Origin of the sequence: Clostridium sp. FS41, from assembly GCF_000954015.1 — a bacterium.
GTDB classification, from domain to species: Bacteria; Bacillota; Clostridia; order Lachnospirales; family Lachnospiraceae; genus Enterocloster; species Enterocloster citroniae.
On the sequence record NZ_JYHN01000062.1, the window covers coordinates 115,344 to 173,014 of the forward strand.

Below are 57,671 nucleotides of genomic sequence, written 5' to 3' on the forward strand. Positions count from 1 at the left end.
GATCCCCATATCAAATGCCCGGAATAAAATGTCCTTCTGCTCTTCCAGGGATTTCTCCAGGCCAAAATTCTGCCAAAGCCCCAGTGAGATCCTTGGCAGCAGGACACCGCTTCGGCCGCTGCGCTTATATTCCATAACTTCGTATCTGTTTCCCGCTGCTTTGTACATATGATCTGCCCCTTTTCGTATTATAAATTTATTCACTCCAAAACCACTGCGCCCAGAGCTTCCCCGATGCTGTCGCTGATAACCAGGTCAGCCTGGGAATCCCGTGAAGTGGCGCCTTTATTAATAAGCACCAGACGATTGCCCCGGTAATAATCAATAAGGCCTGCTGCCGGATATACCACCAAAGAAGTACCGCCGATAATAAGCATGTCCGCATTCCGTATATAGTCCACGGACTTTTGTAAGATCCGGTTGTCCAGCCCCTCCTCATACAGCACCACATCCGGCTTCACAGTGCCCCCGCAGCTGCATCGGGGGACTCCCTCACTGTTTATCACATGATCCAGCCCGTAAAATTCGCCGCATCTGGTGCAATAATTCCTATGTACGGAGCCGTGAAGCTCCAAGACCTCTTTACTTCCCGCCATCTGATGCAGCCCGTCAATGTTCTGTGTAATGACAGCCCTGAGTTTTCCCTGTTCCTCCAGTCTCGCCAGGGCCTGATGGGCTGCATTGGGCTTTGCATGGGTAAAAAGCATCCTGTCTTTGTAAAACCGGTAAAATTCCTCAGGATTGCGGACATAAAAGCTGTGGCTGATGATCATCTCCGGCGGATACTTATACTGTTGGTTATACAAACCGTCCACACTCCGGAAATCCGGGATACCGCTCTCCGTGGATACCCCCGCACCACCGAAAAACACAATGTTCCCGCTGGATTGGATCCAGTCCTTTAACTGCTGCCATTTTTCATTCATATGATCCATGCCCCTCCTTTAATCATTATGGGATTTCAGTGACAATATAATTTAAGCATGATATAAGACCTGAGCCACGGAATCTCCTTTACACTATCTCATCCAGGAAAATACCTTCCAACGGCCTGATATATCTGCACCAGAAGGGCGGCTCTGTCCCATCCTCCTCCAAGATCCCGTCCAGCGGCATGTATCCAAACAGCCAGGAAGCCAGCTGGTCTACGGTGATATCCAGCACCTCTGTGGACACGAGGCAGTTCCCGCTGCCGCCCGGCCTGCCAGATTCCTGTTCGTGGACCGGAGATGTCCGGTCCAGGGATGAACTATCCATATCAAGCTTCCAGCGCCATAAACCGTCATTTTCTTTTATGAGGCGGTCGTGGATCCTTACCAGGACTTCCATCCGCGGGCAGGGGCATTCCTCATTTAAAGATATGGGCTCTGCCATGGCCGTCACATCCGTAATGCGCGCCATGATCCCGGGATCCTTTTTCCGGCCTGATTCCGCGGGACGGAGCCATTCTTCCCTGTCGCTGTAGAGAAATCTCTGTTCCTGTTTGCGGATCCCCCAGAACGCCTGAAGAGCCGCCAATTCCCCCTGAGAATCCAGCCATCCCCACACATGTCCGTCCTCGCTGTCAAGCTCTGCCTGAAGCATGTCCAGGTACGCCTTGTCCCTCAGCCCATAGACCTGGAACCGTGCGTCCAGCCAGCGGTTCATCCATTGAGACAACCACTCCGCCTCGGGACCATCCAGGCGCAGTTCCACCTTCTCCCCGGCCGGACCGTCATCTCCCAGCTCCCATAACGGCTGGTCAAACACATAGGTAAACCCAAACGGTCTGTAGATATCCGGGGATGCGGGCATGAGGTAGCAGAACGGCTCTCTGCATTCATGCATGTCCTGAAGCATTTTCACCAGAACATCCCTCATATGCCCCTGATGACGGCTGGAGGCAGCGGTGGCAACCCCCACGATATAAGACAGCCTGTACCGCCGCCCCCTGACCATTACCGTATAGGGATTCAGATGGGCCATGGTGAGGATGGAGCCGCTCCCATCCTCCTTTACCAGTACCCTGCTGCCAGGCAGTTTTTTATTAAAATAATACCCCAGGAATGCCTGGGAATCCTCGGGAAATGCCTCCTGCCAGAGGGGGAGACATTTTCCATATTCTTCCTGTCCTAAATAGCGGATCATCGTTTCCTCACCATATACTTTCTTGCAAATCCAACCGGATTATAGCTCATCTTTGCCTTCCTAAGGCCCTCCATCCCCACATCATCCTCACGGTTCACCAGCGCTGCATCCGGGAACTCATTAACAAGGAACTGCTGGTTGATGAACTGGTAAAGCCCTTTGATATCCGGGTTGGCTTTCTCAATATGAATCACAGCCATATTCTCCCTCTCGTTCATGCTTCCAATGGTAAATGCCTCCATCTGCCCGTCCACATAAACAGCAGCCATACGCACGCATAGGCTGGAGCAGTTCTTAAGGATCTCATGGATACCGGCTACCTCGTACTCCAGGGAATCCTCCAGAACATCCCCATCTGCCTTCTGCCGCCTCCACCGCTCCATAAATTCCCAGACCTGGTGCCTGTCCGAGCAGCAGAGTCTCCTGTATTCATACCTGCCCTCATACTCCCGTTTGAAGGCGTTTAAATGATTCTTTTTCTTATGGAGTTTCTTACCGGACAAGGTCCTCATGGCCTCCCCGTCATACAGGTAGTCCTTCAGGTCCACCTGCTCCTCCACCTCATATTCCCTGGGGTCCAGTCCCAGGTACTGCACCGCTTCCTCGTCAGCCAGGGCAATATAAAAGGGCTTGTGGATCACTGTGGCAAAATACTCCTCCAGCTGGTGAAAGAAATAAGGCAGGTCCTCCTCCCTGCACATGGGCATGGCGGTAGAAGTCTGCCCGTCCCGTTCCATGAGCCACAGAACTGCCCTGTCCTCACTTACGGCGCATTTTACATGATAGTAGTCCTTCCAGAGAAAGCAGTCCAAAAACACACTGTCACACGTCTTATTGGGCCTGAGTCCGTAAAACGGCCTGAGCCTGTCAATATCTTCGGCCACAACCGGCTTAAATTCCAAATCCATAGCGTACCTCTTTTCCATTTATCTGCTGTTAGTATACCATATTTTCAAATCTTGAAACAAGGTTTTTAAAAAATGGAACCCTTCCGGGAAAAGGACAGGAACTTAGCCTCAGAGGCAGGTCCCTGAGTCTAAGTTCCTGATTTTTTTCCTTTGTGAGCCGCCTGTTTTCTGCCAACAGCCAGTCTAACTTTGGGCGATCTCTTTTACGAGAAGCAGCCTCTGCCCCCTTTTCACCTGGTCGTCTGCCAGTTCGTTGGTGGAAATAATGGTCCCCACAGTTGTGTGGAACTTTTTGGCAATGTCCCACAGCGTGTCATCGGGCTGTACGATATAGCCTACAATACCCGGCAGCTCCTGGAGTTTCTGAAGATCCATGGGTGTTACGGTGGCCCCGGTGATCACAGGCTCCCGTACGGGCTGAAGTACCAGGAAATCCAGGGCAATGACTGCTTTTACTTCTACCATATCCCCGCCCATCATCACTGCGCTGAGCTGTTCCAGGCCTGCATCCAGCTGGTACACACTGTCCTCGCGGATGCCTCTGGCCTCCGCCGTGCAGCGGAAGGGAACCTGTTCCACGGAGGATTGGACCGGGGATGTATCGTCACTGGTAAGATAAAGGAGGGTGATCTCCAGGACGCCGTCTATCTGAAGGCAGTCCTCCCCCACTTCCACATCATCCAGCTTGATGGTTCCTTCGTTGTGGCAAATCTGGAGGATGCGCTCTGCCTGAGGCAGTTTCAGTTTTTCCGCCACCTTGGATTTGCACATGTTTCTGGTGAGGATCTGGTCAAAACACGCTTCGGCCCGGGTGAGTTCGATCTCCCGGTTATTGGAGTACATGTCGCTTAGAAGTTCTACCTCCTCCTCCTCGTAGAGCTTGATATCCAGTTCCAGTACTGCATCCACGTCCATTTCGCGCATTTCCCCGTCATAATCCGGCTTGGCTTCTATGTCTTTGTGGGCCAGACGGACCGTGACCATGGGAATCTGCTCCTCCTTCACATCGCTCATATCCATATCGCCGGAAAACGGCATGGTCTCTTCCAGCCACTGCATGGGCATGTTTTCATCCTCGGCGCTGTAGATCACAAACACACTCAGCTCACCGTCCAGGTGAAGCCGCCCGTCCAAAGGTTTGGCAGTCACGTCACGCAGCTTCATTTCCCGCCACAGCAGCTGTCCTATATTGGGTTTTCCTCCCGTCAGGCTCAGTTCTTCCTTGATCCTGTATGTATCCTTGCGGCGGACCGCAATAGCGGCTGCGTCAGCCGTGCGTTTCAGGGTCTCCACCTGGACCTGGCCCGATGCGTCTGTATCGGACAGACCGGGACCGGCTCCACGGCTGCCTGTCTCCAGGTTTACATCCACTGCCGCTTCCACGTCCCTCAAAGTTTCCACCCGAACCTGCAGGGTGATGATGGCCTGGACCCCCAGTTTCCTGGAATTGATCATATCTGTATTCAGGTCCTCCAGCATCCAGTTAAGGCCCACATAGTCCTTTTCCTCCAGGCCCGGCACATTTACTACCTCCTCAAAGGGGATATTGCCGCCCAGGGTCTGAAGTCCGCCTGTCTCCCTGCGGTAAAGGACCTGGAATTCCAATTTTCCCTTTACCGCAACCTTGTCTCCCTGATTTTTTACTGTCTCGATCTGTATCTCCCCGGTGTCCAGCATCACCTGTTCCATATCGTCCATGGTGTCTGGCACAATGAAGTCATCATCCAGTGTAATCTGTGTTGTTACATTTCCCTTCCATTGGTTCATATGTATCTGCTTCTTTATTAATTCCATAAAAAACACCTGCCATCTCTCATAGTCTTTTAGAAAATCTATGCGGACAGCAGGTGGTTTATGCTTATATCTTATGATTCATCATATTCATCCATAAAATGATGGCGGACTCCCTTTGCAACATATCCCAGACAGGCGTCCAGATTGATATTCTCCACACTCTTCATGATATTGGAATCCACAAAGGGGCTGTTCTTTCGCAGGGAGCGTATCAGTTCCTTCATCTCCTGCCGCTTGGACGTGTGTACGATATCAGCGGCCGCCCCATCCATTCCCCTGGCGGCCTGCTCCCTGGCAATCTGCTCTGTAAACCGGCAGGCGCACTGGAGGAAATGCAGGCCGTTGCAGGATCTCCACGCCAGTATATCCTCCTCCTTCACATAGTACAGGGGCCGGATCAGCTCCATGCCCTCAAAATTGGTACTGTGGAGCTTGGGCATCATGGTATTGATCTGCCCTCCGTAGAGGATCCCCATAAGGATGGTCTCAATCACATCATCAAAATGGTGGCCCAGGGCAATCTTGTTGCATCCCAGCTCCCTGGCATGGGAGTACAGGTATCCCCGGCGCATCCGGGCGCAGAGATAACAGGGGGACTGATCCACATCCACCACAATATCAAAAATATCAGCGTCAAATATGCGGATGGGAATGTTCATAAGGGCTGCATTGTCCTGGATCATCCTTCTGTTATCAGGATGATAACCCGGATCCATGACAATAAACTCCAGGTCAAACTCCGTATCACTCTGGCGTTTTAACTGCTGGAGGCATTTGGCCAGGAGCATGGAGTCCTTTCCCCCGGAAATGCAGACAGCTACTTTGTCCCCGTCCTGTATCATCTTATAATCCTGCAGCCCCTTTACAAAGGGGCGCCAGATCTCCTTGCGGAACTGCTTGATGATGCTCCGCTCTATATTTACATGTGGTGCTTCATTCTTTTTATCTGCCATGTTTTCTCCGTGTATCCTCCCAGTGCCCCTTTGCTGTGCGGCGTTATACTTTGCCGCCGGCGCTGTTCCCTGCCACCGGCACTATCCTTTGCCGCCGGCGCTGTTCTTTTCCGCCAGTGCGTCCTTCAGCAGGGCCATCTCTTTTTCCATCTGCTCCAGACGGTATTTCATATCCTCATATTCTTCCAAAGTAAGGCTTCTTTTATTCTTGGGTATGGTGACCCCATCCTTTTTCACAGGACGGGCAGGGATCCCCACCGCGGTCACATTGTCCTCCAGGGGTTTTAAAAGCACTGCGTTGGCGGCAATGGTACAGTTATCCCCCACCTCAAAAGCGCCCAGGATCTTGGCGCCTGCTCCCACCATGACATTGTTGCCCAGAGTGGGGTGGCGCTTTCCCTTTTTTGTTCCCACGCCCCCCAGGGTAACTCCCTGGTAGATGGTACAGTTATCCCCTACCACGGTGGTCTCTCCGATCACCACTCCTGATCCGTGGTCAATAAGGATGCCATGGCCCAGCTGTGCGCCGGGGTGTATTTCGATTAAGGTAAAAAAACGCGCGATCTGGGAAATAAGCCTTGCGATAAAATACATCCTGTGCTTATAAAACCAGTGGGCAAACCTGTGCCATATCAGCGCGTGGACTCCCTGGTAGAGAAGAAACACCTCCAGGGCATTGCGGGCAGCGGGGTCACGTTCCTGTACGGCTTTAATATCAAGCCAGATATCTTTGAATATCATAGTTATACTCCACCCTCTCTTTTACGAGTTAAAACATTGCAACGGTAATACGACATTTGCTGAAAATATTAAGTATCGTATAGTATAGCATATGATATTCAAATTAAAAAGAACTTTTTATTGGAATACGACAGGATTTTCCAAATACTCCGTCTTGATCACAATAAATGGAAAAGATTGTTCGGTCCCGGCATTCTCCCCTTTTTCCGGCCCTTTTAACTCGGTGTTGATGACAATGGAATTGTCGGTAAGATACAGATCATTGACGCTGATGCTGTATCCGCCTGTGGGCTGGACGCCGTAACCCACCGCTATGTACAGGTTCTGTTCATCGCTGTACGTAAGCTTAAAGGGCTGCTGCTGCTTTTCCGCAATCAGCTTTTTCAGTTCATCCGGTACATCCATGTCGCCGGCCACTGTAAAATCCAGGTCCCGGACCTTATCACCGTTATCTTTTGAAGCGGAACAGCCGGCCAGCCACAGGGTAGCGGCAATGAGCGTCAGCAGCACCAGGTACATCTTACCTTTCATTTTACCTTTCATATGAATAAAACCTCCCGGAATCTATGATACGATTACTATCAATATATTCCGGGAGGCTATGAATATGCGTGGAAACGTCTTATACGATTTTTCTGATCCAGCCCTCAGGCGCTTCAATGGTTCCCATCTGGATACCGGTAAGGGTTTCATAGAGCTTCTTGGTAACAGGTCCCATCTCGTCCATTCCGCTTGGGAAGCAGATTTCCTTTCCATGGTCCACGATCTTGCCCACAGGGGAAATGACAGCGGCTGTTCCGCAAAGTCCGCACTCGGCAAAGTTCTCAAGCTCAGCCAGTTTAACCGGTCTCTGAGTCACCTTAAGGCCCAGGTAGTGCTCTGCCACATAGACCAGGGAACGCCTGGTGATGGATGGGAGGATGGAATCAGACTTGGGGGTAACCACCTCATTGTCCTTGGTGACAAACAGGAAGTTGGCTCCGCCTGTCTCTTCCACACAGGTCCTGGTGGCGGGATCCAGGAATACATTCTCATCATATCCTGCCGCATGGGCTGTCACAGAGGCATACAGGCTCATGGCATAGTTCAGCCCGGCCTTTACATGGCCTGTTCCCTGGGGAGCGGCACGGTCAAAATCGCTGACACACAGGGTCAATGGTTTGGCGCCGCCCTTAAAATAGGGGCCAACCGGGGTTCCGAACAAGCGGAACTGGTACTCGTCAGAGGGTTTAACACCGATCACCGGGCCTGAGGCAAACATGTAGGGCCGTAAATACAGGGTCGCACCGCTACCAAAAGGAGGAACCCATGCAGCATTGGCCTTGACCACCGCATCTACTGCCTCTAAAAATCTCTCCTTTGGAAATGGAGGCATCTCCAGGCGTGCCGCGGAATCCATCATGCGCTCCGCATTCAGGTCGGGCCGGAAGGTAACAATACTTCCGTCCTCCGTGGTGTATGCCTTCAGGCCTTCAAAACATTCCTGGCAGTACTGCAGGATTCCGGCGCATTCATTGATCACCACATTGGGATCGGAGGTGAGCGCTCCCTCTCCCCATGCCCCGTCTTTATATTCTGCCACGTAGCGCTTGTCCGTTGTCATGTACGTAAATCCAATGTTGCCCCAGTCCAACTCTTTCTTTTCCATAGTCAATTCCTCCGTTCAGGTAGAAGTAAGTGTATTTTGAACACAATTATAATCGCATTAGACGGTAAAATCAATGGGTTGAATGCAAATATGGTATACAATTCCGGCATATCTGCCATAACCCGTGGAAACTTTGGTCCGTCTTATCTGCGTCTGTCCAGAACCAGGTTAAGCAGCACCAGAGCTGCTGTGGTAAACAGCATACAGAGCACGGCCATGGCCATTCCAACAGAGACGCTCCCCTGTTCAAATTCCCTCATAATGAAAGTGGAAACCACCAGAGTGTTGGGCGGCGCGATCAGGCTGGCTGTGACCAGTTCCCTGAACGCAATGATAAATGTCATCATCCATCCGGTTGCAACCCCCTTCATGATCAAAGGAAGGGTTATATGCAGGAACACATAGGACGGCGCCCCTCCAAAGGTCCTGCCCGCCCATATCAGGTTGTCGTTGATCTGGGTAAATGAGGATGTGACATACTGGATGGTATAGGGAAGAAACAGCGCCACATAGGCCAGTATCATGATCCCCATGGTATTGTAGAGGGGGACCACCTTGTAGACGGCATTCCAAAACAGCATGATGCCAATGACCAGAACAATGCCGGGCAGCATTTCCGGAAGCAGGCTCACGGCCTCCAGGGCTTTCCCTGCCTTCCTGCTGCTTCGGCGGACGGCGGTCACGGTCATGGTGCCCAGGACAGCTGCTATGGTAGCTGAACCGGCTGCCAGTCCCAGACTGTTAATCAGCGCCTGGCACCCTTTGGGATTTTTCATAAACAGGTCCACATAGTGCCGGACGGTAAAGTTCCCGGCCGCCAGCCCATATCCCCTTAATTTGATCAGGGAGGTGGATATAACGGAAAAATAGGGGATCCCCACAGCCACGGCCAGTACAAAGATCACATAAAACCAGGCCAGGAAACCCTTCCCGCCTTTCAGCTCTGTCATATGGCTTCTGCTGCCCTTTCCGCTGACCAGCCGGTAGCTTTTTTTTACTGTAATATAATTCTGGACCCACCAGAGTACCAGGCAGATGCCCACAAGGACAGAGGATAAGCTGGCTGCCTTTCCAAAATCGACAGGCGCTGTGGTGGCGTGGCGGTGAATGTCTGTGGTAAATACATAGAAGCCGATCCTTCTTCCAAGGGTTGAGGGCGTGCCATATTCAGACAGTGTCTTAACAAATACCAAAAGGGCTGCAATGGCATAATTCCCGGACAAGAGAGGCATGAATATCTTCTCCAGCCGCTGTCTGAACCCGGCTCCAAACACAGCCCCGCTTTCCTCCAGGCTGGCCGGGATATTGAGCATAGCATTCTTAAGAATGGTGAGCATGAACGGGAATACGTGCAGGCTCATGGTCAGCACCAGTCCGCCGAATGAAAAGAACCCCTCCGAAATGCTGCCGCTTCCCGGGAACAGCTGTTGGAACAGCCCTTTCTTCTGCATAAAAAGGATCCATCCCATGGAGGCTATGTAGGGAGGTGTCATAAAGGGTATCATGAATACAATATCCAGCCATCTGGCCCTGGCCAGCGAGGTTCTGGCAAACAGGTATGCCAGCGGCGCCGCAATTGCCGTGGAAAGGGCTGTCACACATGCTCCCAGCACCAATGAGTTAAAAATAGTGTTCAGATTATCCCTGTCCGAGACCGCTGCCCATGCCCCGGATAGATCAAAGCGGCCATCAGGGATGACCGCTCTGGCAAATATCATGACCAATGGGCAGACGATCAATATTGCCAGAAGCAGGCCCAGCATACAAAGAGGACCTCTGTGCTTCCAATTGTCCGACTGTTTCATATGGTTTTCTCCTGACTGTCACCGGCAGATCTCATTGAGTCTGGCTGCTGTATCTGCTGAAATCTCCATCATCTTATCCCAATCCGTCCGGATCCGGGGAATCTCCTCCAGATTGGTCCTGTTCTCGCATTTCACATCACTGCGCCCGGGAAGCAGGTATGCATCGGCCACCAGCTGCTGGGCCTCATCGCTGATCAGATAATCCATAAATGCCCTGGCATTGTCCACATTGGGGCTGGTCTTTAAGATCATGGCCGGCCGGGGATTTACCACTGTCCCGCTGGCAGGGTAGTAGATATCCAAGGGTTCCCCCTTTTCCTTGGAGGAATAGGCATTATAGTCAACACCAGCCACCAGGATCCCCTTTTCTCCCGTGGTCACAGCTTCCAGCGCAGCCTTGTTGGCTCCCGGAACGGTCATTCCGTTGTCCGCCAGGGCCTGCCATATATTCCACCCGCCCTCACCCTGGGCTGTTATGAAACCGGACAGGAAATCCTTGCATGCACCGGACTTTTCCGGATCCGGTATGGCCAGCTGGTCCTTATAAGCAGCATCTGCCAGATCCTTCCAGTCCGCGTCCAGGGAAGGGAATACCATGGTATTGTAAATCACACCTACCGCTGAAGCGCTGGTGCCGTAAAGCATGTGTTCCTCATCTACCCAGTCCGGATTCATCCGGTCTGTTCCCACTGCCTCATAAGCCATAAGCTGCCCGTCTTTTTTCATGGATAAGCCGTCTGCCCAACTCGCCAGTATGACCACATCCGCCACCGGGTTGGCCTGCTCCGCTTCCAGACGCGCCAGTATCTCCCCAGTGGTTCCCTGAAAGCTTTCTACCTTCACCCCTGTCTTTTCCTCAAAACCGGCCGCCAGCTTATCCGCAAGACCGGCCGGGCTGGGCATATATACCACTACCTTGCCGCTGAGACCGGCGGACGGTTTGGCTTCAGCCTCTGTTTGGGCGGTTATTGTGCCTGTTGTTGTGCCTGTTGTTGTGCCTGCTGTTTTCTCTGTGCCGGGCGCTTCTGTCAGGGCCGCCGTTGTTTCTGTCCCTCCTCCTGCACATGCCATAAGGCTTAAGGCGCACGCTGCTGCTGTCAGTACTATTCCTGCTTTTTTCATTATCTTTCCTCTCCTGTTGATCAATCTATCATTCATGCCGCCTGAGATATGTCTGTATCAGGCATGGCCTTCCGATGCAAAATATAATACATGGGACGGATCCACAAAAACCGTCAGCCGCTGCCCCGGTTCCATCCTTTTGTGGGTGACCAGGCTCCAGCTCCGCTCCCTGGATCTCAGGATGACCTCATAGGCGCTTCCCATATACTGGACCCCTTCCACCTCCATCTCACGGGCCTCCCATCTCTGTGTAGGAGTCAGGGACAGATGCTCCGGCCGTATCATGGCGCTGGGGCTGATCCAATTGGATTTGCCCACAAACCGGGCAACAAAGGGGGTGGACGGACATTCATAAATCTTCTCAGGTTCCTCGTATTGCTCCACATTCCCCTGATTCATAACCGCGATCCGGTCGCTCATGGTCATGGCTTCTATCTGGTCATGGGTAACAAACACCGAGGTTGTGCCCAGACGTGACACCAGGTTTTTCAGTTCTGTTCTCATTTCTTCCCTTAAGATGGCATCCAGAGCAGACAGCGGTTCATCAAACAGGATGCAGGGCGGCCTGATGGCAATGGCCCTGGCAAACGCCACCCTCTGCTGCTGTCCCCCCGACAGCTGGTGGGGATACCGTTTCTCAAACCCCTTAAGCTGTACTGCTTCCAGCGCATCCTTAACCTGCTGATCCAAACCCTGCACCTTTCCTTTTACCCTAAGCCCAAATGCCACATTTTCAAATACGGTCATATGAGGCCAAAGGGCAAAATCCTGGAACACAAAGCCAAGCCCCCTCTTTTCCGGAGGAAGGTTGATTCCGCTGAAGGAGGAGAACACACAGGTATCATCAAAATAAATATCCCCCTGATCCGGTGTCTCCAGGCCTGCGATCATCCGCAAAAGGGTTGTCTTCCCGCACCCGGAGGGACCTAAAAGCGTGGTAAAGCTTCCGCTTTCAATGCAAAGGCTGATATTGTTTAAAACTTGTTTACCTGAAAATGATTTTGAAAGGTTCCTGAGATCTATTTTCATACGCTTCCCCGTCTTTCCGTCTTTACATTTCAATTACATTGTTTTAAAGTATATCCCCCTGCTGGAAACCCGGCTATCAAGCTCAGGTAAAATGAACGTAAAATTTTTGATAAGGCCAAGCCCACTTTGGCCGGGCATTGCGAAACCCCTGAAACTATGCTAAGTTATACATGGTAAGTGATAACCCATGTAGTACATCATGCGGCAATCCAAACAACAGATCATCTGGAAAGGTACAGGGAGAATCAGAAAAATGGCAAAAAAAAATACCCGCAACACCCGGGGCAAGATTGTAAACGCAGCATGGAAACTGTTCTATGAGCAGGGGTATGAAGATACCACGGTGGAAGAGATCATTGAATTGTCCCACACCTCCAAAGGTTCCTTTTACCATTACTTTGACGGGAAGGACGCTCTTCTAAGCACCCTAAGCCTGCTGTTTGACGAAAAATACGAGGAGCTTATGGAAATACTGGATGCCAGGCCGCAGATGAGTGCCATGGACCGGCTTCTCTTCCTTAACAGTGAGTTGTTTGGCATGATCGAGAACAGTATTTCCATGGATCTGCTTGCGCGCCTGTTATCCACCCAGCTTATTACCAATGGTGAAAAGCATCTGCTGGACCACAACCGCACCTACTATAAGCTTTTGAGAAAGATCATTGCCCAGGGACAGGACAGCGGACAACTGAATACCGGCTCCAGCGTCAGCGAGATGGTGAAACTGTATGCCCTATCGGAACGGGCCCTTCTCTATGACTGGTGTCTGTGCCAGGGTGAGTACTCACTGAGAAGGTACAGCGTGTCTGTCATGCCTGCATTTCTCAGCAGTTTTCTTCCCTCACAGGAAGTATAAATAAATATTTTTATTATCGTACAGTTACTTTTCCCTTTATTTACTTAATTTTTTATCATTTATTATATATATCGTCTAGTATATAGTCTATACTTCGTTCTGTATTGCGTTCTGTTTTTCTCCATGCTATAATGTGCACATTATGGCTGTTTTACTTATCCCCGGGCACCTGTCCGGGGAAACGCATTCATGGCCAAATGCAGATCTGCATAACAGGAGGGAACATATGAGTACTGGACAAATAGGAATCTTGGCTGCCATTATCATCTATCTGGCTGCCATGGTCTACGTAGGTTTTTATTTCAGCAAAAAGGGCGGCGGCGACTCCGCGGATGAGTTTTATCTGGGCGGGCGCAAGCTGGGCGCCCTGGTGACCGCCATGAGCGCGGAGGCATCGGATATGAGCAGCTGGCTTCTGATGGGTCTTCCGGGCGTGGCTTATCTCACAGGTATTGCTGATGCCGGATGGACCGCCATCGGTCTTGCAGCGGGTACATACCTGAACTGGCTGATCGTGGCAAAGCGTCTGAGACGCTACTCCGTTACATGTAATGCCATCACTATCCCGGACTTCTTCTCACGGCGCTACCGTGATGAAAAGAATATACTGATGTGCATTGCCGCCATTGTGATCCTGATCTTCTTCATCCCCTATACGGCATCGGGTTTCAAGGCAGTGGGAACACTGTTTAACAGTTTGTTTGGCGTGAACTATCATGTTGCCATGATCGCAGGCGCTGTTGTCATTATCGGTTATACGGTTCTGGGCGGTTTCATGGCCGTATCCACCACGGACCTGATCCAGAGCATTGTCATGAGTATTGCCCTGGTGATCATTGTGTTCTTTGGCATCAGCGTTGCCGGGGGATGGGAAGCGGTGGCTGACAATGCCCGCTCCCTCACAGGCTATCTGAGCATGACCCATATCCACAACATGCAGGATCACACTTCCTCCCCTTACGGATTTATCACCATACTATCCACACTGGCATGGGGACTGGGATATTTTGGGATGCCCCATATCCTTTTGCGTTTCATGGCCATCAGCCATGAGGATAAGCTAAAGACATCACGGCGCATTGCCTCTGTCTGGGTGGTCATCTCCATGTTTGTGGCCATTCTTATCGGCATCATCGGTTACGGCGCTTCCGTTGCAGGCAGTATTCCCACATTTGCCTCCAGCTCCGAATCGGAAACCGTGATCATCCGCCTGGCCGACCTGCTTGGGCGCCAGGGGTTCCTGCTGTCCATTGTGGCAGGCGTGGTCCTGGCCGGAATCCTGGCATGTACCATGTCCACCGCCGACTCCCAGCTTCTGACCGCCGCATCCGGCGTGTCACAGAACCTGCTGCAGGACTTCCTGAAGATCAAGATGGATAGCAAAACATCCATGGCAAGTGCCCGCCTTACGGTCATCGCCATCGCCCTGGTGGGCATTGCCCTGGCCTGGAATCCGGACAGCTCCGTATTTACCATCGTATCCTTTGCATGGGCCGGTTTTGGCGCATCCTTTGGCCCGGTCATGCTGTTCGCTCTGTTCTGGAAGCGCAGCAACCTCCAGGGCGCCCTGGCCGGCATGATCGCCGGAGGCGTCATGGTGTTTGTGTGGAAATACGGCGTGCGTCCTCTGGGCGGCGCCTGGAATATCTATGAGCTGCTGCCTGCATTCCTGGTTGCCTGCGCTGCCATTGTGATCGTATCCCTTGCCACTGAAGCACCCTGTGAGGAAATCTGCAGGGAGTTTGATTCCGTGGGCAAATAGGCTGCCGGTCGGAACGTTTGGTTTTGTTGGCAAATAAACGGCCGGGCAGGATTCTGCCTGGCCTTTTTTCCCAAATATGGTATACTTAATAGTAGAATAAGTAAGGGGGTATACCATATGAAAAAAGCAATAAAAACCATGGTGATCGCAGCAATGCTTACGCTCATCTGCTTTATGACCGCGTTTGCACAGGATCCCAACAATCAGTCTCCCATGAATCTTGGACGCCGCATATCCTCGTCCAGCCAGATCACCTGGAACCAGGAAGGCTCCCAGTGGACCTGTACCCTAAACAGCACAGGAGAGCTTTTGAAAAACCGCTGGCTGGCCGTGTATGAAAAGAACGGCAGATACACCGCGGCTGAATTTTATCATTTTGATGAGAATGGGATCATGCAGACGGGTTGGCTGGATGACCAGGGCCAGACCTTCTATCTCAAGCCGGACGGACGCGTGGTCCAGGGCGAATGTGTGGAAACCATCGATGGGCAGGACTATGTGTTTGGCTATCAGAACTTTGTGCTGAAAAACAGGAACATCACCATTGACGGTAAAAACTATAACACGGATGAGAACGGCCGTGTGATCAGCAACATCGCGGACAAGACCCTGGAGAATCCCTCCCCCTCCGGCCAATCGGACCAGCTCACCTACCTGAACACCTACCGCAGGCAGAAAGGCGTGTCTGATCTGTCCTATGATTCGGATCTGACCGGCGTTGCCAAGGCTGCCTACGATTACGGCAGCGGCATCACTTTGTCAAAGGTGTACTCCCTGGCATCCGCCACCGGACATAACATCCGCCACGTTGCGTTTATCCGCGCCACGGCCACCGACAGGGAAAGCTATGTATATCTCACGGAGGATGCAGTTGCCGCTGTCCAGAACACCTGGTTTACACGGGTTGGATATTACAAAAGCAGCGGCACCATCATGATCATTATGGCCGCCTATGATCAGGAGGAAGCATCCATGCTCTCTGCGGATGAAGCCCAGGGCAGGTGGATCAATGACAACGGACACTATAAATACAGAAAAACAGACGGCTCCTATGCCGCCAATTGCTGGGTGAAAAATCCAGGCGATGGTAAATGGTATCATTTTGACGAAAACAGCTGTATGCAGACAGGATGGTTCCAGGACAGTGATGGAAAGTGGTACTATCTCAGCACGGACACCGGAGAAATGCTGACAAACACCACGGTAGACGGATATGTCATCGGAGGGGACGGGGTTATGGTGAGCGGTTCCTGAGTTTCAACAGCTGGAGCAAATTAGGGCGGGGCGGGATTCTAAAAAATCCTGCCCCGTGCTGCTTCGTCCGCACAATTGGCCAGCGCTCTCATATAGCCGTAGGCGTATCCCTGAGGGATCCTTCTTATGGGTCCGTCTACCATAATGGGGTGATGGTCCGGATTGATAAAACCCTGGTAGTCGTATTGCCTGAGAAGCTCAAAAAAAGGATACATATCAAAAAATCCATTGTCTAAAAATGTCTCGTCAAAATGGGGCAGCGGACCGGTTATGTTCCTCACATGAACGGTGGCTATCTTGCTATGCTCCAGCGCCCACCTGGCGTCTTCCATTATATCGCCGAATCTCTCCCCTCCTTCCAGCCAGCACCCGCAGCAAAAGGTCATGACCAGGGAATCGCTGTCAGCGATCCGGAACGCCTTTTTATAATCTTCAAAGCTGCGGATCAGATTGGGAACTCCTCCCACGGTTTCAACACAGGGCGGGTCGCTTGGGTGCAGGGAGATCCGGATGCCCAATTTACTGGCAGTGGGAAGGACACGCTCCATAAAGACTGCAAAGTTTTCCCACAATTCCTCCCTGGTATATCCTCTGGCCGCCGCCCTCTGGTATTCCTGTTCCAGCAGGAGATTTTCTTCCTCCTGCCCTTTGCGTATATAGGCAGACCTGGCCAGGGGCGCAGTCTTGCTGTCCAGAATGGTCTGCAGGTCCACGGTTCTGGTCACCGCCCCCCTGGTATAGGAGGTCAGGTTGGAGGAGTATACAAAAAACGGCATCATATTCAGCTCAATCATATTCAGCCCCAGACTTGCCATGATCTCCAAAAATTCCAGATATGCTTCCAATTCCCTTTCTCTGTTCTCAGTCCCCAGGGCAATGGCCGAATTAAAGGTAAAACGGTTGCTGTGAACATATGTAAATTTAATTCCTCCTGCCTCAATCTGCTCCTTGATCCTTTTCAGGGACTGATGGTCGTGCTGGTCACGGGGCAATGCAAGATACGCGTTCGGAATACCCAGCTGCCGGAGAAACAGGATATCCTCCTCCTTAAAATCCTCTGGCAGCCGCGCGATAAACTGATAATTCCAAGCCATAAAACATGTTCCTCCTACTAAGTTCATTTTTCTCCACAGGCAAAGTCCATCATTTGGATCATCCCCTGTATGTATCCGATCTCGTGTGACCGGGCGCGGTGGCCGTAGTCCGAGTCATAATCCATTTTCAACACATGGTCCTCCATAATGATCCCCTCATACCCCACCTTCCCCAACTCATACAGGATCTCCGCGGGATCATAGTTTCCCTCTCCCAGAAAACACTCCTGAAAGCAGGGCAATGTACCTTGCACATCCCGGAAATGCACGCTAAGTATCTTTTTTCTTCCCCCCAGATAACGGATCATCTCCAGAGCACAATCCCTTCCCCCTTTTTCGGAACAGCAGCCAAGGCACAGGTTGACGCCCCATGCCGGACTGTTCCCGATCTCCATGGCCCTCTTATAATCTTCAAGGGAAGTCACCATACGCTGGATCCCCCCGAACCTTCTCAGGGGAGGATCATCCGGATGCAGGGCCAGCATGACCCCTGCCTTCTCTGCTGTGGGAAGGACTGCATCCATAAAATACCTGTAATTGTCAAACAGGTCATCAGCCGTCATTCCATCCACTGCCTCAAACACATCATAATCCAGAAGATGGCGTTTGCGGGCCATCATCTCCCGGAACGCATTGTCCCCGGGCCGGAGCTGTCTTTCATCAAAGGCAGTGGCCCTTGCCCCGCCGCGGCCCGGCGCCTGTGTGGTGGTCCGCCACACAAAGGTAGGGGAAAAATGATGTCCCAGCATGGGGATCCCCAGTTTTCCCATGTTCCGTATGGTTTGGCAATAGTTCTCAATCTGCTCATCCCTCCCGGGAAGACCCAGGATCACCTTGTCATAAAATATAAGAGGAACATTTTCAATGGCTGTCCACTTAAGGCCGTAGCTCTCAATCCGCTCCTTAAGGTCCTTAAGAGCTTCAAAAGTCCAGATCTTTTCCCCGGGCAGAGCCGGTGTATTCATCTGGATCTCCGATATTCCCAGCTGAAGGGCAAACTTTGCCATCTCCTCATCAAACGTCTGGAACTGGCCCAGCACGACTCTCATTTTGCTATGCATATATCATACCTCCTGAAAATTACTTGTAGCCGCCCAGCATTAAATCAGGTAATCCCAGGGTAAGCACCGGAAAAAGATTTACCAACACAAGCACCAGGAGTAATGCCACATAGTAGGGTAATACGGCTTTAAAAGCTCTCTCAAAACTGATCTCTCCGATTTTCGATGTAATGAAAAGGACGACTGCCATGGGCGGGGTCAAGACCCCTATCATCAGATTCAGCACAAAGATAACCCCAAACTGCACCGGATTAAGCCCTATGGAGAGGGCAATGGGGAACAGGATGGGAGCTGCAATGGTAATGGCGGCAACAGACTCCATAAACGTCCCCAGAAACAGCAGGAACAGGTTGATCAGCAGCAGGATCAGCCAGGGATTGGTGGTCAGTGAAAACAGCCCTTTGGACACGATCTCAGCAACCTGCTGGTCCCCCAGGGCCCAGGCAAACACCTTTCCCGAGGAAACCAGCATCAGCACCAGGCCAATGCTGTTTATGGCCTGTGCCATGATGCCGTACAGATCTTTAAACTTAATGGTCTTGTAGATAAACATACTGATAAAAAGCGCATATACAAGGGCCACTGCCCCGGCCTCAGTGGGCGTGACATTTCCATTCTGGATGCAGAAGATCAGGATGACCGGAGTCATCAGTGCCCAGAAGCCTTTGCGGAACGCATGGCATATTTCCCTGACCGTGGCCCGCTTCCTCACCGGGTAATTGCGTTTGCGCGCAACCGCGTAGACCGTGATGCACATAAACAGCATCATCAATACTCCTACCACAATACCGCCCAGGAACAAGGCGCCGATGGATACTCCTGCCATAATCCCCACATACACCATTGGATTGGACGGCGGGAAAATGGGACCAATCACAGAGGATGCCGCCGTGATGCCCACGGCAAAATCCCGGTCAAACCCCTTCTCTGTCATTGCCTTGATCTCAATATTCCCCAGACCGGCAGCATCCGCATTGGCAGAGCCGGACATGCCTGCAAAGATCAGGCTGGCAACCACATTCACATGTCCCAGTCCTCCCTTGATATGGCCCACCAGGCAATCTGCAAACTCAAATATCTCATCCGTAACACCTGCCTTATTCATCACACAGCCCACCACGATAAAAAACGGGGAGCACATCACGCTGTAGCTTGCAAGACCTGAGACCATTCCCTGGGGGATAAAGGACATGGGCATTCGGTGGGATAAGAGGATATACACCAGGCTGGTGAGCAGCATGGAATAGGATACCGGCACTCTTAGAGCGATCAGGACCAGAAAAAACAACAGTAAAAACGCTAACAGATCACCTGCCATACCCTTAATCCCCCTTATGTAATAAATCAATCCCCTGCCCGTCTTCCTCCGGCCAGCAGACTATCTTATAAATGTTATAGACCAGCGGCGCCGCCATCAAAGGCGAGCAGATCGGAAACCCTATATAGGATATTCCGTTGGGCCACCCCAACGCTGGTGTGACCACCTTCATCTGGCGCATGGCCAGCCCAAAGCTGTAATAACAGATGGCGCCGATAAGCAGCAGAAGCACCGCCTGGATCAGACAGAATATGACCCTGCGCACAGTCTTTGGCAGTTTTCCATAGATATACTCGATCTGCACGTGATTACCCCGGTAGAGCGTGTAGGTGGCACAGAAAAAACCAAACCAGGGCAGGATGATAATGGCAAGCTCCTCCAGCTGGGCAAAGGATTTTCCAAACAGGTTGCGAACCAGGATCTGAAAAAGCACAATTCCAAGCATCACAACAAAAAGAAGGATCGAGATATCCAAAACCAGTTTTTCAATCTTTTTTAATGTCCCCATATGAAACACCTCCCGGATGACTCTGAGGATCAGGACGCATCCTCTTGCAATTATCTAAGTGACTGAATGACATCCCATATAGACATATCCCACTCATCTTTATACTTTTCCAGGATCACCGGAGTTACCACATCCTTGATGCTCTGGGTATCGATCTCACTGTTCTCAATAACAGTCATTCCATTGTCACGCCATTTTTGAAGAATTGCCTCGTCACCATTGGATTCCAGCTCATTAAAGCGGTCAAATCCCACCTTGATGCCCTGCTGGATGATCTCCTGGTGCGCCGGTGAAAGGGAACTCCACCATTTCTCATTCACATGGGCTGCGCGGAACGAATAGGTGTGATCTGTCAGCATGGCGTAGTCACAGACCTCATAAATCGCGATGGAATCCAGTGTGGATATGGGGGATTCACACGCCTGGGCCGTGCCTGTCTGCAAAACCTGATATAACTCTCCCATAGAGGAAGTCATGGGACTCACCCCAAGGGCCTCAAAGGATGCCACACTGGCCGCAATAGAGGGAAGGCGCATCTTTAACCCCTTGTAATCCTCAGCCTTTATCAATGGACGGTTGGCCGCAACCACACGGGGTCCCCGCATGGCAAGGTGGTCAAAGAGAATGCGGCACCCATATTTTTCCAGCATCTTTTCATTGCACTGGTCCGCAACGGTCTTCCAGAACTCCTCACACTGCTCCTTGGAATCAAAAGCAAATGGGATCTGGGTAAATCCCGCGATCTCGGGGGCAGCGGCAGATACCATAAGGTCCCCCATGATAACCATGTCCAATGTGCCCTCGGACAATGCAATACTCCCGTCTGAATCAGCGGTGTACAGCTGTCCCTGAAGGTAACGCTCAATCTTAATAGCCCCTCCGGACAGACGCTCGATCTCATCACACATCAGATTGTGGGCCTCATCCGTGGCTGCCTGGGAGGAAATAAATCCAACCTTAAAGGTTATGGGTTCCAGTTCAGGCCCCGGCGCTTCTGATGCTTCCGGTTGATCTGATTCCTGGGAAGCCTGGGTGGTTGCAGGAGCAGAAGTCGGTGCGGACGTGGTGCTCTCAGGTGCGGAAAGCTGGCTGCATCCGCATATCATAGAAATGGAAAGTACACAGGTTAACAGGACTTTAAATTTTTTCATCTTACTCTCTCCTTTTATTTTATTTACAATTTTATAAAAGCAAATATGATGCCAAATGGAAAAGGCAGGTAAAGTACCGTTTACTGCACTTTATCCGCCTTTCTACATTGATAGCTTCTCATTTATGAGAATTTTATTTTATAATTGAGAATATGTCTCATCTATGATACGCTTTCCCATGATCAATTCCATCTGTTTCCCAGGAAATCACAAGCCATACTTCTTTATCCTGCGGTAAATAGTGGCCCGGCTGATTCCCATCTGGCTTGCCGCCTTTGCAGGATTTCCTCCGGCTTTATGCAGCTCTTCCTGGAGATAGCGCAGTTCAGCCTCCTCCAGGGGATTTCTTTTGCCCTCCATCACAGGAGGAATACTATGCTGTCCACTGTTTCTTTGCAGCAGGGCGTCTTCAATCTGCTGACCCATAATAATATTTTCAGACGCAACCACACAGACGCGCTCGCAGATATTGCGCAGTTCCCTTACATTTCCGCTCCACTCTGCCTGCTGCAGGCTGGCATAGGCAGACGGATCCACACTCATCTGTCTCTGATTTGTTTTCATGTATTCCCTGAAAAAGCTTTCTGCCAGAAGGGGAATATCTTCCTTTCTCTCACAAAGCTTTGGCAGCCTCAGGTGCAGTACATCCAGACGGTAATACAGATCCTCCCGGAATTTGCCCTGGGCGATCATCTCCTCCAGGTTTTTATTAGTTGCACATATGATCCTTACATCTACCGGAGTCACCTTGTCATCCCCCACACGTATGATCTCCCGCTCCTGCAGCACACGCAGCAGCTTTCCCTGTACCCTGAGAGGGATCTCAGATATCTCATCAAGGAAGATGGTACCCCCATGGGCCAGTTCAAAAAAACCGGCTTTCCCGTTTTTATTTGCCCCGGTAAAGGCCCCGCCTACATAGCCGAATAGTTCAGCCTCCAGCAGGCTTTCGGTCAGGGCTGCGCAATTCACAGCCACAAAAGGTCCCTGGCTGCACAGGCTTTCCTGGTGGATACTCTGGGCAAACACCTCCTTCCCCGTTCCTGTGGCTCCGCAGATCAGGATATTGGCCCTGGTTTTTGCGTATTCCCTGGCCCGTTTTATCACATCGCACATGGCAGGGCTTGTCCCCACAATATCGTCAAATGAGCGTTTTGCCACATGCCCGTGGGCATAGATCTGATTGCGGATCCGTCCTTCCAGCTGCTGGATGTGAGTCACATCCTGGATCATGATCATGCTTCCGTCAAATCTGCCCCCTGACTTCATCGGCACAATATTGACCGCGAAAAAGCGGTTTCCGCAGGAAATAATACTGTCCGTCTCGCTCTTTTTTGACTGCAGGCGCCCGATGATCCCGCTTTGTTCCAGCACCTTAAGCATCAGCTCTTCCACTTTGTCAGATGGAGGAATGTCCCCCAGCAGGATCTTGACCGCTGCATTGTTATAGGCACGAAAATGCAACTCCTTGTCAAGGGAGATGATCCCCTCAAAGGAATGATCCAGAATATTCTTATAGAACTCCGTTTTCAGCCTTTGCCGGCTATAGACCACCGCGCTGTGCTGAGCCTCCACAATGGCGTGCCATGCCTCCTCAAAACTGATATCCTGGAAGATCACGTTCAACCCTTTTCTTTTTCCATAGGAATATCCATAGTTGCCGCAGATAAAGGTATCACATCCATCCTCTGCCGCCTGGTCCATTGCCGCCTCCACCGCAGGCTTAATCTCCTCCGGATCATTGGGGATCGCAACATTGTAGATACTTAACTGTGCACCTCCTATCTTCTTAATGTCCGACAGATTAAACATGATAAAATTGTGGCCGATCAGACCGATCTTCCTTGAATGGAACATGCTGACCGCCCGCTTGACATCCCGTTCCAGGGAGTTAAAGCCAATATGGACCTGAACCACTGGTATCTCCACAATCTTTCGCAGCATGACCCCGGCGCTTCCCCTGGTTATCAGCACATCCGCGTCCATGGGCACATGAAAGTTCTGGAAATTTACATAATCCGGCCTGGCAATCGTCTCCAGGGAAAACGTATACTCCTCATAAGTCCTGGGATTATTGGTTTGATAAACTTTCAATACCTCCTGAAAAATAGAATCCCAGCCCGGAGTAGGCGCGATCAGCACGATCTTCAATTTTATCTTATCCTTTAACATATCTGCCCCCATTTTACCCCTTGATAAAATAATTGTAGCAGATTGTTATCATCATATCTAGTGTGGGGGATTATCTCCCAGAAGCCACTCGCTCCAGGCCATCATGCACGCACCCACTCCGTGCTGGTTGTCCTCCACCACCGGTTCACTCAGATAATATTTCACGCTGCCATCCCTGTCCCTTCGGTTATAGGGCCCCGGTCCCAGGCCCGCGCTTTCGCAGATGCCTCCCAGTGTCCAGGTCCCATTCCTGTTCCGAAGCCAAGTGTCACCAATACCCTTAAGGATCTGCGCACCTGCTTCAAAGCTGCCGGACCGCAGCATTCCCAGGCGTTCCCCTTTCATACAGGCATATGCCGCCATAGCACTGCCGGATGTCTCCGGATAATTCCCCTTCTCCCCGGGCAGGTCCACCAGTTGGTAAAACATCCCTGTCCCTGGATCCTGGAATTTCATCAAGTGATCCAGCGCTTCCTGGAGCAGCTCAGCCAGACGTTCTTCCTGTTTTTGTTCCACCAGCTCATAACAGTCCGCCAGGCTCATGAGATACCATCCCATTGCCCGCAGCCATACATTGGGAGACAGACCGGTTTCCGGGTCGGCCCACTCTCTCCTTCGTTCCTCATCCCATGCATGGACATAAAGCCCTTTTTCCGGTACAAACAGTATTCTTCTCACATTCTCATACTGGGACATTGCGTCTTCTGAATTAACGGGATCCTGAAGATAAACCGGCATGGCCATATAAAGTCCGTCCAGCCACACCTGGTTGGGGTAAATATCCTTGTGCCAGAAATTGCCGTTTCTGGTCCTGGGATATTCCTTAAACAACTCCATCTTCTTCAAAAATCGCTGGTGAAACCTATCCTCCCCAGTCAGGCGTTCAAAGACCATATCCGTCCTGGCTCCGCTGATCATGTCCAGATTATAGGGGCAGGGCGCATCATCCGGGAGCAGCCTGCCCTCTGTTATTTTAAAAATAACGTCCCGGTAAAAGGAATCCCCTGTGACACAAAACAGGTCATAACACCCCTTAACTATGAGATCATCCTTATAATCCCAACGACTCCATGGTCCACCCCCGGAAATACCTCGCTTTAAATACTGCCTGAAGTATGTCTCAAATCCTGTGGCCGTCTCTTTCATCGCAACCTCCGTTCTTTTGTATTGTACTCATTAACAAAAGGATGCAGTTGCAGGCAAGGAATATCCTTCTACCTGCAAATGCACCCTTATCCAGCTACTACTCTTCTGTCTCCCTGCTGCACATCTGAAGCCTGTGCTGATATTTCTCCCTGGTAGCCAGACCTCCCCGGATATGGCGCTCGGACTTATTTACGTCCAGTACAATCCTTGCCTGGGCAGCCAGGGTGGGATTGATGTGTTCCAGCCGATCGGTTACATCCTTATGTACTGTGGATTTGCTTATCCCAAATTTCTTCGCCGTCTGCCTTACCGTGGCATTGTGGTCTATGATGTAATTGGCGATGGCTACCGCACGTTCTTCAATATACTCCTTCAAAATGAGTCTCCTGAGGATTTTTTTATATCTTATGCGGGAGATGGTAGGAATAGCACACCCTGTACGGATTATTCTGTGATAAATATTGTAATTGTTCAGGACGGCTCATCTTCCTGAACTGTTACAATATATTAAAAAGCCTTGTAAAACATATGGGACAACAAAAATCCTTTCCGCCTGAGCCATTCCACATCCAAACGGAAAGGCAGTCCGGGCAGGTCGGGGATATGAAACCTTCCATCCCTGTTCTCAATGGTAACTTCCATGCAGTCCAGAACCGGCTGGTTACATACCTCCAGAAACTCCTCCATGGTATCCTCCCCTGCAGTGGCCATGAGAGGACAGGCAAACAGAGGAAGGCCGCCGGAGGAAAAATCCAGTCCGTTATCTGCCGCCATATCCCTTACCATCATCCATTCCTTTACCCCGGAAAAAGTGGAAGGCGTGGGCTGGAAGTGCCTGACGCCCGCTTCCAAATAAGGCTTAAACAGGTAGTGGTTTCTCACAGATTCCCCCGCTGCCACGATTATGGGAAGATCCCGGGCCAACTCACAGTAACCTGCAAAATCATATGCGTGGACAGGCTCCTCAAACCATGCAATGTTATAAGCCTCCACCCTGTCTGCAAACCGCCTGGCACCCTCCGGCGAAAACACATGGTTTCCGTCAATCGCCAAGGACACATCCGGACCAATGGTTGCCCGGACCAGTTTCACCCGCTCCACGTCATAATCCAAACGGGTCCCAAATTCTGTTCCCACTTTCATCTTAACAGTGCGGTAGCCGCATTCCAAAAAATGCTCCATCTCTGCTGCCAGGGCCCTGCCGCTCAGATGAGTGCTTCCCCCGCTGCCATACACGGCCACGCTGTCCCTTACAGCCCCCAGGAAACGGTGGAAGGGCATCCGGACCCGTTTTGCCAGAATGTCGATTAGTATATACTCCAGCCTTCCCACTTCTGCCGCTGTTTCCCCATCAAACCCGGAGTTCCTGCACGCCCAATAGACCTTGTGCATCCACTCCCTGAAAGTCTTTTTCTCTCCTGTAAGAATCAGGGGAAGTATAGTAAGCTCCATAATGCCGGAGCAGGGACATACGCCTATGATTCCGTCCTCTGTGTACAATTCCAGATACTTGTTTACCTTGGAATGGGTAAACGGCCCTCCTGTGGCGTCATAAAAATGCTCCTTTTGGGGAACCGGCGCTATATTTATGACGGCTGCTCCTGTAAAACACAGTATTTCATCTTGGTATTCCATGGATCATTTCCCCCTCCATCCATTCACTAATGATTAAAAATCCCTCTTCAAACACGCCCTGTCCATGCTCTGCAAACAGTCCCACCATGGTTCCCGTATATGACCGTTCCATCATGGCTTCCGTGCATAAACCAGCAATCGCTCCCCGGCCCAGCTCTGTCCAGTCCCTGCTGTTTAAGCTGTAGTCAAAATAATATCCTTCTCTGTCTGCCCGTATCCTGAACCACAGCTTTTCCCTCTCCCGGTCCAGCCGGATCTCACCGGTGACAGCGCCCAGGTCATGTATGTGCTTATACAGGGTGAGCCTGCATCCTGTTTCATCTTTCACAACCGCCATATCGTAGTGGTTATAGCTGCTGTAATAGGCTGTCATCCCAAATCTCCCCTGCCCGCAGTCTTTTAGGTCCACACAGGAGCGCGCATCTATCACAAACTCCCTCTGTTCCCTGAGAATGCAGGCAGGGCTTCCCGTAGCGTTGTCAAGCCCGGTATCATTTCCCCTGAGCACAAGACGCCCGCCCCCGATTTCATAGCAGTGTGGGTGAGGATTGCGTATGTACCATAAATCCCCGGGCATCCTGTCCGCTCTGAAATCCAATTCCCATTGCTCCCGGACAATTTCCTCTGACTCTGTTTCCTCTGATTTTGTTTCCTCCGCTTTTGTTTCCTCCGCTTTTGTTTCCTCCGCTTTTGTTTCCTCCGCTTTTGCAGTCCCGGTTCCGTCCCCTTCAGGTTCGGCCGCACACATTTCATCCCTCTCTGTTCCGGGCGGTCCATCCATCATTCGTTCCCCTTTGCTGTCCATCATTAGTTCCACGCGTCCGTCCTTTCCCATAACAGGCCATCCGTCCCTCCACACCACAGGGACCAGAAATGTCTCCCGGCCCAGGTTATGAAGCAGGTAATCCCCAAACATCCGGATTCCCAGACACACAGCCCACCAGTTTCCGTACTGGTCCTGGACCAGGTCCCCGTGTCCTACGGCCTGGACCACCCTCCAGTTCTCCTCCTGATGGGATAACAGCGGATTGTGGGGACAGGGCTCATATCCTGATATCAGGTTCCTGGACCTTTGTATCACTGCCCTGTGGCTGTACTGCGTGCCGCCCTCCGCGGTCAGCAGATAATACCATCCATCCCTTTTATAAATGTGGGGACCTTCCGCGCATTTTCCACCACAGCCTTTACTGATCACATATTTATCCGATAGGATCTCACCGGTCAGGGGATCCAGCACAAATGCAATAATCCCCCGTTTTCCTTCCAGACTCCCCTTCCCGCAGTACCAGCAGGTCCCGTCCTCATCCCAGAACAGGGACGGATCGATGCCGTTCTGGTCAATGACCACAGGGTCGGACCATGGCCCGCCAATGGATGGGGAATGCACAATAAAGTTTCCGATCCCGTCCACATCCGTGGTGATCATATAAAACCTGCCCTCATGATGGCGCAGAGTGGGTGCAAAGATTCCCCTGGAGCTGCGCCTCTCCTCCAGCCGTACCTGACTGTCCCTGGTCAGGCAGTGCCCGGCCAAAGACCAGTCCGTCAGATTCCTGCTATGGAACACTGGCACCCCCGGCCAATAGGTAAAGGAGGAGGTAGCTATATAAAAGTCCTCTTCCACCCTGCATATGCTGGGATCCGGGTGAAATCCACGCAGCACCGGATTACGATATCTCATGTTCCTCCCCTGTTCTCCGGGTCCACCTGGCAAAGGAATATTCTCCCCGGTAATTGGAGGAATTATAATGGGGATATTTTTCCGGGATATATTCCCGGTCTTTTATAGCGCATGGACGGTCCTGGGTGTAGATAAACATACGTCCGGCGTCCCATAGCACGATCTCATCCCTGGCATCACCGGTCATGTTGATCACCTCTGCGCACAGATCCGGATGGCCATCGTCCGGGAATGTAACCACCACGTCACCATCACCGTCCAGCATACCTCCGTACTTGATATTTCCGTTAAGGAGGATCAATTCCGTCCCGTCCCCCTGCCAGTTCACAGGCGCTATAATATTACCATTGGATCCCGGCTCCATATGCCACAGCTCATTTCCCTTACAGTCATGGAGATAGATGATACCCTGGTACTCCCAGTAGGTTGTGGTGCAGATCTCAAGTCCTCTCCTATCCGGGCAGTAATTGGCCGCGCTGATCCGCTGTCCGTGCCCGTTCAGGTCCCGGTGTCTGATATTTCCCTGCTTATCCACAATCATAAAGCCTTCCCAGCCGGAAACCATTGCGATCATCTCATCCTCGTCCGGGTCAAATTTTCCCACAATGATCTCGTCCGTGTGGTCAATCTCAATGGGAAGTGTCCAGATCAGGTTCCCGTCACTGCCTATCATATTATAGCAGCTGAAAATTTCATCCTTTCCATCCCCGTTAAAATCATAACCATATGGGAAGTGTCCTGTATTTTTGTAATTAAATTTCCACAAAAGCTCCAGATTGCTGTTATACACCCAGAGGCGCGAATACCGGTCCTTAATCAGGATGTCTGATGGGCGCTCATTGCCTGACACATTTACGATCCTGACAGCATCCACGTTAAGCCGGTCAAATCCGTGCTTTTGGAATTCGATTCCCAGAAGCTGGTCCCCGGGTATCTCATTCATTGGGGTGTGGATCCATTTTCTTACCTCTCCCGTACGGCCGTCCAGCACCATCAGTTTAAAGTCCCTGGCCATGATCACCTCATCATACCCATCCCCGTCAATATCATAGACCTGGAATGGAAGATCGGCTGTGACATTCTGGTTCTCCTTCAGGCCGGAGGGCTCGCCCACCTGCCAGAGGATCTCCCCTGTATCCATATTCACCGCAGTCAGGCAGCTGATATTGGAATAGCGATCCTTATGGACACGTTTCTGGTGCTGGGCCATAACAAAGTACCAGTCATCTCCCCCCATCAGGTGTCCGAAACGTATCTGCCTTGCTGCCCCATAATTCTTCAGGTCGATCACCTTATGAAGCTTTGGCTGCGCATATCTGCTCCGCTTTTCTGCCACCCGCAGTTCTTTTTCCCGTTTTTCCTTAAGAAAGGTTTCGTAGGATTCCTCACTTGTCCGGACCAGGACATCGGTGAACTGGGCCGGCATATAGCTGGAAATCGCAATCTTTCCATAGGCGTAGTCTGAATCCTCCATTGTGAGCACGGTCTCCCCGTTGATCCTGCCTGTGAAATGACTTCCTCTGCACTCTACTTCCAAAAGGTAATGTTCGTCAGACGTAAATGCGTACTCTGCCTCGGCTATCAGGTATCTGTTTTTTTTATGAATCTTCCAGAACTGTACTTTCTGGTCATTGAGATAGAATGCATAATTCATCAGGGATGTCTGGTATCTGAATACCAGCCCGGCTTCCTCCGTGGTACACAAAGGCCGCACCTTGACCTGTGCCGTGTAATCCCTCCATTCCACCTCTCCGGCAACCAGAAGAGGGCTGACATTCTTTGTCAGGGGATTACGCACCCTCATCTGTTCCATATACCTGTCCCCGTCCATTTCCGTGATCAGCCAGCTAGGTCCCCGGTAATTGGCATTTACGATCGGATCATACCACTGGCCCGTGTAGCCCTGAACCGGATAATAATGATATTCTCCCATGGCCGTATGGGCATGGTCGTAGGGAAATGAGCCGATTGGAAATGATGTAAAATCATCCTGTAATAATATGCAATCCATTGATGCATCCTCCTTTATATTGCCGGGGCGTGTCCCGTATGCCTCAGACCCCCCTCCGGCAACCTTTCATGTAAAAGGCGCAGCCAGTCCAGCTGCCTGCGCCTTGTGTCTTACTGTCCTGATTTGTAAGCGGCCTGCTCTTTTGTGAGGAAATCCGCCCACTTATCCAGGCAATCCTGAGAGGTCATCTCACCCAGCATAACGGCCTGGAAGTCAGTTGTCATATCTCCGTTGATAAAGGAGAAGTATGAGGTCAGCCAATACGGATTCTGGATCTGTACAAAATTCTCATCCTGCACGATCTCCATACAGGTCTGCATTGTGTGGTCTGCCTTAAACCAGTCTGTCTCGTAGCAGTCCGTGTTGGTGGGGACCTTAGCCATAAGCTCATCCATATGGTTCATGATATCTGCTGAACACAGATATTTGATCAGGTACATTGCGCCGCTGTAATCAGCGCCCTCGCCTTTGTCGCACACGGAGAAGATGTTGGGCTGCATGGCGGATGTAAAGTACCTGCCCTTGTCATTGGTCAAGGCTTTGGTGATCCCATAGTTTCCATCGCCCAGATTAGCCTTGTGGCTCTTCTCGGAGGATGAGTTGTGCATGATGTACAGGGCTGTGCCTGCGCCAAACTCAGCCACCATCTCATTAAATCCATTGTTGACACTATCCCCGGATACCCATCCGTTTTTATAAATGTCTACATATGCATCCATGGCCTCCGCAAACTCAGGCGCATTGATAATGCACTGCCCGTTCTCATCAAAGTAGGAGCCCTCATAACCCAGGCCGTCCGTGTAGGTAAACAGCCATCCAAGAAGGTTATCATAGGGCTTATTGCCCCGAAGGCTGAAAAAGTATGTTCCGCTGTCCTTATCCGCATATTTCTCGCAGTCTGCCAAAAACTCCTTTTGTGTCTGGGGAACCTGGATCCCCTTTTCATTAAATACCCCTGCGTTGTACCAGGAAAGGTCCTGATTGTATCCGTAGGGAACACCGTACAGGTCCTCTCCTCCTGCCAAGTCCTTTAATGTGGAAATAAGGGATGGGACGATCTTTCCCGAGTCCTCCCATGCCTCAAATTCGGTTTGGATGGGGTGTAATGCATCCATCGCAACATAGGTCATCACATTGGAAAAACCAAGGCTTACCACATCCGGCATGGTTCCGGTTGCCACCGCTGTTGCAAATGCGTCCGGGAAGTCCTTGTTGGCAAATCCGGTATACACAAACTCATACTGATCCTGTGACGCGTTCAGCTCATCAAATATCTCCTCAAACATAACGGATGACTGCTCGTCCGATGCGTGATACCAGAACTCGATCGTCTGCTTCTCACCAGCGGCCGCCGCCGTACCTGTCTCTGTTCCCGCTGCTGTTCCCGCTCCACTGTCAGGTGCTGCGGAAGATGAATCCTTTCCAGAACCGCCGCAGCCGGTCAGGCTTCCTGCTGCCACAGAGGCTGCCAGGATCAATGCTAATGTTTTTTTCATAGTATAGTTCCTCCTACTAATTTTTATTGTGATTTCCTCCATGCCCCGGTATTCTGTCCATAAAGCGGACGTTGTGGCCAAAACAGGTCCGGGACTGGAAAGTGACATTCCATTTCGGGCTGACTAACCCTTCACAGCGCCGCTGGTAGCTCCTCCTGCCAGATTCTTTTGTATAATGGAAAATAAAAGCAGCGCAGGGATCAGGGCAACCACGCAGGCTGCGGCAATTCCCCCATAGTTGGTGTTGGCCTCCCCCTGAAAGATGCTGAGTGCCAGGGGAATCGTATATTTTTCTTTTCTGGTGATAAATGCAGTGGCATACACATACACGTTCCATGAGTTAATAAACGCATAGGCTCCGGTGGCCACAATGCTTGGTTTCATGGCCGGAAGCAGGATCCGGAACACTGCCTGGAGAAGGCTGCAGCCATCCACCTGGGCCGCCTCCTCCAATGTCCGGGGGATCGCATTGTAGTAACCCATCATCATAAACATACAGTAAGGAAGGTTTGTACAGGAACAGACAATGATCAGAGAGCGCAGGTCATTGATCAGCTTCAGATTGTTCATGCTCTGAAACAGAGGGATCATCAGCACCACTGCCGGAAACATCTGGGTACATAGAAGAAGCACGTATACAAATGACTTTCCCCTGAATTTGTACCTGGACATGGCATATCCTCCAATCAGTGCCATGACGCTGACCAGTGTGGTAACGGAGATGGATACGATAAAGCTGTTAATAAAATATTGTTCAAAGTGAAGCTTTTTGAATAGGTTCACAAAATTGTCAAAGGTGATATTGACAGGCCAGTAGGTGAGGGGTTTTGCAAACACCTCGGTGCTGGTTTTCAGCGCAGTTACCAGGATCCAGTAAAATGGTGCCAGGGTGATCAGCAGAAAGATTGCCAGAGGCACTGCCAGGAAGAAAAACCTGTTGAGTTTTTGTTTTCTTTTTGTTCCCATCAATACATCTCCTCCTTGCCCAGTTTACCGATTTTAATATAGGTGAACGCCACCACCATCATGATACAGCTTGCAATGGCTGCCAGGGCGGACGCATATCCGTAATTATACTCCAGCTTAAACTTCTGCATAATATACAGGGGCATGGTCATGGTCGCGTTATTGGGTCCGCCTCCTGTCAGGGTATTGATCAAATCCACCGCATTAAAGGTCCAGATGGAGCGCAGCAAGGTGGTGATGACAATGGTATCCTTGATCATGGGCAGGGTGATCTTAAACAGGGTCACCATTGTCCTGGCGCCATCAATTCTGGCGGATTCATAGATATCATCGGATATTCCCGCCAGTGCCGACAGGTAGCTGATGGTAAAGAAGGGAATCCCTCTCCACACATTGGCAATAATGACAGCTGTCATAGCCCTGGTGCTGTCTGAGAACCAGGATATATTCTGGTCGATCAGCCCCAGCTTTAACAGCAGGTCATTGAGGACCCCAAAGGTCTCTCCGTAGATCAGGGACCAGATAATGGCCACCATAACGCCTGCCACTGCCCAGGGGGACAGGACCAGGGCCCGGTACAGGCCTCTTCCCTTAAACTTTTGGTTCAGCAGATAAGCCAGCCAAAATCCCAGTATGGTCTGGGCCGCAACGCTGACAGCCACCCATACCACTGAATTCTTAATCGCTTTCATAAATACTTTGTCTTCCGTAAACACGGTCACAAAGTTCTGAAACCCTATAAAATGTCTCTCATCCGGCTTTAGCAGCCTGTATTCCTGAACGCTCATGACAAACACATTGATCATGGGCCAGAGCAGGAACAGTGACACAAAAAGCAATATGGGCGCAAGCAGTATGTAAGGTGTGGCCTGCCTTTTATAATAGAGATACTTCTCCCGTCTTCCTGTCCTCTTCATTCATAACCTCCTTTTCACCTTTCCCTCTGGTCAAGACTCCCGCATCTTCAGATCACGGGCTGCTGCCGTCAGTTCCAGTTCTTAATCCGGCAGATAAATTTCCCTGCTGAGTAAAAGACCGTCCTTTTCCAGCTTCTCTATATTCATGCGAAGGGGATTTCCCACAAAACCATCCTCCCAGTAAAAACGATTTCCTTTTTTGGTGGGCGGATACAATGTGTATGCCCCCACAGGCGCGCTGATGGGTTCGTGGTACTCAATCCGCTCGTCCTCATTATATAAGCATCCGAACAAAAGATTCAGGTACAAGCGTCCGCCGGAAGAAAATGTCTTTCCCTGGGCCCTGCACATATCCCTGATGGCCAACAGGTCATCCATTCTTGTCATCCTGCCCACGGAAGGCTGCAGATGATCCACTCCTTTTTCCAGATAAGTCTCATATGCATAGGAGATACGCATGGATTCCCCAAATGCCAGAGGCTGTTTGACGCCCATCTCCTTCAGTGCCCTGATGCCGTTCATATCATGGGCGTGGATGGGTTCCTCAAACCATTCCAGGTCATATGACTCCGCCATCTTTGCAAACCGCACCGCATCCTCCACCCCAAATACCTGGTTCGCATCCACCGCTATTCCGACTTCACTGCCCACAGCTTCCCTGACCTTAGCGATCCGGCGGATGTCCCTCTCCATATCCCTGCCGCAGTCACTGCCCACTTTAAACTTTACTGTCTTATATCCCTCCGACACATATCTGGTCATATCATCCACCAGCTCATCATCGGTCAGGAGCAGGGAACCTCCCCCTTTATAACAGACAGCCCAGTCCTTATCAGCCCCCAGAAAACGGTGCAGGGGTTTTCCATGTCTCTGGGCAAGGATATCCAGCAGCATCAGGTCCACCTGCCCCACATCCACTGCCTGGCTGCTCTGAAAACCGGCATTGCGTACCTGCCAGTACAGATCATGCCGCCAATCATTGTAACTTTTTTTTCCACCGCCGAACAGCTTTGGAAGCATGGTCTCCACAAACCCTCTTCCAATGGCCAGATGGTGTGCGCAGCATCCTTCATCATCATATAAATCCAGGAAACCCGTTTCCGGTGCAAACTTTCCCATCCCCCCTGTCCCGTCCTTAAACGGTTTGTAAAGAGGAATTTGTTTCATACTGTAATATACGGCCTTTGTAAAACATATTCTGTCTGCAAATTCAAACATTTTTCTTCCCCGTTTCATATGTTTTTAACTGAAAATCATTATATCAGAGCTTTGTTTTTGTGAGAATTGACATATTATACGATATCCGAGACATTTTTTAATCAATATATCTATTTTCTCATTTAGCCGTTCAATTTATTTCATTTAAAAACAAAACGCTTCATATCATCTCACCGCTGAAATCTATATGCAGATATAGAATAAAAATTTTTTATTTATTAATCCCTTAAAAACAGCAAAACAGCCTAAAACAGCGCTGCATCCGCCAGTTGCCTGAGGTCTGCAACGCTGTTTTAGGCCGTACTATGGTCAGATCCCATACTTCTTCATGTATCTCCAAAGGGTGGAGGTGCTGATATTCAGATGCTTTGCCGTAAGCATCCTGTTCCCGTTATATCGCATCAAGGCATCCCGGATATCCTTTATCTTTGCCTCCTCCAGAAAACCTCTGTCTGATGATGTCTGGGGTATCTTTACCTCCTGCTCCGACAGATCGTACAGGGAGTCCAGAAGGTCCTGAACATATTCCCCTGAGATTTTCCTCCTGGTGGCTGTAAGGATCATACGCTCACAAAAGGATTCCAACTGGACGTCATTGTTATCCCACTGGAAACTGAGGATCTTTTCCCTGGCCTCCGGTGTCAGCACATGGTATCTGGTATGACGTTCCAGGTATTTCTTATAATATTCATCCAGCAGGATCTCCAGATCCATTCTGCGCTCCGAGGCTTTGGGAAGTGTGATCCCAAAGGCCTTTAGCAGGTAGTACAGGTCTTTGCGGAACCTTCCCTCATTGACCATTTTTTTCAGATCCTTGGAGGTGCACGCAATGATACGGGTATCCACCCGCTGCACGCTTTCATTTTCAATGTCCAGGAGACCAAACCTTTTTTTGCGGATCGCGCTGAGAAGATATCTCTGCACGGGCAGCTCCAGCTTATCCACGGCGCGTATCACCAGGGTTCCGTCATTTGCCTTAAGTAACGCACCTCTCTGCTTTTTATCAAAGCCGGCTTCCGAGATCCCAAATAAAGCGTGCATCTGGCGCTCCACCGGTATATTGCCCGCGTTCACCACCACAAAGGGACCGTTTTTGCGCAGGCTGTAATTGTGGATTCCCTGGCAGAACTGTTCCAGTTCTTCGTAGGAATATCCTTCCACCAGGATGGGGCTGCTGGACTGGGCGTAGATTTTGGCCAGGGCCACGGCATCCTTAAACCCCGGCCGTTTGAGCAGCATATGGTCCAGATTCTCATGGGCTACAAACCCGGCCAGAAGTTTTTCCTTCATTTTGTCCTCCGACCAGTCCAGCCTCATGGTCCGGTTGCAGGATATGATAGCGCCTGTAATCACCTGCTCTACCACAATAGGCTCCGCGATCACCACCATGGCGTTTTTCTCATTGCTGATAAAGGCGGAATAGGTTTCCTCTTCCCCTGCCAGCACTTTCCCGATCTTTTCCCCGTCCATGAATGGCATGATCTCTGATATGTGCTGGCCGGCAGCTGATTTGACGCTGGTTTTAAGCATTTCCTCCATCACCCGGTTCATGGTCTGGATCTGCCCGTCCGCCCCGATCTTTACAATACCGTTAAAGGAGCTGTCAAGTACTGTGGAGAACTGGGCGTAACTGTGCTTTTCAGACTCAGCCATTTCATACATGGTCTCTGCCTGGTTGATGGCAATTTCAATGGATTCTCCTGTGGTTGAGAGGAACACTGAGGGAAAATCCTTCTGCGTGGCGTAGCGCACACATTTTTCTCCTCCTATGAGCACATCGATCCCCTCCGCAATGCCATGCTCCACCAATTCATACCAATCATCCTGATTCTCCAGATGATAGGTGGTGATCTTTACCTCGTAGAGCTGCTCAAAATAAGTGGTGTCACAGAGCATTCCCTCCCAGCAGAAGATCCCTATTTTGGGAAACGGTTTGTTTACCATCTTCTTTGCCTTAACGATAAGCAGTCCCAGCTCCTGGGCGGTCATCACCACCTCAACCGTGGGAATGCTGGTATAAAGCTTTACGTCACTGGCCTGATGTCCCCTGGCCACAACAATGTTCGCCCCCAGTTCAATGGCTTTCCTGGTTTCCTCCACCACATTGTCAATGGTGGTGGGCTTGTTGACAATCACATGGTTTTTCCGTTTGCTGAGAATGGCCTCCGCCTGACGGCACATGGTCTCATTGGGTAAAAATACAGCAATCCCTGACACGCTAATACCTCCTGGTTATTTCTTCTTCAGCTTCCCCTCCCATATCCCGGCAAACTCCTCAAACCGGAATTCCTGGGTATGTTTCATATAGCACAGCAGCCCGGCGCCCTTAAAGACAGCCTGCATTTCAAAAACAGCCATGTTTTCGCCCAGCATGTCTGATCTTATGTAAAGGGAGCAAAAATCCAGCCACTCCGCCTTTGTGACACAGGCATCATTGTACTGAGGGAAGCTTCCGGGCCAGGCGGTTTCCCATCCCACCGGCAGTTCATATACCTCATCCCCTGTGCAAAAACAGATCCTGTCGCTGAAAAACACTATCTTTTTCCAGACGCCTGCATCTTCGCACCAATACTCTTTTCCCCAAAGGTCGGAGCCTGCTTCCTTGGCATCCTTGCTTCTGGCATTGGCGGACAGGAAATCCCCGGGGCATTCCCCGGACCAGGTCATGCCGCCAGCCCCGGCATCCTCCGATGATCCCCTGCCCGCGCAGGACCGGCCGCGGTAACCGGCCAAGGTGTCCCCACAGGACAAACCGCCTGGACATGGCCCATCGCTCCCACGGGACGGATTTCCTGAATGTCCCCGGGAGGACAGTGCTGGAAAGATATTCCGGTACAAGCTGTCGTAGATCGCCTGGTTTCCCTCAGGCAGGCTGGTGGTATCCGCGGTGGTGATCACGGCCAGGTCATGATCCGGATAGCACAGGACCAGCTGTCCTCCCTTGCCGTAACAACCGAATCCGTGATGGGTCAGGCGCCAGAACTGATAGCCGTATCCCTGGCGTTCTTCCTTCACAGCTCCCCTCATCCGGGTGGGAGTCTGAAAGGAGACAGCCTGTTTCATATATCCCTTTGGCAAAAGCTGCTTTCCCCGGAACACTCCCCCTTCCATCAGCAGCCTGGCAAATTTGATCATATCCCCTGTTTTAGCCATAAGGCCGCTGCCCCCCATGGCCTCATTAAACTCATTCCTTATGAAATATGCCTCCTTAGAAAATCCGATCTCGTCCAGGCACTTCTCCCTGAGATACTCCATGATCTCTTTTCCTGACAGCTTTTCCACCAGCGCACAGAGGGTATGGGAGGATGACGTGTCATACATAAAGACCATCCCTGGCTCATGATGGGGCTGTGTATGGAAAAAACTGGGCACCCATGGCTGTCCGGGGTCCCTTTTGTACGTGGTCTTATCATAGCAGGTCTGCATCCTCAGCATATCCCTGATGGTCATCCTGGCCAGCTGAGGAGGAATGATGTCCGGGGCATATTCCGGAAAATACTGCAGGATTGGATCAGACAGCCCGATCCTGCCCTCTTCACACAAAAGCCCCACTGCCACTGATACAAAGCTTTTGCTCACGGAGAACATGCGCTGCAGAGTATGCGGCCCAAAGGGTCCGAAATACCGCTCACCTATAACCTTCCCTCTATAAATAAGGGCCACGCTGTGCAGACAGACCTCCGCCTCCTCCAACTCCCTGATAAACCGTCCCATGATCTTGTCCATGCCAAGCCCTCCCCCATTCCTTATCTTCCGGTCATCCCCATTACATTTCCCTGTCTTCCGGGTATCCCGGTCCGCCCTTTTCGGCTCCGCCTATTCCTTAATCCCTAAATTATAGGTAACAGACCCATTTTTACATCGGATGTCCTAAACAGTTACAATTATAGCATGAATACCACAGGGTTGATAACCATGTTAACAATAAAATTCCCTATCTTTGTAATTCCCTTCTTTGTATGTTATAATTTTAGTCAAAAAACAAAGGACATGCTATTGCGGGGGGATAATAAATGCGGGAAAAACAGAAGATGGGGTTCCAAAAAAAGCTGATGCTTCTTCTGCTGGGCATAATTTTGCTTTCAGGCAGCGTGTTTGCCGCCTTTTATGGAATATCCAGACAGGTGCTGAAAAAGAATATGATCGCATATTCCGAGGTCTATGTGGACAGCATTACCAGTTCCATCACCAATATGGTGCGGGAGATCGACCGCCTGAGCATGACCTTCCTGCTTCAGGAGGATATGATCAGAAAGCTGGGGGAACAGATCCCTGAGGACAGCCCCAGGTATGTGGATTACTACAACGAGGTTATGGCTTCCATTGAGCGGATCCTCAATGTAAGGATCGATGCGGACGGGATCCTCATAGCGGATTCCGGCGGCCGGGTGTTCACCGGGGGCCCCAATGTGCCTTACCGCCAGGGCGTCAACATTTCCCAGGAGGAATGGTACCTCACCTTTATGGATGACCCGGAAATGTTCTGTGTCATGCCCCTTCACAAGACCAATGCGGACGAGGTGTTTTCCATTGCAAGAAAGCTGAGAAGCTACAGCGAGATGAAGATCAACGGGGTGGTCCGGGTGGATATGAAGCGGCGGCTTCTGGACGAGATATGCCGCAAAAACAGGCTGGACCAGAACAGCGTGGCCCTGTTTGACCGGAAGCAGAATTTGTTCTATCTTTCCGGGACTGACCCGGGCAGCCGGGTCATGGAGGAGATCCAACACAGGCTGGACAGGGAATCAGGCCCGTTCCAGGTAGTTCTGGGCGGTCAGGCATGGAATATCAGCATGGAACACTCCGACTATCTGGACATGTATGTGGCCTACATTGTTCCCCAGGATGTGCTGCTCAGGGATCTCAATGAACTCAGCCGCATTGCCGTCATGCTCCTGGTCCTGGGCGGCGGTCTGGCCGTTGCCCTGGCTGTGGGCTCCTCCAAGGTGATGAGCCGGGGCGTTTCCAGGGTGATGGAAGGCATCGAAGCCATTGAGCGGGGAAACCTGGATGTGGAGATTCAAGTGGACAGCAATGATGAGATCCGAACCATTGCCGCGGGCCTGAACCACATGGCGGGCCGGATCAAAGTACTGATGGAGGAGAAGGCCCAGATTGAGATCAAGAAAAAGGAAGCGGAGATCATGATGCTCCAACGCCAGATACGCCCCCATTTTCTTTACAACACCCTGGACGGCATCCGTATGAAGGCATTGCTGAACCAGGACCACGAGGCGGCTGAAATGATCGAAAAGCTCAGCCTTCTGCTGCGGCGCACAACAGATATGAAAACCGAGTACGTAAAAGTACGGGAAGAGCTGGAGTATGTCACCTGTTACATAGAACTGCAGAATCTCAGGTTCAGGTACAAGTTCCAGTTGGATGTACAGATTCCGGAGGATGTCATGGACATGATCATCCCTAAATTTTCCCTGCAGCCTCTCATTGAAAATGCGGTCCATCACGGACTGGAAAAGCGGAGGATGAACCGGCAGATCCGCATCAGTTCCCAGTACACGGATCAGACCGTGGATATCACGGTGGAGGACAACGGAAAGGGGATCAGCCCCCTGCGGCTGGAAGAAATACGGGCAACCCTGGACCAGCCGGACACGCTGGAAAGCGAGCACATCGGACTAAACAATATCAACACCCGCCTGAAGCTGTATTACGGAAAGGAATACGGACTGAGAATTGACAGCCAGGAGGGGATAGGAACAGCACTGAGCCTGCATCTGCCGCGGGCTTCACAGGATAAGGGGGAAGTATGAACATGTACAAAGTGGTTTTAGTGGATGATGAGGAGCTGATCATTGAAGGAATGAAGCAGCTGGTGGACTGGGAATCCCTGGGATGCCGGATCGAAGGGGCTGCCTATGATGGGGATGAGGCCCTTGACATCATCAATGAGACGGAACCGGATATCATTATTACGGACATCCGCATGCCGTCCATGAACGGACTGGAAATGATCGACCATGTAAAGGAACAGTTTCCTGATGTGGTGATCATGATCATGAGCGGTTACAGTGACTTTGAATACGCACAGAAAGCGCTGGAAAAAGGCGCTGCCTGCTATATGCTAAAGCCTGTGCTGGAAAAGGATCTGCGGGAGAGGATCCTTCAGGCGGTAAAAAAACTGGATGAAAAACGCATGCAGAAACAAAAGGAGGAGGAGGCCACGGTCCGCCTCTACCACCTGAAACGCGGGGCCAAGGAGAATTTTCTGCGCAAGCTGCTGAGGGAAGACCTCTCCCCTTCCCATATCCTGCATATGTGGGAAAACATGGAACTGTGTCCTCCCAAATCCATGGCCATGGTGGCCCTGCTGGATACGGACATTCCCCTTCGGGACACGGAACAGGCCGTTATCAAGTTTGCTATTGACAATATGATCGAGGAGATCTGCCTGGAGGCGGGCAGCTGCGAGTGCGTTTCCCTGGGCAATGAAACTTCCGCCATCCTGTTTCTGTATACCCCCTCCATCCATCTCCCCTCCATCCATGATCCTTCCCTCCATGACCCTTCTCTCCATGACCCTTCTCTCCATGCTCCTTCTCTCCATGCTCCTTCTCTCCATGCTCCTTCCTCCCATGAGGTACAGAGCCATGGGCAGACACGGGAAAGGGCGGAGGATTCCTTTCAGTCCGTTATTTCCCGTCTCCTTGACACCGTAAAACAGTTCTGCCGCGTACCCATGTCAGCCGGGATCAGCAGCGGGGTTACATTTCCGGACAATGTGCGCACCGCCTATACAGAGGCTGAAAAAGCCCTGGAGCGCCGTTTTTATGAATCCGGGGAAACCGGTATTTACCAGGGAGGCATTCAAAGAGGCGGAAAAAGGGAGGATGTGGATTACAAGGAATTGCTGGAATGGAAAGAAAAACTGCTGGACGCGGTACAGCACCGGGAACAGAAAAATGCCATGGTCCGCTTGGGCCGTTTCTGTCACGGTATGTTTGACGGAATGGGCATGGAGAGGGAGGGCATCTACACGGAGATCATCCGCCTGCTTACGGATTACCAGGGTATCCTGCTCCAGCACCAGATTGAAAACGGAGCCTACGACACATCCCAGATCTTCCAGCCCGATTATCTGTATCAGTTTAAGACCTCGGGGGAACTGCGCCGCTGGCTGGAGACTGTCACGGAACAGATCATAGCGTTCCTGGGACAGGAGTCCCTGGAAGCCTCCACCCGTCTCATTGACCGGATGAAGCATTACATTTCCCAGAATTACCAGACAGTGACCAGGCAAAAGGCCGCTGATTACTTTTTCCTGAACCCCTCCTACCTGAGCCAGCTGTTTAAATCCGAGACAGGAGAAGCGTTTACCGACTATGTGACCCAGGTACGCATGGAGGAAGCCAGACGGCTGCTGTCCACAACGGATCACAAGATACAGTACATAGCGGAACTGGTGGGTTATACATCCAACCAGCACTTTACCCGTACCTTTAAAAAGTACGCGGGCATGCTCCCGGTGGAATACCGGAAACACAAATAAGACCTAACAAAAAGTTAAAACCATATAATCTCAGGTTCACAAAAGGGGTTTTCAATCCGATATAATGTCACTATCAAATATAAGGAGAGGGAGTTATGAAAAACCTAAAAAGAATCACCATTCTTGCCATGGCCGGGGCAATGGCATTTACCACCGCCGGATGCGGCAGCACATCTTCCAACAGCACAAAATCAGGTTCCGAGGCAGGGACAGCCGGAAGTTCGGCAGGAAGCTCTGCAGCGTCTGGAGAGACCACGGAAATACGAATCTGGACCAAGGGAAGCGGCCCGGATGAGGGCATCCAGAAACTGATCGAATCCTTTAACGAGTCACAAAGTGAAGTCCATGCCACCTATGAATATTATGGAGAAAACTATTCCAGCGTGGTACAGATGGCCATCTCCGGGGATTCAGCCCCCGACATTCTGGAATGCAGCGGCGGCATCACGGTTCAGACCCTGGCAAAGCAGGGACAGATCGTTCCCGTGGATGACTGCATCACGGATGAGATAAAGGAAAACTACAACCCCAGCGCATTTACACCAGAGGAGTTCTATCTCAACGGCGAGCTCTACTCCGTACCGGTACGTGTCAGCGCCTACCGTCTGCTGTACAACAAAGACCTTTTTGAGAAGGCGGGTTTAAATCCTGAGGAACCGCCAAAAACCCTGGAGGAAATGCGGGAATATGCCAAGAAGATCACCGAGGCAGGCGGCGGGGAAGCATACGGCTTCGGGCTGCCCCTGGGCGTGGCCCAGATCTGGGAACGTGTGATCGACCCCATTCTCTACGCCACCAGCGATGTACAGCGTTACGGATGGAACAATGCCACCAAGTCCTATGACTTTGGCTCCAACAAGGATTACTTTAACTTCTATGTGGATATGATGAAGGACGGCTCCCTGTTCCCAGGATACCTGACACTGGGAATCGACACCCTGAGGGCCAACTTTGCAGCGGGGACCATTGGAATGTATATTGACGGAACCTGGATGCCCGGAAGCTACGCAACCCAGATGGATGCAAAATGCAACTGGGATTCAGCACCCCTTCCCGTATTTGAAAGCGATACTGCCGACAAGTACTGGGCAGAGGGCGGCGTAAACTGGGTTGTGGGCAACGGCAAAAATGTGGAGGCTGCCAAGAAGTTCTACACCTACTGGCTGTCCAACCAGACCATTGCCAACCAGTACATGCCGGTTCCCAGAAATGACAACCGCGCCAATGACCTGGATTCCCTGGGCATCGAGGATCTGAACCTGCAGGGTGTGGAGTACAGCTTTAAGACAGATGACCTGGATATCCCTAAATTTGAACCTCACAAATTCATCAGCCTGGAGGGTGATGACCGTAACACGGTATTCACCAACCTGTTTGCCAAGGCTGCTGAGGGAGCCGATATTTCGGCTGACCTGGATGCAGCCGTGGAAGACCTGAACCAGCGCTATACATTAGGCCTGGAGGACGCCATTGCCAGCGGATCCATTGATGAGAGCAGCGTGAAATAGGAGAAAGCAGGGCTGCTGTAAAATGTAATGTTTTGCAGCAGCTCTATTTTTGACCAAAATTCAGAAAGGATAGGTAAAAAAAGTGAAAACTGCCGGAACAAATAAGGGTTTCCTGGCCCGTCTGGGCAAATATAAACAGCCGTATCTGATGATGTCCCCCACCATCCTCATGGTAATACTGTTTGGAGTGTATCCGCTGCTGTACGTACTGTATTACAGCTTTTTCAAATATGACGGTTTTTCCCCCGCCGTGTTCGTGGGGCTAAGAAACTACACGCGCCTGTTTAAGGACGCGACCTACTGGAACTCGGTGATCAACACACTGCAGATGGGTGTTGCCATCCCGCTGGTGCAGATCCCCTGCTCACTGCTGCTGGCCGTGCTGTTAAACCAGCGGTTCAAAGGCCAGAGCCTGGCCAGGGCAGTCATCTTTGTACCCAATATCACAAGTACTGCCATCATGGCAATCGTATTTTATTTTATGTTCGCCTCCTACAACGGAATTATCAACGGCGTGCTGATCAAAATGGGCCTGATCGAAAAAGCCATTGAATGGTTCGGCAACGGAACCATGGCCAAGATCGTCATTGTGCTCTTTTGTACCTGGAGCGGCGTGGGATTTTACATGGTATTGTTTTTATCAGCCCTTCAGAGCATCCCATCCGATGTATACGAAAGCGCCAGGGTGGACGGGGCCAACAAGATCCAGACCTTTTTCAGGATCACCATCCCAATGATGGGAAGCATGTTCCAGACCATCACGGCCCTGTGCATCATGAACGCGCTGAAGCTGTTTGACTCCGTAAAAGCCCTGACCAACGGAGGTCCGGGAAATTCCACGGAAGTCATGACCATGTACATCTACAGATACTTTTTTGAGACCATGGGCACTGCCCAGCAGGGTTATGCCTCTGCCATCAGTATCCTGTCCACGGTGCTGGTTATGTTCATTACGCTGCTCTATATCCGCGCCACCAAAAACATGAATTACTAGGAGGGATCTTCATGTCGAAAAAAGCAAACCACAGAAGAGATATGATCTTATTATACGCCCTGCTGGCAGTCATCATTTTCCTGCTGGTATTTCCGCTGGTATACGCAGTGGGCGGTTCCTTTAAATCCACAGAGGAATTCCTGTTAGGCGGTCTTAAGATATTTCCGGAAACATGGCGTCCCGAGAACTATATGAAAGCCTGGAAGCAGGCCAACTTTGCCAGATACACCTTAAACAGCGTGTTCTTTGCCGTGGCATCGGTGATCGGTATCATCATCACATCCTCCATGACAGGATATGCCATGTCCAGGTGCGATTTCCCGGGCAAAAAACTGCTCACCGGCACCTTTGGCTTTATGATGTTCCTGATCGGGGCAGTTACCCTATTCCCTATTTTCCAGCTCTGCCGCAAGCTCGGGCTTCTGGATTCCATCTGGGGAATGGTCATCACCCAGATCGCAACCGCCCAGCCCTTTTACTGTATCCTGGTCATGGGATACTGCAACGGGATCTCCAAGGAGATAGACGAGGCGGCTACCATTGACGGCGCCAGCTTCTTTAAGGTCTATACCACGATCCTGATGCCCATCATGAAACCCATCCTTGCAACCACCGGTATCCTGGCCTTCAGGGATACATGGAACAACTATATGATGCCCCTGGCATTTACCCTGTCCCGCTCCGAACTGCGTCCCCTGACAGTGGGCGTGGTGCTGCTCAAGGACCAGGGTGACGGCGTGGCTGCATGGAGTACCATGCTGGCCGGAACCGTAATGTCCATTGTCCCCATACTGATCGTCTATCTGTTTCTGAACCGGTATTTTATCGAGGGGATCACCGCAGGAGCGATCAAAGGGTAATGCACAAAGGGTTATGGCCCGGAAGGAGATAGTATAAACACATGAAAGAATACGGATATTTCAGAAACCAGGGCAGCGAGTTTGTCATTACCACCCCCAATACGCCCCGCCACTGGTACAACTACCTATATAATGACAGCTATATAACATTTACCTCCCAGGTGGGCTACGGCGAAAGCCTGATCCAGGGACATCTGGGACGGCGGATCCTGCTGGCGGACAGCCGCCAGGTCTATATCCTGGACACGGAAAGCAGCCAATACTGGACTGCCAACGGACTGCCCGTAAAAAAGGAATACCAGGATTTTTCCTGTGTGCACGGAATCGGTTATACGGAGATATTCTCCCAATATATGGGTATTTCCAGCAGTTTCCGCATCTTTGTGCCTCAGGATGCCAATGAGGAGATATGGAGCATCAAAGTAAAAAATACATCCAACCGAATCCGTACCATCAAAGTCATCCCCTACGCCAAGACTGAGACCGATGGTGTGTACCGCCCCCAGGGCTACAACGTGGACACAGCCGGTTTCCGGCCTGAATTAAACGGGGTTGCCACCCGCTCCTATGCCAAGATCCAGTCGGAAAACTTCCAGGAAGTTTCCGCCTACTTCCTGGCAGACCGCGAGGTAAGCGGATATGATACAAGAAAGAACGCTTTTATCGGAACCTACGGCAATGAACAGGAGCCTGACGCCCTGGCAATGGGCGGATGTACGGGAAGCTGCTGCATTGGGGAAAAGATCTGCCTGGCCCTTGAACACACCGTTACCCTTAAGCCCGGAGAAGAGGCCCAGTTCCATTACGCACTGGGCGTGGCCCTAGCCTCCGGTGAACTGGAGGAAGCCGCCCGCAGAAACAATGCCCGGACCGTGGAGCAGAGACTCATGGATGTCAGGGAGCAGTATGCCGCACAGGAAAAGGGCGTAACCATCCGCACCCCTGACGAGTCCCTTAACTGCCTCATCAACTTCTGGACCAAGCACCAGACCAACATGGGCAGCCGCTGGGCCAGGGTGCGCCACAACGGATACAGGGACATGGTAAGCGACAGCGAATGCCTGGCTTCCTTTAACCCGCAGCTGGCCTGGGAACGTTTCAAGCGTGCTCTGACCTTTCAGTACAGCAATGGGTATGCTCCCAGAACCTGGCTGGACGGGGAGATACGTGACAACAACTTTGCAGACTGCGCGGTATGGATCCCCATGGCTGCGGCTTCCATCATTGAGGAACTGGGCGATGTCAAATGCCTGGAGGAATCCGTGCCCTTTAATGACGGTTCAGAAGCCAGCGTCTATGAGCATGTAAAACGCGCCGTGGATTTTCTCTGGGATTTCCGGGGAATCCATGGGCTGGTCAAATTATGGGGCGGTGACTGGAATGATATGATGAACCAGGCCGGATTAGAGGGAAAAGGCTCCAGCGTCTGGCTTTCCCTTGCGTGGTGCCGGGCCAATGAGAGATTCGGCGCCCTGGCCCTGGCCCTTGACAGGAAAGAAGACTTGTTCTTCTCCCGGCTCCGCGGCCAGGAAATGAAGGATATCATAAACGAGACAGGATGGGACGGTGAATACTACATCGATGCCTTTAATGACCAGGGCGAGCCTCTGGGCTCCATGTCCTGCCGGGAGGGAAAGATCTATCTGATCCCCCAGCTCTGGGCAGTCCTGGCCCAGGTTGCCGAGGGTGAGAGAAAGCAGAAGATAATGGATGCCGTGGACAAATACCTGGAAACCGATCTGGGGACCCTGGTATCCTGGCCCGCCTACCACAGCTATGTGGATACCATTGGCCAGATGACCCAGAAACCCGCAGGCGTCCATGAAAACGGGGGCGTTTACCTCCATCCCTGCTGCTGGAAGCTGGCTGTGGACAGTATGCAAAAGGACAACCAAAAGGTACAGATGGGTCTTCAAAAGATCCTTCCCTTCCACCATGAATACCATAAAAAATACTGTGAGCCCTACATTATGTGCAACTCCTATTTTACAGAGGAGACAGGCTACCGTCTGGGAACGGCGGGACAGACCTGGCGGAGCGCAACCGGAGCCTGGCTGACCAAGGCCCTGTTCCAATACGTCCTTGGCCTCAAAGCCGAAATCCCCGGCCTGCGCCTGGAGCCATGCCTGCCGCCGGACTGGAAGGAATGCTCTGTCACAAAGGAGTTCCGGGGAGCGGTTTACAACATCCGCTATACCCAGACCGAGGACCACGGATGCAACCGGATCGCTTCTGTTATGGTTAACGGGTCCCCCTGGACAGAGCCTTATCTTCCATGTGGATCCGGGATGGTATATGAGGTGGATGTAAGGTTGGTGAAGTAACGGCTGATCCCATGTGATCAAGACCACCAAAGCCTCCCCTGGCATCACCTGCACTACATGTTTTCCGGTCCGGATGGGATGAAATCTGACAACATACGGCGCTATGCTCTCAGCAAGGAGAATAGCGCCCATACATATTAAAAGCCGGCCTTCTTTAATTACATAAGCAATGTAAGCCGACATCACTCTGTCCGGGTACATCCTTTTCAGAACGGTTTCATACTGATTCAGAGTATGGATAGAACCACAGTTTAGCACCTCCTCCAGAAACCTGTCATACATCTTCTCTTTCTCCAACAGTTGATATTGTATGATCTGCCCGTTTGGGCATGTCAACAGCTTTTTCCTGACCTTCTGCCACTCTTCCTTTTTACAGACTGATTTTAGTTTCATCACAATATTCAGATTGTACTGCCTGATGTGCCTTAAACCACATGATTTTTTCTTCAAAACAAACAAAACCCATCAGAGAAATCACGCTTCTCCAATGGGTTTTAACTTCTTAATATATCTTACTATCTTCCCATCAATTCCTCCACCGCTTCCCTCAGCGTCTCCGCCTCCCCCACATTTCCGGGGAAAATGACATAGGGCGTACCTGGGAACCGGCTCTCCGGGCCTGTTTTCCACACCGGTATCCCCGGGCGGATCTGTCCCAGGACAGTGGCCTGTCTGACCTTAAGGGCTTTGGTCCCCACATCGCTGGATGTGATCCCTCCCTTTGCCACCACAAACGCGGGAGTGACTTTTAACCGTCCTACCAGTGACTGTACCGCATCCGATATCCGGACCGACCTCAAAAGCGCTGCCTCGGGACTGTCACTTTCCAGGGAAAGCAGCTTCCGCTTTGTATATACCACTGCTGTCACGCCCTGCTCCAGCAATTCCTCCTCATGCATGAGGACAGTGTTTATTTCCTCCTGGAATTTAGCCTCATCCAGAACCAGGTCGGAGTTAAATTCGATCATCTCAATTCCAGGCACCTGCCTTAAGGCCTCCAGCTGGATGGTGGTCTTTTTTGTGTGGGAGCCTACCACAATGATCCCCCCGGTTTTCCGGTCCTCTTCCACCATCTCATCCCTGGTGAGCAGGGGCCGGTCACTGACCGCTCCAAACTCCTTTACAAAACCGGCGGCTGTGCGCAGCATAAACCTGTGTCCATGATCCATGGCATTGTAAAGAGCAATGCAGAATACCTTCAGGTCACATGCATCCGCAGCATTGACCACAATTTTCCCAAAATCCCTGAGAGACAGGAGTTTTTGGGTAATTCCATCGTAATCCAGGCTGCGCAGTTCCTCCAGGGAAACGCTCAACACATCAGCGGCCCTGTATCTGCCCTCTGTCTTTTCCTCCACATATTCCCTCAGATCAGAGGAATGGTATCCAAAGGTCTTATCGCCTGCAAACTCCGTCTCCCCTGCCGGTACCAGCTGCTCCCCATACTTTACATAGTGTATGTTGTCAATGGTAAAACGGCCGCCCTCCTTAAAATACGGGCAGATGATCTCACCGTCCACAGGTTTTCCCCTATGGCTCTCCTCCACCCGGGCAAGGAGCTCTGTCTCCAGGGGATAGTGTCCCCTCAGGGTGGAATCTCCCCTGCTGACAATCACATAATCGATTCCCGTCTCCTCAGACACCTTTGCCACGGTCTCCCCGATCTCCACATGGGCCCTGGTGGTCTGCTCCACTGTAAAGCCCCTGGAATTGGTCAGTATGTAAAAGAGTTTGTTCTCCTCCTCAAAGCCCTTTTTTACACTTTCATAGGACCAGTCCGTATACACGGAAATGCCGTGTACCGTCTGTACCCCGGTAGGGTCGTCATCCAACACTACAATCTTATGCCGGTCCTCCCGGCATCTGGTTTCCAGTAAAGCCTGGACAGCACCGCAGTCGATCTGAGGGTACTGTTTTAACACATCTGCATCCAGCATATTTGTCTTCCTCTCTTCCCCGGTATAGATTTCCTATCTTCCTATACCAAAAAACTCCCTGGCTTCACCAGGCGTCATGGGTTCCTTATCCATGGCCCGCAGCATCCGCACCGTCTTTGCAACAAGGGGCGCATTGGTATCCGCCTGCGTTACGGCATTCAGATAATTGCTGTCCTCAAAGCCGATCCTCACCGTCTTGGCCCCCATTCCGACTGCTCCGGCCAAAAGGGAAAAATCCCTTCGGTTTGCCTGCGTGATGCCCCAGATCGTGCCTGCGGGGATCATCTGGATCATGGCTGCCAATGCCTGTGGGGTGGCGGGCGCTTCCCCCTCATGCCCCAGCACAACACTGAACAGTACCGGGTCCGCAAACTCATATTTTTTCATCAGCTGCGTCATGGCCCAGGTATGTCCGATCTCAAAGGTCTCCACCTCAGGCGTCTTTTTCTGTTTCAGCATTTCCCTGACGCAGTATTCCACATCATCCATGGGATTGCAGTAAACGGCCTTTCCCAGGTTGGTGGAGCCCACATTCAGGGAGCACGCCTCCACAAGGCCAGAGTACAGCGGGGCACACCGCTCCTCAATGGTCAGGTCAGAAACACCGCCTGTGGACACCTCGATCACAATATCCGAATCCCTTCTTATCATGGCCAGTGTCTCTTCCAACAATGTCATATCCTTGGTCAGGTTCCCCTCCCTGTCCCTCACATGCAGGTGCACCATGGCGGCCCCTGCCTTATAGCATTCATATACATCTTCTGCAATCTTTTCCGGTATGATCACCTTGTCCGTGGCCGCCACCGGGGCAACGTTTACAAGGACCTTTTGTTCCATATCTTTCATGGTCATTCTCCCTATCCTTTTACATCATTTATAGCGTTCATGTCTTTCTCTATGCCCTCTGTTCTCTGGTCTAGGCGTAAAGGACCTGTGCAATGAGTACCAAAGGCTCCGTTCCCTCCTGGGCGATCCCATGGGTATCCCCCGGCTGGGCCGCGATCATATCCCCGGCCTCCAGATGCTGCTCCTGCCCGTTGACCGTGTGCACCGCCTTTCCGCTGATAATCACCATGGTCTCCATCTCGCCTTCATGGGTGTGCATCCCAATGGAAACACCCGGGTTTAAGATGTGGCGCACATAGGCCCTTCCCTTTCCCATCATTTCTTCCGGTGCGCAGAGAAGCTTTTCCATTTTGACGGTTCCCTTGCCGCCCATGCATCCCTCTATGGGGACTGTTTCCAGTTCACATTTTTTTCTGTATATCATATCCTGCCTCCAAGTTTCATTTTCATTTTGTTTCTATCCTGGTAAATAAAAAGCGGCTGCTGCATTACCGACCTTCACAGCGACCTTCACGCCCACAGTCATCCTTTGCAGCAACCGCCAGCCGGCGCCCCACTGTCTCAGACCCGGTGCATTGCCATGCTGTTACCATTCACGATCATTCACGATTCATCTTTTACTTTTGCCCAGTACTGGTAATGCTCCTCCACAATCCCGTAGATCCCCGCGGCATCCCTGTCCTGCAAAAGCTTTACGATCCTGCGGTGCATATCCAGAAAGTTCTCAACATCCCCTGCCTGGAATATCTGGTCTATGGTAGACATGCGGGAACGGCGTGTGATCTTATCCACGTAATTGCAGATGGACTGGAGCATCACATTCTCCGTAATCCCCACAATGGCCATATGGAACTGCACATCCGCCTCAAACAGGTTCTTCACCTGGGGCATATCCATATGGGCCTGGCGCTCCAGCTCCTCCATGGCATGTTCGATGGCTTCCATCTGGGACTTTTCCAGTTCCCTGGACTTTAATTTGTCCACGGCCAGCTGAAGAAGCCCCACGTCAATTACTTTGCGCAGCTCCACGATCTGCTTGGTGGAATCCTTTTGTAAAATGATCCCGTACAGTACGGGATAGATCATCTTACTGTCATACTCCTGGCTCACAAAAGTACCTTCCGCCCGCTTGATATGTACCACGCCGTAAGCCTCCAGCACCTTAATGGCTTCCCTGACCGAATTTCTTCCCACTCCCATGGACTCCGACAATTCTGCCTCTGTGGGGATCTTATCTCCCGGGTTAAGTTCTCCATTTATAATAGCATTGGTAATGTTATCTACAATCTTATTTACAACCGACTGTCCTCCGACAGCTTCCTTTAAAAAACTGGTTTTCTCCATGCTGAACCTCCTTTGCTGCAAACGCGTCAGCCTGCCTGCTGCGGCCGCTTACGCGGGATGTATACCGTCCTGGTCCGGTAAGCTTCCCTGCTAACCGGCCGGGCGGCCCACTTATCCATAAGTATACATCATATGTTGGTTCAGCGCAATCTTACGTTAAAATACTGTTATGAAGGAATCAGGCAGAGACTCAGCGCCGGTATGTATGTGATGGCAAACAGGGCAATCAGCGACATCAGCAGCAACGGCACCATTTTCCGGCAGATCACCTCGAATTTCACCTTTCCGATGTCCGCGGCCACATACAGGTTTGGCCCTACGGGAGGTGTCACCTGGCCGATGGACAGGTTCAGCACCAGGATCACGCCCAGTTGGATCATGTTGATATCCAGAGACTTGGCAATGGGCATGATGATGGGGACCAGGATATAAAGGGCGCTGGTGTTGTCCATTACGCAGCCGGCACACAGGAACACAATATTGATGATAAACAGCATAATATACTTGTTATCCGTAAGGGCCAGGGCCATCTCCGTAAGGTTAGCGGCTATGCCCTGCTGGGTCAGTACCCAGGAGAAGATACCTGCGTTCATGATGATCAGCAGGATCATGCCCGTTGTCTTGGCGGTTGAGAACAGCGTCTCCTTCAGTTCCTTAAAGCGCAGTTCCCTATAGACAAAGATCCCCACGATCAGGCTGTACACAACGGCAACGGCCGCTGCCTCGGTGGGTGTAAACAGCCCTGAATAGATGCCTCCCAGTACAATGACCGGGCTTAACAGCCCCCACACCGTGTCTAAAAACAGCCTTCCGATCTCCTTGGCGGACGCCCTCTTTGTCTCGCCCTTCCACCCATGCTTTTTGGACTGGATAAAGACCATGATACAGAGTACAAACCCGAATATCAGTCCCGGCACAATACCGGAAAGGAACAGATCCCCTATGGATTCACCGGTGATCATGCCATAGATGATAAAAGTGATGCTGGGCGGGATCACGGTTCCCAGGGAGCCGGATATGGCGGAAAGGGCGCTGGAAAATCCTGCGTCATACCCCTGCTTTACCATGGCAGGTATCAGGATGGAACCCATGGCAGCAACCGTGGCCGTACCGGAGCCGGATATGGCTGCAAAGAACAGGGCTGCCACCACTGCCACGTACCCAAGTCCACCGTGAACCGGCCCGATGATGCTGTCCGCCAGGTTGATCAGGCGCTTGGAAATGCCGCCTTTATCCATGATCGCCCCCGCAAGCACAAACAAAGGGATGGTAAGGAGGGAAAACTTCTGCACCGTGGCCTGCATCATGGACGGAATCACCCCCAAGGGCGCTCCCGAGAACAGGAGGGTGAGGGCGCTGGATACTCCCAGCACAATGGCAATGGGAATGCCAAGGACGATCATCACTGCCATGGAACCAAAAAGAATTGCTGCTGACATACTATTCTCCCTCCTTTGCTAACCTGATCTCATACTGTACCATACGGATAATGGAACACACGGCCGACAGGGGAATGGCGATCCCGATGGTCCACTGGGGCATCTCCAGGACGCCGGTCAGCAGATTGTAATGATACTGCCTGTAAACCATCTGGATTCCCCATATGATCCAGATCCCATAATTGGCCGTACACAGCAAAAGCCGGCACATACGGTAAGTTCTTCGGGCCGCGCCCTGAAACTTATCTGTGAGATAATTAAACCCCATATGGGAATCTGTCTTAAACACACTGGCAGCTGCCAGGCAGCACACCCACACAAACATGGTGGTCACCAGTTCCTGGGTAAATGACATGTTAAACCAGGAGATCTTTCTGGAAAATACATTCATAAACGTAACCAGGGTCATGATAAGCAGTGCAGCGGAGCACAGGTATTCCTCAAAGTTCTCCCAGAAATCCTTTAATAAGCCTTTTTCCTTCATAACGTTCCTCCTCGTTATTCTTTGTAACCGCCGGTGAACAGATCGATCACATCCTGTCCCACTGACTGGGCGTAATCATCATAAATGCCGGCGCAGGCTTTCTGGAACTCCGCCTTCTGTTCATCCGTCAGCGCTGTGATGGTTGTCCCGCCGTCCCTCAGTTTCTGGATAATGGCCTCCTCGTTTTGCGCCAGGTACTCATTCCCCCAGTCCAGGGCCTCTGTTGCACACTCTTTTACCAGGGCCTGGTCCTCCGGCGACAGCTTCTCCATGGTCCTCTGGCTCATCACCCAGATGGTGGTATCCCTGACACCGTCCCACAAAGTTACATACTGCTGAACTTCCGCAAACTTGGAGGAATCAAACACGGCAATGGGATTCTCCTGTCCGTCAATGGTCTTTTGCTGAAGGGAGGTATATACTTCTGAGAAATCCATGGCCGTGGGGTTTGCCCCAAAATAATTCCTGTAAAGATCAATGAAAATATTGGCGCCCGGCACACGGATGTTCATCCCCTTTAAATCTTCCGGTTTTGTGATCTCTTTTTTGCTGTTGGAAATCTGTCTGGAACCTGCGTTGTTGATCCCCAGCATCTCCATCTCCAGGTCGTTGCACCACCCGTTTACCACCTGATAGACCTTCTCACTGTGGCAGAAAGCCAGCAGGTCATCTGAGTTGGGAAACAGGAAGGGGAGCCAGAAGGAGTAAAACTTCTTATCATAGTTGGCAATATTAGGCGGCGCGCAGGAATGGATGTCGATATTGCCCGCCTGTACCAGTTCAATGGCCTTTGTCAGGTCGCCGCCTGAAAGGCCGCAGTTGGAATATATGTTAACCTCGATCCGTCCGTTGCTTTTCTCCTGCACCAACCGCTTAAACTCCTGGGCTGTCAGGTCGCTGATGGATCCCGGGCTTTGGGTGTGTGTAAAATGAAGTACCACTTTCTTGTCCTGGGCCGAGCCGCAGGCTGTCATGGAGCAGATCAGGGCTGCGGCGCATATGACTGCAGCTGTCCTTTTTAACCTTTTAAACATGCTTCCCTCTCCTTTCGTTACGAGCACTTAAAGACCGCATTCCGGCCCCTTACAGCAATCCCTTTCTCACAAGCGCATCTTTTAAAGCGGCCGCCCCAAACCTGGGACTGGATAGTACTACTTTACCATACTTTTCATGAATATACTCTTCACAGTATGCCATGGACCCCTGGGCAAAGAGGATCACATCCACCTGGTCCGCGATCTCCCCTGCATACCGGCTCATCAGGGCCTTAAACTGCTCCTGGTCAAGGCCGAACGCCCCGTCCACCAGTGCATCCACCAGCTCCACCCGGCGGTTCATCTCCCTGGCAACCCGCAGTATGGTATTCTTGGTTGGGTTTAATGTGGTTGGAAGGGTGGCCATAACGCCGATCCTTCTGCCCTGCCTCACCGCCTCCCTGCACATCTCCTCATCCACTCGGACAATGGGGATACCTGTAAACCTGCCGATATCCTGGGCCGCATCCGCCACTTCTCCCACGGATGAACACAGGTTCAGGACCGCGTCCGCTCCCTCCGTAACCGCCTTCATATACATCCCCACCAGCCGGGCTGCGGGAGGGGCCGTCACATAACCCGCATCCCTGACTTCCGCCAGAATGGAGGGGTCCTGATAGCTTGCAACCTCCGTATCCGCCGGGAGCGCTGCCCCTACTTCCTTTTCCACCAGCTCAATCAGTTCAGGTGTTGTACTTGTGTAAACCAATGCCACTTTCATGATGATCCTCCTTTGATCCCTGTCCTTTTTTCTATATATCCTACATCCTACGTTCTATGTTTCATGTCATTAATATACTACATCCTACGTTGGTTGTAAACAGTGATTCTGCACATCATTACAAAAAGAAAATTGTGCAGTTTTTCCAAACGAACTCCCTGTAACCCCATTGACTTCCGAGGCCATTTGTGCTACGCTAAAATAAGCAAATGAATAAGTTCTTCGGGGCAGGGTGTGATTCCCTACCGGCGGTATAGTCCGCGACCCGCTTAGGCGGTTGATTTGGTGAGATTCCAAAACCGACAGTATAGTCTGGATGAGAGAAGGCGATTGAATTCATATGGATAATGAAGCATATGCCGTTATTTATATTGAATTGTTTATGACTCCCAGGCCCCTATGGCTCTGGGTTTTTTGATGTAAAGACGTGCCGCGCAGCTTTATGATCCAACGGTTTAACAAGGTTTTACCAAAGGACTTGTTTCATTGCAAAACATCTGATATTGAATTTAAGGAGGTTATGTTATGAAATCAAAGTGGAGTATTCAGAAACTGATCTACACCGGCATGCTGGCAGCCATAGCAGGCGCCCTCATGTCCCTGGAATTTTCCGTTCCCCTGATGCCGCCTTTTTACAAGGTGGATTTCAGCGATGTCCCATCCATCATGGCCCTGTTCATGTTCGGCCCTGCTTCCGCCGCCTGGGTGGAGATCATCAAGATCCTTATTAAGCTTATAACCGTGGGAACAAATTCCATGTACGTTGGCGAACTGTCCAACCTGATCGGAGTGGCCCTGTTTGTCCTTCCATTATGGGCGGTATATAACAAGATGGGCAAAAGCCGCAAAGCTGCCGTCACAGGACTGGCTGCCAGTATTGTTGTGAGGACCGCCTTTGCCTGTTTCTGCAACGCATTCATCACCCTGCCCCTGTACGCAAAGGCAATGGGTGTATCCCTTGACAGCGTGGTTTCCATGGTGGCTTCCGTAAACCCGGCCATCACCAACCTGACCACCTTCATTGTCATGGCCACCATCCCCTTTAATATCCTGAAGCTGGGGTTAAATTATTTTGTGGGATATCTGCTGTATAACCGTCTGAAGGCCGTCTATCCGGCCCTGAAACCGGCGAACCAGCACTAGAGCGAATGGGAATGGATGTTCAGGAGGATGTTGCAGAATATGATTAGAAATTACAGTGAACTTACAAGACTTGAGATGGAACAAATTGACAGGGAGGAGACCATTGTCCTCATCCCCCTGGGCGCCCTGGAACAGCACGGGAACCAGGCTCCCCTGGGCACGGATGACATCATTGCCCAGGCAATGACGGAGTATCTGAAAAAGGCGTTGGAAGCCCAGGACCCGGACTTCCCCATGCTCATATTCCCGGTCATCCCCGTGGGGCTCAGCACTGAGCACAGGAATTTCTGCGGTTCCGTCACCTTAAAGCCGGATACCTACTACCACATGCTGTATGACATATGCGCCAGCCTGGCCCACCATGGCTTCAAAAAACTGGCCCTCCTTGTCTGCCATGGAGGAAATGCCCCCATTGCACAGGTTCTGAGCCGCGAGCTGAGAAGTGAACTGGGGATCTCCCCCTTTATCCTGTCCTCCGGTGCCTTCAGCCATCCTGATGTAAAGGCCACCGTTTCGGAAGGAAATATATGGGATTTCCATGGCGGCGAGATGGAGACTTCCATGGTCATGGCCGTGGACCCGTCCCTTGTAAAGCTTGAGACCTCAGAACCAGGCATTCCGGCAGCCTTTAAAGACAATCAGTCCCTGCAGCCCTATGGCCCCGTATCCATCGGCTGGGTATCGGAGGACTGGAAAACAGCGGAGGGAAAACCCATCGGCATTGGGGGCGATCCCTCCGGTGCCACAGCTGAAAAAGGAAGGATCATCCTGCAGACCAGCGCCAATGTTCTGGTGCCCGGCCTGCTGGAGATCCGAAACTGGAAAAACTGATCTGTTATTTGTATAATGGCCCGTAAGCGGCGCAGGCCCTGAAATCCTGCCCCTCTTTATCCATCCCGTATGCGTTCCAGCATGCGGGACGGAATATGGTTTCCTCCGGCACATTGTGCATGCATACAGGAATGCGCAGCATGGAGCAGAGGGAAATGACGTCCGCTCCCACATGGCCATAGCTGATGGCGCCATGGTTGGCTCCCCAGTTATTCATCACATCATAGGCGCTTTTAAAGACGCCCGCCGGTGTTGTCCTGGGTGCAAACCAGGTACAGGGCCAGGTGTAATCCGTCCGTTTCCATATCACATCCGAAACCTCTTTT

At 51.3% G+C, this 57,671-nt stretch carries 49 protein-coding genes and 1 riboswitch (2 of these 50 cut by a window edge); of the genes, 11 read left to right on the forward strand and 38 right to left on the reverse strand.

What is annotated here, in order from left to right; translation table 11 throughout:
• From CLFS41_RS17160 to CLFS41_RS17215, 12 genes are all read right to left on the reverse strand, one after another.
• Nucleotides 1-168, reverse strand: partial view of an aldo/keto reductase gene (locus tag CLFS41_RS17160; RefSeq protein ID WP_045092972.1) — the start only. 825 nt of this gene lie to the left of the window's left edge; the window shows 168 of its 993 coding nt (coding positions 1-168); the start codon lies at nt 166-168; its stop codon lies off the left edge, out of view.
• Between the two features lie 32 nt (nt 169-200).
• On the reverse strand, nt 201-926 hold the full coding sequence (locus CLFS41_RS17165; protein WP_045092973.1) for an NAD-dependent protein deacylase: 726 nt from the start codon (nt 924-926) through the stop codon (nt 201-203).
• An 88-nt stretch (nt 927-1,014) separates the two neighbouring features.
• Nucleotides 1,015-2,127 (reverse strand): GNAT family N-acetyltransferase, encoded by a 1,113-nt coding sequence (locus tag CLFS41_RS17170; RefSeq protein WP_045092974.1) that lies wholly within the window; start codon nt 2,125-2,127, stop codon nt 1,015-1,017.
• Nucleotides 2,124-3,035, reverse strand: a complete 912-nt coding sequence (locus CLFS41_RS17175) for a phosphatidylglycerol lysyltransferase domain-containing protein (RefSeq protein ID WP_007861686.1) — start codon at nt 3,033-3,035, stop codon at nt 2,124-2,126. Before CLFS41_RS17175 ends, CLFS41_RS17170 begins: the two co-directional genes overlap by 4 nt.
• A gap of 183 nt (nt 3,036-3,218) precedes the next feature.
• A complete protein-coding gene (locus CLFS41_RS17180; protein ID WP_007861692.1) occupies nt 3,219-4,829 on the reverse strand; it encodes an SPOCS domain-containing protein in 1,611 nt (536 codons plus the stop codon).
• A 71-nt stretch (nt 4,830-4,900) separates the two neighbouring features.
• Nucleotides 4,901-5,782 (reverse strand): ATP-binding protein, encoded by an 882-nt coding sequence (locus CLFS41_RS17185; protein ID WP_045092975.1) that lies wholly within the window; start codon nt 5,780-5,782, stop codon nt 4,901-4,903.
• Nucleotides 5,783-5,863: 81 nt separating this feature from the next.
• Nucleotides 5,864-6,523, reverse strand: coding sequence for a serine O-acetyltransferase (gene cysE, locus CLFS41_RS17190; protein WP_045092976.1), 660 nt, complete (start codon nt 6,521-6,523; stop codon nt 5,864-5,866).
• Nucleotides 6,524-6,640: 117 nt separating this feature from the next.
• Nucleotides 6,641-7,066, reverse strand: coding sequence for a protease complex subunit PrcB family protein (locus CLFS41_RS17195; protein ID WP_007861695.1), 426 nt, complete (start codon nt 7,064-7,066; stop codon nt 6,641-6,643).
• 79 nt (nt 7,067-7,145) lie between these two features.
• Nucleotides 7,146-8,171 carry a branched-chain amino acid aminotransferase gene (locus CLFS41_RS17200; protein WP_007861696.1) on the reverse strand — a complete coding sequence of 342 codons (1,026 nt, stop codon included), beginning with the start codon at nt 8,169-8,171 and terminating at the stop codon, nt 7,146-7,148.
• A 143-nt stretch (nt 8,172-8,314) separates the two neighbouring features.
• Entirely contained in the window at nt 8,315-9,976 is a 1,662-nt protein-coding gene (locus tag CLFS41_RS17205) for an iron ABC transporter permease (protein ID WP_045092977.1), read from the reverse strand.
• An 18-nt stretch (nt 9,977-9,994) separates the two neighbouring features.
• Complete coding sequence (locus CLFS41_RS17210) at nt 9,995-11,098, reverse strand: ABC transporter substrate-binding protein (RefSeq protein WP_045092978.1); 1,104 nt, start codon at nt 11,096-11,098, stop codon at nt 9,995-9,997.
• 57 nt (nt 11,099-11,155) lie between these two features.
• Nucleotides 11,156-12,127, reverse strand: coding sequence for an ABC transporter ATP-binding protein (locus tag CLFS41_RS17215; RefSeq protein WP_007861705.1), 972 nt, complete (start codon nt 12,125-12,127; stop codon nt 11,156-11,158).
• 253 nt (nt 12,128-12,380) lie between these two features.
• Here CLFS41_RS17215 and CLFS41_RS17220 point away from each other — a divergent pair, with 253 nt between their 5' ends.
• From CLFS41_RS17220 to CLFS41_RS30785, 3 genes are all read left to right on the forward strand, one after another.
• A complete protein-coding gene (locus CLFS41_RS17220) occupies nt 12,381-12,983 on the forward strand; it encodes a TetR/AcrR family transcriptional regulator (RefSeq protein WP_007861707.1) in 603 nt (200 codons plus the stop codon).
• 226 nt (nt 12,984-13,209) lie between these two features.
• Nucleotides 13,210-14,745: a sodium/proline symporter gene (locus CLFS41_RS17225; protein ID WP_045092979.1), complete on the forward strand. Its 1,536-nt coding sequence runs from the start codon at nt 13,210-13,212 to the stop codon at nt 14,743-14,745.
• 117 nt (nt 14,746-14,862) lie between these two features.
• Nucleotides 14,863-15,999, forward strand: coding sequence for a hypothetical protein (locus CLFS41_RS30785; protein WP_045092980.1), 1,137 nt, complete (start codon nt 14,863-14,865; stop codon nt 15,997-15,999).
• Between the two features lie 38 nt (nt 16,000-16,037).
• Here CLFS41_RS30785 and CLFS41_RS17235 read toward each other — a convergent pair whose 3' ends face one another.
• From CLFS41_RS17235 to CLFS41_RS29070, 17 genes are all read right to left on the reverse strand, one after another.
• Entirely contained in the window at nt 16,038-17,093 is a 1,056-nt protein-coding gene (locus CLFS41_RS17235; protein ID WP_007861710.1) for a mannonate dehydratase, read from the reverse strand.
• Nucleotides 17,094-17,116: 23 nt separating this feature from the next.
• Nucleotides 17,117-18,154, reverse strand: coding sequence for a mannonate dehydratase (locus tag CLFS41_RS17240; protein WP_045092981.1), 1,038 nt, complete (start codon nt 18,152-18,154; stop codon nt 17,117-17,119).
• Nucleotides 18,155-18,173: 19 nt separating this feature from the next.
• A complete protein-coding gene (locus CLFS41_RS17245; RefSeq protein ID WP_007861713.1) occupies nt 18,174-19,472 on the reverse strand; it encodes a TRAP transporter large permease in 1,299 nt (432 codons plus the stop codon).
• A 4-nt stretch (nt 19,473-19,476) separates the two neighbouring features.
• Nucleotides 19,477-19,980 (reverse strand): TRAP transporter small permease, encoded by a 504-nt coding sequence (locus CLFS41_RS29065; protein ID WP_007861714.1) that lies wholly within the window; start codon nt 19,978-19,980, stop codon nt 19,477-19,479.
• Between the two features lie 50 nt (nt 19,981-20,030).
• Complete coding sequence (locus CLFS41_RS17255) at nt 20,031-21,131, reverse strand: TRAP transporter substrate-binding protein (protein ID WP_045092982.1); 1,101 nt, start codon at nt 21,129-21,131, stop codon at nt 20,031-20,033.
• A gap of 207 nt (nt 21,132-21,338) precedes the next feature.
• On the reverse strand, nt 21,339-23,303 hold the full coding sequence (locus tag CLFS41_RS17260; RefSeq protein ID WP_007861716.1) for a sigma 54-interacting transcriptional regulator: 1,965 nt from the start codon (nt 23,301-23,303) through the stop codon (nt 21,339-21,341).
• 57 nt (nt 23,304-23,360) lie between these two features.
• Nucleotides 23,361-24,449 (reverse strand): glycoside hydrolase family 88 protein, encoded by a 1,089-nt coding sequence (locus CLFS41_RS17265; RefSeq protein WP_052665794.1) that lies wholly within the window; start codon nt 24,447-24,449, stop codon nt 23,361-23,363.
• 97 nt (nt 24,450-24,546) lie between these two features.
• On the reverse strand, nt 24,547-24,825 hold the full coding sequence (spoIIID, locus tag CLFS41_RS17270; RefSeq protein WP_007861720.1) for a sporulation transcriptional regulator SpoIIID: 279 nt from the start codon (nt 24,823-24,825) through the stop codon (nt 24,547-24,549).
• A 131-nt stretch (nt 24,826-24,956) separates the two neighbouring features.
• The gene (locus CLFS41_RS17275) at nt 24,957-26,084 is read right to left on the reverse strand and encodes a mandelate racemase/muconate lactonizing enzyme family protein (protein WP_007861722.1); all 1,128 of its coding nucleotides are present in this window, start codon (nt 26,082-26,084) and stop codon (nt 24,957-24,959) included.
• Nucleotides 26,068-27,765 carry a glycoside hydrolase family 43 protein gene (locus tag CLFS41_RS17280; RefSeq protein WP_045092983.1) on the reverse strand — a complete coding sequence of 566 codons (1,698 nt, stop codon included), beginning with the start codon at nt 27,763-27,765 and terminating at the stop codon, nt 26,068-26,070. Before CLFS41_RS17280 ends, CLFS41_RS17275 begins: the two co-directional genes overlap by 17 nt.
• Nucleotides 27,752-29,776 (reverse strand): hypothetical protein, encoded by a 2,025-nt coding sequence (locus tag CLFS41_RS17285; protein ID WP_007861726.1) that lies wholly within the window; start codon nt 29,774-29,776, stop codon nt 27,752-27,754. The genes CLFS41_RS17280 and CLFS41_RS17285 overlap by 14 nt, the downstream gene beginning before the upstream one ends.
• Before the next feature lie 110 nt (nt 29,777-29,886).
• A complete protein-coding gene (locus CLFS41_RS17290) occupies nt 29,887-31,272 on the reverse strand; it encodes an extracellular solute-binding protein (protein WP_007861728.1) in 1,386 nt (461 codons plus the stop codon).
• Nucleotides 31,273-31,395: 123 nt separating this feature from the next.
• Nucleotides 31,396-32,238 carry a carbohydrate ABC transporter permease gene (locus tag CLFS41_RS17295; protein ID WP_007861730.1) on the reverse strand — a complete coding sequence of 281 codons (843 nt, stop codon included), beginning with the start codon at nt 32,236-32,238 and terminating at the stop codon, nt 31,396-31,398.
• Nucleotides 32,238-33,155, reverse strand: a complete 918-nt coding sequence (locus CLFS41_RS17300) for a sugar ABC transporter permease (RefSeq protein ID WP_007861731.1) — start codon at nt 33,153-33,155, stop codon at nt 32,238-32,240. Before CLFS41_RS17300 ends, CLFS41_RS17295 begins: the two co-directional genes overlap by 1 nt.
• 81 nt (nt 33,156-33,236) lie before the next feature.
• The gene (locus CLFS41_RS17305) at nt 33,237-34,373 is read right to left on the reverse strand and encodes an enolase C-terminal domain-like protein (protein WP_045092984.1); all 1,137 of its coding nucleotides are present in this window, start codon (nt 34,371-34,373) and stop codon (nt 33,237-33,239) included.
• Nucleotides 34,374-34,682: 309 nt separating this feature from the next.
• Complete coding sequence (locus CLFS41_RS17310) at nt 34,683-36,590, reverse strand: sigma 54-interacting transcriptional regulator (RefSeq protein ID WP_007861734.1); 1,908 nt, start codon at nt 36,588-36,590, stop codon at nt 34,683-34,685.
• Nucleotides 36,591-36,605: 15 nt separating this feature from the next.
• The gene (locus CLFS41_RS29070; RefSeq protein ID WP_052665796.1) at nt 36,606-38,099 is read right to left on the reverse strand and encodes a serine hydrolase; all 1,494 of its coding nucleotides are present in this window, start codon (nt 38,097-38,099) and stop codon (nt 36,606-36,608) included.
• A gap of 287 nt (nt 38,100-38,386) precedes the next feature.
• Between CLFS41_RS29070 and CLFS41_RS17320 the strand changes: the two genes are divergently transcribed.
• From CLFS41_RS17320 to CLFS41_RS17350, 6 genes are all read left to right on the forward strand, one after another.
• Entirely contained in the window at nt 38,387-40,144 is a 1,758-nt protein-coding gene (locus tag CLFS41_RS17320; protein WP_045092985.1) for a sensor histidine kinase, read from the forward strand.
• A complete protein-coding gene (locus CLFS41_RS29075; protein WP_052665798.1) occupies nt 40,141-41,880 on the forward strand; it encodes a response regulator in 1,740 nt (579 codons plus the stop codon). Before CLFS41_RS17320 ends, CLFS41_RS29075 begins: the two co-directional genes overlap by 4 nt.
• A gap of 95 nt (nt 41,881-41,975) precedes the next feature.
• On the forward strand, nt 41,976-43,388 hold the full coding sequence (locus tag CLFS41_RS17335; RefSeq protein WP_045092986.1) for an extracellular solute-binding protein: 1,413 nt from the start codon (nt 41,976-41,978) through the stop codon (nt 43,386-43,388).
• An 82-nt stretch (nt 43,389-43,470) separates the two neighbouring features.
• Nucleotides 43,471-44,382 (forward strand): sugar ABC transporter permease, encoded by a 912-nt coding sequence (locus CLFS41_RS17340; RefSeq protein WP_082082619.1) that lies wholly within the window; start codon nt 43,471-43,473, stop codon nt 44,380-44,382.
• Between the two features lie 11 nt (nt 44,383-44,393).
• Nucleotides 44,394-45,242, forward strand: a complete 849-nt coding sequence (locus CLFS41_RS17345; protein WP_007861746.1) for a carbohydrate ABC transporter permease — start codon at nt 44,394-44,396, stop codon at nt 45,240-45,242.
• Nucleotides 45,243-45,283: 41 nt separating this feature from the next.
• Complete coding sequence (locus CLFS41_RS17350) at nt 45,284-47,566, forward strand: hypothetical protein (RefSeq protein ID WP_045092987.1); 2,283 nt, start codon at nt 45,284-45,286, stop codon at nt 47,564-47,566.
• Between the two features lie 515 nt (nt 47,567-48,081).
• Here CLFS41_RS17350 and CLFS41_RS17355 read toward each other — a convergent pair.
• The 8 genes from CLFS41_RS17355 to CLFS41_RS17390 all read right to left on the reverse strand — a co-directional run bounded on the left by CLFS41_RS17355 (nt 48,082) and on the right by CLFS41_RS17390 (nt 55,371).
• Nucleotides 48,082-49,503, reverse strand: coding sequence for a four-carbon acid sugar kinase family protein (locus CLFS41_RS17355; protein WP_007861750.1), 1,422 nt, complete (start codon nt 49,501-49,503; stop codon nt 48,082-48,084).
• Nucleotides 49,504-49,536: 33 nt separating this feature from the next.
• Nucleotides 49,537-50,349, reverse strand: coding sequence for a 3-keto-5-aminohexanoate cleavage protein (locus tag CLFS41_RS17360; protein ID WP_045092988.1), 813 nt, complete (start codon nt 50,347-50,349; stop codon nt 49,537-49,539).
• A 70-nt stretch (nt 50,350-50,419) separates the two neighbouring features.
• Nucleotides 50,420-50,773 carry a cupin domain-containing protein gene (locus CLFS41_RS17365; RefSeq protein ID WP_045092989.1) on the reverse strand — a complete coding sequence of 118 codons (354 nt, stop codon included), beginning with the start codon at nt 50,771-50,773 and terminating at the stop codon, nt 50,420-50,422.
• 179 nt (nt 50,774-50,952) lie between these two features.
• Complete coding sequence (locus CLFS41_RS17370) at nt 50,953-51,693, reverse strand: GntR family transcriptional regulator (protein WP_007861753.1); 741 nt, start codon at nt 51,691-51,693, stop codon at nt 50,953-50,955.
• Between the two features lie 167 nt (nt 51,694-51,860).
• Nucleotides 51,861-53,132: a TRAP transporter large permease gene (locus tag CLFS41_RS17375; RefSeq protein ID WP_045092990.1), complete on the reverse strand. Its 1,272-nt coding sequence runs from the start codon at nt 53,130-53,132 to the stop codon at nt 51,861-51,863.
• Nucleotide 53,133: 1 nt separating this feature from the next.
• Nucleotides 53,134-53,616 carry a TRAP transporter small permease subunit gene (locus tag CLFS41_RS17380; protein ID WP_007861755.1) on the reverse strand — a complete coding sequence of 161 codons (483 nt, stop codon included), beginning with the start codon at nt 53,614-53,616 and terminating at the stop codon, nt 53,134-53,136.
• A 14-nt stretch (nt 53,617-53,630) separates the two neighbouring features.
• A complete protein-coding gene (locus tag CLFS41_RS17385; protein ID WP_007861756.1) occupies nt 53,631-54,650 on the reverse strand; it encodes a DctP family TRAP transporter solute-binding subunit in 1,020 nt (339 codons plus the stop codon).
• Nucleotides 54,651-54,699: 49 nt separating this feature from the next.
• Entirely contained in the window at nt 54,700-55,371 is a 672-nt protein-coding gene (locus tag CLFS41_RS17390; RefSeq protein ID WP_007861758.1) for an aspartate/glutamate racemase family protein, read from the reverse strand.
• A gap of 214 nt (nt 55,372-55,585) precedes the next feature.
• Nucleotides 55,586-55,703: riboswitch (FMN riboswitch) on the forward strand.
• A gap of 193 nt (nt 55,704-55,896) precedes the next feature.
• On the opposite strand from CLFS41_RS17390, the gene CLFS41_RS17395 reads away from it, so the two are divergent.
• Both CLFS41_RS17395 and CLFS41_RS17400 read left to right on the forward strand, forming a co-directional pair.
• The gene (locus CLFS41_RS17395) at nt 55,897-56,514 is read left to right on the forward strand and encodes an ECF transporter S component (protein ID WP_007861771.1); all 618 of its coding nucleotides are present in this window, start codon (nt 55,897-55,899) and stop codon (nt 56,512-56,514) included.
• Between the two features lie 39 nt (nt 56,515-56,553).
• Nucleotides 56,554-57,345: a creatininase family protein gene (locus CLFS41_RS17400; RefSeq protein ID WP_007861773.1), complete on the forward strand. Its 792-nt coding sequence runs from the start codon at nt 56,554-56,556 to the stop codon at nt 57,343-57,345.
• 4 nt (nt 57,346-57,349) lie between these two features.
• Here the strand turns inward: CLFS41_RS17400 and CLFS41_RS17405 are convergent, their stop codons facing one another.
• Nucleotides 57,350-57,671: the final stretch of an L-fucose isomerase gene (locus tag CLFS41_RS17405; RefSeq protein WP_045092991.1), read on the reverse strand. The gene runs 1,472 nt beyond the window's last position; the window shows 322 of its 1,794 coding nt (coding positions 1,473-1,794); its start codon lies beyond the right edge, outside the window — the gene reads right to left on this strand; it ends in the stop codon at nt 57,350-57,352.

Bases quoted from the DNA above. Each gene is read 5' to 3' on its own strand.
- CLFS41_RS29075 (WP_052665798.1), top strand. From the start codon at position 40,141: ATGAACATGTACAAAGTGGTTTTAGTGGATGATGAGGAGCTGATCATT.
- CLFS41_RS17225 (WP_045092979.1), top strand. From the start codon at position 13,210: ATGAGTACTGGACAAATAGGAATCTTGGCTGCCATTATCATCTATCTG.
- CLFS41_RS17245 (WP_007861713.1), bottom strand. From the start codon at position 19,472: ATGGCAGGTGATCTGTTAGCGTTTTTACTGTTGTTTTTTCTGGTCCTG.
- CLFS41_RS17215 (WP_007861705.1), bottom strand. From the start codon at position 12,127: ATGAAAATAGATCTCAGGAACCTTTCAAAATCATTTTCAGGTAAACAA.
- CLFS41_RS17185 (WP_045092975.1), bottom strand. From the start codon at position 5,782: ATGGCAGATAAAAAGAATGAAGCACCACATGTAAATATAGAGCGGAGC.
- CLFS41_RS17280 (WP_045092983.1), bottom strand. From the start codon at position 27,765: ATGAGATATCGTAATCCGGTGCTGCGTGGATTTCACCCGGATCCCAGC.
- CLFS41_RS17295 (WP_007861730.1), bottom strand. From the start codon at position 32,238: ATGGGAACAAAAAGAAAACAAAAACTCAACAGGTTTTTCTTCCTGGCA.
- CLFS41_RS17200 (WP_007861696.1), bottom strand. From the start codon at position 8,171: ATGGAAAAGAAAGAGTTGGACTGGGGCAACATTGGATTTACGTACATG.
- CLFS41_RS17355 (WP_007861750.1), bottom strand. From the start codon at position 49,503: ATGCTGGATGCAGATGTGTTAAAACAGTACCCTCAGATCGACTGCGGT.
- CLFS41_RS17375 (WP_045092990.1), bottom strand. From the start codon at position 53,132: ATGTCAGCAGCAATTCTTTTTGGTTCCATGGCAGTGATGATCGTCCTT.
- CLFS41_RS17195 (WP_007861695.1), bottom strand. From the start codon at position 7,066: ATGAAAGGTAAAATGAAAGGTAAGATGTACCTGGTGCTGCTGACGCTC.
- CLFS41_RS17290 (WP_007861728.1), bottom strand. From the start codon at position 31,272: ATGAAAAAAACATTAGCATTGATCCTGGCAGCCTCTGTGGCAGCAGGA.
- CLFS41_RS17165 (WP_045092973.1), bottom strand. From the start codon at position 926: ATGAATGAAAAATGGCAGCAGTTAAAGGACTGGATCCAATCCAGCGGG.
- CLFS41_RS30785 (WP_045092980.1), top strand. From the start codon at position 14,863: ATGAAAAAAGCAATAAAAACCATGGTGATCGCAGCAATGCTTACGCTC.
- CLFS41_RS17335 (WP_045092986.1), top strand. From the start codon at position 41,976: ATGAAAAACCTAAAAAGAATCACCATTCTTGCCATGGCCGGGGCAATG.
- CLFS41_RS29065 (WP_007861714.1), bottom strand. From the start codon at position 19,980: ATGGGGACATTAAAAAAGATTGAAAAACTGGTTTTGGATATCTCGATC.
- CLFS41_RS29070 (WP_052665796.1), bottom strand. From the start codon at position 38,099: ATGGACAAGATCATGGGACGGTTTATCAGGGAGTTGGAGGAGGCGGAG.
- CLFS41_RS17210 (WP_045092978.1), bottom strand. From the start codon at position 11,098: ATGAAAAAAGCAGGAATAGTACTGACAGCAGCAGCGTGCGCCTTAAGC.
- CLFS41_RS17220 (WP_007861707.1), top strand. From the start codon at position 12,381: ATGGCAAAAAAAAATACCCGCAACACCCGGGGCAAGATTGTAAACGCA.
- CLFS41_RS17370 (WP_007861753.1), bottom strand. From the start codon at position 51,693: ATGGAGAAAACCAGTTTTTTAAAGGAAGCTGTCGGAGGACAGTCGGTT.
- CLFS41_RS17320 (WP_045092985.1), top strand. From the start codon at position 38,387: ATGCGGGAAAAACAGAAGATGGGGTTCCAAAAAAAGCTGATGCTTCTT.
- CLFS41_RS17265 (WP_052665794.1), bottom strand. From the start codon at position 24,449: ATGAAAGAGACGGCCACAGGATTTGAGACATACTTCAGGCAGTATTTA.
- CLFS41_RS17305 (WP_045092984.1), bottom strand. From the start codon at position 34,373: ATGTTTGAATTTGCAGACAGAATATGTTTTACAAAGGCCGTATATTAC.
- CLFS41_RS17275 (WP_007861722.1), bottom strand. From the start codon at position 26,084: ATGGAATACCAAGATGAAATACTGTGTTTTACAGGAGCAGCCGTCATA.
- cysE (WP_045092976.1), bottom strand. From the start codon at position 6,523: ATGATATTCAAAGATATCTGGCTTGATATTAAAGCCGTACAGGAACGT.
- CLFS41_RS17175 (WP_007861686.1), bottom strand. From the start codon at position 3,035: ATGGATTTGGAATTTAAGCCGGTTGTGGCCGAAGATATTGACAGGCTC.
- CLFS41_RS17240 (WP_045092981.1), bottom strand. From the start codon at position 18,154: ATGCATAGCAAAATGAGAGTCGTGCTGGGCCAGTTCCAGACGTTTGAT.
- CLFS41_RS17390 (WP_007861758.1), bottom strand. From the start codon at position 55,371: ATGAAAGTGGCATTGGTTTACACAAGTACAACACCTGAACTGATTGAG.
- CLFS41_RS17180 (WP_007861692.1), bottom strand. From the start codon at position 4,829: ATGGAATTAATAAAGAAGCAGATACATATGAACCAATGGAAGGGAAAT.
- CLFS41_RS17345 (WP_007861746.1), top strand. From the start codon at position 44,394: ATGTCGAAAAAAGCAAACCACAGAAGAGATATGATCTTATTATACGCC.
- CLFS41_RS17300 (WP_007861731.1), bottom strand. From the start codon at position 33,155: ATGAAGAGGACAGGAAGACGGGAGAAGTATCTCTATTATAAAAGGCAG.
- CLFS41_RS17285 (WP_007861726.1), bottom strand. From the start codon at position 29,776: ATGGATTGCATATTATTACAGGATGATTTTACATCATTTCCAATCGGC.
- CLFS41_RS17255 (WP_045092982.1), bottom strand. From the start codon at position 21,131: ATGAAAAAATTTAAAGTCCTGTTAACCTGTGTACTTTCCATTTCTATG.
- CLFS41_RS17395 (WP_007861771.1), top strand. From the start codon at position 55,897: ATGAAATCAAAGTGGAGTATTCAGAAACTGATCTACACCGGCATGCTG.
- CLFS41_RS17380 (WP_007861755.1), bottom strand. From the start codon at position 53,616: ATGAAGGAAAAAGGCTTATTAAAGGATTTCTGGGAGAACTTTGAGGAA.
- CLFS41_RS17170 (WP_045092974.1), bottom strand. From the start codon at position 2,127: ATGATCCGCTATTTAGGACAGGAAGAATATGGAAAATGTCTCCCCCTC.
- CLFS41_RS17365 (WP_045092989.1), bottom strand. From the start codon at position 50,773: ATGATATACAGAAAAAAATGTGAACTGGAAACAGTCCCCATAGAGGGA.
- CLFS41_RS17360 (WP_045092988.1), bottom strand. From the start codon at position 50,349: ATGAAAGATATGGAACAAAAGGTCCTTGTAAACGTTGCCCCGGTGGCG.
- CLFS41_RS17260 (WP_007861716.1), bottom strand. From the start codon at position 23,303: ATGTTAAAGGATAAGATAAAATTGAAGATCGTGCTGATCGCGCCTACT.
- CLFS41_RS17235 (WP_007861710.1), bottom strand. From the start codon at position 17,093: ATGGCTTGGAATTATCAGTTTATCGCGCGGCTGCCAGAGGATTTTAAG.
- CLFS41_RS17400 (WP_007861773.1), top strand. From the start codon at position 56,554: ATGATTAGAAATTACAGTGAACTTACAAGACTTGAGATGGAACAAATT.
- CLFS41_RS17385 (WP_007861756.1), bottom strand. From the start codon at position 54,650: ATGTTTAAAAGGTTAAAAAGGACAGCTGCAGTCATATGCGCCGCAGCC.
- CLFS41_RS17350 (WP_045092987.1), top strand. From the start codon at position 45,284: ATGAAAGAATACGGATATTTCAGAAACCAGGGCAGCGAGTTTGTCATT.
- CLFS41_RS17205 (WP_045092977.1), bottom strand. From the start codon at position 9,976: ATGAAACAGTCGGACAATTGGAAGCACAGAGGTCCTCTTTGTATGCTG.